Genomic DNA, 57,671 nt, shown 5'->3' with positions numbered 1-57,671 from the left:
ATAGCGAATATTTAAACGACCTTCTAACGGGGAAATTTGAGGTAACGGTTTGTCATCTGTAGTGTTTTTGCCCCACGCATACATCGCACTCAAATCTGCCTGAATACGGTCAGTGAATTGGTATCCAATACCCGCTTCTGCACCAGCAATGGTTGCACCGACATTTTTGGCTCCCGCAGTAATATCATGGCTCATATCATGTCCATCCATTCCCATACTTGGGTGATGGTGATAACTCATTAATATGTAGTCATCTACTAAGCCTGCATAGGCAGAAGCCCATGTGTTTAAAGCACCATGTTGTTGCTGGAAACCCAGATCCAACTGTAGTGTTTTCTCAGGATTCACACCGTTAAAAGTATTGGTTGAACCCGCATTACCATGTTTAGGCGAGAAAAGTTCCCAATAATCAGGCATACGCTCTACATAACCTAAACCAATATAACTTTTTAGGTCATGCTCAGGATGTTGATTTTCCCAGCGAACAAATGCGCTTGGCAAAGTCTTTTCAAGTTTAGTATTAAAGCCTTTTGCTTGAGAATCAGCACGTTCATCTTCAACTGTGACTCGGTCTAAACGTACACCTGTAACCAGCTTATTTTGATCGTTCCATTGATAACCAAGTTCACCAAAAGCGCCGTATGATTGAAAACGCATATCTTGACGATATGGAACATTCATAGAAGGCATTGTTGGCGATGACATGCTGCCACCATGTTTATTAAATTGAGAGTCAACGCCTGTGATCAAACTCCATTTGTTCCATTCAGAAGTCATTGCCAAACGTGAGTTTAATGTACGGCGTGTCACTTGCATGGCCATTGCATTTGGCATCAGCATGGTCATACCACCATGATTCATTTCAACTAATGGTGGTGTACGCAAGCTAAAGTTATCCATAATATGGTCGTTATAGCTATAGTTCACCTGCCCTTCAATTTTCTTGATCACATCAGTGATATTTTTCTTTTCAAAACGAAGCCCTAAACTTTCACGCGCAAACTGAGAACCATCCATTGAACGTCCAGCATAAAGCGATTCACCATCAGATTTCCCACCCGTGATTTCGACCCACGTGTTTTCATCTGGAGTAAAGCCAAGCGCTACATCAGCATTCCACTTTTTCCATGCTGATGGAACTGTATTGCCATCACCATCTTGATAACTATTCGATTCTGAACGGTTGGCATTTAAACGGATATATTTTTTCTCATCGCCAACAGCCGCTTCAATATTATGGTCAATACGCCCATATGAACCTAGCAAGACACTCGCTTGACCGCGATAGGGTTTTTCAGAAGAAAGCTTTTCAGGCTGACGTTCAAATAGAACTGTTGCAGCTGAACCAGTATTGGCATATTGAACCGTTTGTGGTCCCTTAATCACAGAAATCCGGTCATAACTTTCTGGTGAAATATAAGAAGTTGGAGCATCCATTCGGTTTGGGCAGGCACCCAAGTTCTCTGTGCCATCCGTTAGAATTTTAATACGTGAACCAAACATACCTCGGAATGTCACATCACCATTTGTTCCACCGCTGTGAATTGAATTAAAACCCATAATACTTTGCAGATAGTCTGCGCCATCTGTGGCAGGGACTGGCTGAATAGGTTGCTTTGGATCTGCGTGTACGATCAGACCATTTGCATCATTGCCTTGCTGTGCTGTAACAACAATAGGTGCTAATGAATGAAGTGTGTTGGTATCGGCATCATTTTTTTCTGATTCGGCAAACACTAAACCCGAATGAGAGACAGCAAGCATCGCAACCCATAAAGGTTGTAGTAAAAATTTAGAATGTGGCATTTTTTATACGCTCTAAAACATAAATAAAGTGATATCGAAGTCAGTTAAGACCCCAACAAAAATTGCTTTTATTTATGCAAATAGAGGCGGCGCACGTCCTTGCGGGAGTAGGAAAAGTCGCTGTAGCGCAAAGTAAACATGCCGGAAAGCTTGTTGATACGCGACTAAGCGAACTTGTATACGAACAAGCACCTCTTTTACGCCGAATTCAGGTGGTAAAACCAAATTGGCATAAACGGTACAATATTGACACTGATGGTTTGCATCATGGTGATCATGATGGTCAGGTACTTGCGCCTGTTCGATATGATGCTGGTGATGTGAATGGTGCATGGCATGTGACATGGCTTCCGTCTGTGCTTTTGGTTTAAGCAAAGCACGGGTAATAGTTTCACAGACCGGAGCAATTTGATATTGCTTCGGTAATAGCGGCTGTAGAAATACCGCAATCTGTAAAAATACTGCTGCACAGGCAAGCAGCAAACCACTACGAAAAACCAAAAATCACATCCACACTATATTGGTGTTTGAAAAATATTAACGTTTTACCGCAACTTTTTCACGTTCGCGTTGGCGAACAATTTTTTCGACTTTTTCACGCGCACGCTGACGCTTAAGTGGTGACAAATAATCCACAAACAATTTGCCATTTAAGTGATCCATTTCATGTTGGATACAAACAGCGAGAAGTCCGTCAGCTTCTATCTCAAATGCTTGACCTTCAAGGTTAATTGCCTCAATTTTCACGCGTGACGGGCGATCAACTTTGTCGTATATTTGTGGCACTGATAGACAGCCTTCTTCGTACGGCTGCGTCTCTTCAGTCAGCGGAGTTACTTTGGGGTTAATGAAAACCATAGGTTCATCTTTAGATTCAGACAAATCCATGACGATAAGCTGAATATGACGATCGACCTGAGAAGCTGCTAAACCGATACCTGGTGCCGCATACATGGTTTCAAACATATCTGCTGCAAGTTGACGAATTTCATCAGTAACTTCTTCAACGGGCTTAGCAATGGTACGAAGACGGGGATCAGGAAAACTTAAAATAGGTAATAAGGCCATACTGTCGTCCTCACTTATGCCATTGATTGAAAAACCAAATGAAGGAAATACTTCATCGAAAAATTGTGTGTAAGCCGCCCATTATAACGCAACTGCACACATAATTTTTAGGAATTATCATAATGAAAAAGGTTTTTAACGGCATGGTTAATTTTCATGCCTTGGGGATAAAGAAGCATTTACTTGCTTTGGCGCTCTGTACAGGTGTCGCAATCGGTACGATAGCAGAGGTTCATGCAACCAGTCCGAACCATAATCCACCCTCACTTAAAAGTAATGCACCCAATGTATATGTTGTAAAACGTGGGGATACTTTATGGGATATTTCAGGACATTTTCTAAATAAACCATGGCGTTGGCCTGAAATCTGGGCGAGCAACCAACATGTTAAAAATCCACACTGGATCTATCCGGGTGACCGATTACTATTATGTAGCCTAGATGGGCGTCCTTTAGTCGGTAAAGATGAGGGCGATGGTTGTGTAGGTATTATTCGCCGCTACACTGGGCAAACCACTCACTTACAACCTCAAGTTCGCGTCGAAGCATTAAATAATAGTGTTCCGGTTATTCCACTTGAACATATTAAACAGTGGTTAGAGAACAGTACTATTTTACCAGCCGACTCAATTACCAACACACCTTATATTGTTGGTACAGCCGATCAACGTGTACTTGCAGGAAAAGGCCAGACTATTTATGCACGAGGACAAGGCTTAATTAATGGGCAGCGTTATGCAGTCTACCGAGAAGGTGAACCTTACTATTTCACAGACAATAAAGGTAAAAAGCATAGTTTAGGGATTGAGCTACTACAGGTTGCTTCAGGTGTTGCGGTCTCTTCTGAAAAAGATATTACTACATTAGAACTAACAGATAGTTATAACGCTGAAGTACGTCGTGGCGATCGTGTTATGCCTGAAGAACAAGCTACTTTGCCAACATTATTTTACCCAGTAGATGCGAAGCAAGTGACGGATGGTGGCAAGATTATTCGTGTCATGGGTTCAATTGGTAGAGCTGCAAAAAATAGTGTAGTGACTTTGGATCGCGGTACAACTCAGGGCATTCAAGTAGGTCAAGTTTTTGATATTACTCAACAAGGTGAATCAATTCGCGACCCTAAAACCAAAGAAGTGATTCAACTTCCTGGCCAACAAATTGGCAGTCTAATGGTTTTTAGAACTTTTGATCAGCTAAGTTATGCTTATGTTTTAGAGAGCGATTTACCAATTAAGGTTGGTTCAAGCATTCAGCCACCTCAATTTAATGATTAATGCTGGATGTACCTTTTACAATGCTCACTCAACTTTCTTCACACCACTACCACACACTTAAAGTGTGGTATTTGGTGCAGCACTCTTTAGTCAGCTTTAAAAAAATTATTGATTATTTTGGAAATTGTGAAAAAGCCACTCAACCTGATGGTTTAGCAAAGTGGTCCTCTCTAGGGCTACATGCTAATCACTTAAAACGCGTAAGCGAGTTTCAAACGCCCCAAGGTCAGACGCAGTTTGAACAACTTGTACAACAAGTTGTTCAACATACGGATTTTATTTTAACGCCGGATGACTCTGGCTATCCCACTCAATTACTTCCTTATACAGATCACCCACCTATTATTTTTGGGAAAGGTCAAGCGCAAGCTTTATTACAACCTCAAATTGCGATTGTCGGTAGCCGAAAACCAAGCCCACATGGACGACAGGTCGCTTATGATTTTGCCTATTACTTAAGTGAAAAGGGCTTTTTCATTAGTAGCGGTCTGGCTTATGGCATTGATGAAGCCGCTCATCAAGGTGCATCTGCTCATCAACGTACCATTGCAGTGACGGGTACGGGCTTAGACACTACTTATCCAGCTCAAAATAAAAAACTTGCAGAACATATTTTGGCTCAAAACGGCGCCATTATTACTGAGTTTTTACCGGGTACACCGCCATTACAACAGCATTTTCCACGTAGAAACCGAATTGTCAGCGGTTTGAGTTTAGGCGTTTTGGTGGTAGAAGCAACATTAAAAAGTGGCTCACTCATCACGGCCAATAAAGCTGCTGAACAAGGTAAAACCGTATTCGCGATTCCGGGCCATATTTATAGCGAGTTTCATCAAGGATGCCATCAACTTATCCGTGAAGGTGCAATTTTAATCGACCATCCTGAACAGATTATTGAGGATCTTGCTTTACCCACTCAATGGCAAAGTCAGCAACAAAATCAAACTGAAGAAACTAATACGAATACTCCAGAAATTCCTGAGCATTTGATTGACCTTTATCAGTCTTTAGACTGGGTGGGACAAAATATTGACCAGCTTGTAGTTCACCATAATATTCCAGTTTCTGAACTGACCTCTTCACTAATGGAACTAGAACTACTCGGTTTATGTATGCAACAATCAGGGCTGTATTTACGTTGTCGTTCTTAGTATTAGAGCGCACAATAGCGATTCTGTTTGATTGAAAGGAAAGTATTACCATGATTACGACCTCAGTGACCGAAGCAGCCGAATGTTTACAACAAGGTCAAGTTTTGGCATATCCAACTGAGGCAGTCTGGGGACTAGGCTGTGATCCATTTAATGAACAAGCTTTTCAAAAAATTCTTGAATTGAAACAGCGTCCTATTGAAAAGGGCGTCATTTTATTGGCTGGCCATATTAGTCAAGTAGAACATCTACTAACTTCCTTACCGCAAACTACTCAGCAAGAAATTATTGATTGCTGGACGAACCATCAACCCTCAGAAAGAGCCACAACTTGGCTATTACCTGCTGATCAACACATTCCCTCATGGATTAAAGGCGAGCATCCTCTTGTTGCAGTACGTGTAACGACACATCCTTTATGTGTCGCTTTATGCAATGCTTTTCATGGTTTTATTGTATCGACGAGTGCCAACCCTAGTGGACAAGAACCTGCACATTCTTTACAAGATGCCTGCCAATACTTTGGTTCACAATTAAACTATCTCAATGGTGATTTAGGCCAAAGCCAACAGCCAAGCCGCATCATTAACGCCTTAACTGGTGAAGTGATACGCCCTTAATTCCAGACAAAAAAAAGCTCAGTTATATAGGGATAACTGAGCATAAAAAAGGATGGGTATATACCACATCCAGAGGGTTTGGATATCTCTGGAACGAAAGAAAAATTGCTTAAAAGAGCACCTTTCGTAGTGGTCGCTATTATGTGGCAAGAGACTTAATGTGAGAAATATATTATTTCTCTAAAAAAAGCATGAAAAGTGTAGGGAATTTGGCGTTTTTAGCAGTTGAATTAAAATTATATTAATATTTTTATTGGCCTTTTTTAATATTTATGTTACAAAATCTTTTCATAAATATATTTATAAATCATATAGAAAAGCTTAGATTGATAAAAAACTGGCATATTTTCATCACTTTTTTTAAAAATATGCCATAGTTTTTTTATGATTCTTAATTTTGCTCTGGCAAAAGATCTGATTTTTTAGAATTAACCTTCTTTTGTGCCATGATAATGCCCACCAGAATCATAATTCCGCCGAAGGTGTGATATATGGTCCATTGTTCAGATAACCAGATACTTGCAATAATGGCGGTGAAAACTGGCACAAGATTCATAAAGATACTGGTTCTATTTGGCCCAAGTTGTTGTACGGCTAACATCCAAACTAACGGCGCAATTAAAGAAGCAAATACACCGGCATAAATTGCACTTGGTGCATTTTGTGCATTTAAGGCATCCAGACCAAACCAGAAAATTAAAGGAAGATGGAACAGCACGGAAAACCCAATCTGAACGTATAAGCTTGTCATGATTGGAAGTGGAAGCTGCCATTTCTTTAAGAAAACTCCATAAAATGCATAGAAAAACACAGCAATAATCATCAATGCATCACCAAGGTGCCCGCCACCACTTAAAAGCTTATTAACATTTCCTTGGGACATAACGTATAGCAGACCAGCAAAAGACAAAATACTGCCAAAAACTGCAAATCGATTAGGTACATCTTTTAAAATGGCAAGCGAAACAAAAATCGTGAATATAGGAATAAAAGCATTCACAATTCCCATATTGGTTGCACTGGTATAATGGGCAGCCGTATAAGCCAAGCCTTGATAAAGCACCATCCCAAATGCACTTAACACAGCAAGCTTAGGTAAATAGGGTATTACTAGTCGTCTTTGTCTCCAAACAGACAAAAACATAAATGGAGTCAAAATAATGAAAGCGATTAACCACCGATAAAAGCTAATACTTACCGGAGAAATATAGTCCGAGACATAGCGGGTGACTACAATATTTAAAGACCAAATCAGTACTGCCAGAATGGGAAAAATAAATGCCCATTTGTGATATTTCATGACCTGACTCATAGTAATACACCAACTACAAAAGAGACTTTATTTTGAAGAATGTCTTAATAAATTGAAATATCGTATTTCCGACATTGATATTGAACTTAAGACATCATTTATTTTTTAAAATAATGTCCAAGCTTTCATGGCATGTTCTACCACTTTATGTAATTGTTCGGTATTTGCACCATCTCTAGCCTGAATGGTAAGCCCCTGAATAACAGTCGCATAAAAATCAGTGATTTCTTGTAGAGGGGCATTAGTAGGCAAATCGCCCTGCTCTACACCTTGTTCGAGACGTTTTAATAATTTTTCTTTAGTCTTTATTCGCTTATCTAAAAGATTTTGCTGTACCTCTTGTGTGGCATCAGAACAGTTCATAGCAGCAACTACCAACATACAGCCAGCTGGCTTATTGGGTTGAACCAATCGTTTTACATTGTCATAAAGATATAACTCAAAAGCAATTTTTGCAGTTTTTGCTTCTAAAAATATCGTTTCAATAGGACATGCTTCATGAGCGAGATAATAGTCAATACTTTTGTAAAACAAACCTGCCTTATCGCCAAAAGCACTATATAGGCTAGGCGCTGTAATTTCTAAAGCATGTGTTAAGTCACTAATAGAGGTGGCTTCATAGCCATGTTCCCAAAAAAGTAACATAGCTTTCTCTAACACTTGCTGCTCATCAAAGCATTTAGGGCGTCCACGCTTCTTTTTTAACGTGTCCTCATTAACAAGATCTGTTTCATGCCTATTTGTCATAAAGATCACATCTATTTTTATAACAATCGTTATTAAATTAATTGACGTTCAATTTTTTATCAACTATTTTATTTTCATAATGATCGTTAGTTAATTATAAATTTGCCTTTCTTCACTTCGAATTTAGCAAAGTAAGGATTTTTTTATGGACCAATCTACTACCTCTAAAGCACGACCCATGACTTCCACACAAGGGAGCTGGTTTGCTATTTTGGCTGTTGCCATCGCAGCCTTTGCCTTGGTAACGAGTGAATTTTTACCTGTTGGTGTCTTAAATAGCGTTGCAGCCGATTTACACATTTCTGTAGGTACAGCAGGTCTTATTATTACAGTACCCGGCATTATGGCAGCGATTGCAGCCCCTCTATTACCCGTTTCAGTAAAGCAACTCGACCGTCGTTATGTGCTTCTTTTACTGACTGCTATTATGGTGATTGCCAATACCATTACGGCTTTTGCAGAAAACTTTCATGTTTTATTATTGAGCCGTTTGATTTTAGGGATTTCAATTGGTGGCTTCTGGGCAACAGCAATTGCCTTAAGCGGTAAGCTCGCACCTGCAAATTTACCTATCGCCAAAGCAACTGCTGTAGTAATGGCTGGTGTAACTTTCGCCACTGTACTAGGTGTACCGATTGGAACATGGTTAAGTGAGTTTTATGGGTGGCGCAGTGCCTTTGGAATTACAGCTGCTATCGGTCTTGTTGTATTAGTGCTTCAGCTTATTTTCTTACCAAAACTTTTACCAGAGTCAGCAATACATATTCGTGATTTACCTGCATTATTACGCACACCTAAAGCACGTAGCGGCATGCTTATTGTTTTATTAATTGGGCTTGCTCACTTCTGTGCATACAGTTATTTAGCCCCTTTCTTTAAAAATGTAGCCGGGTTTAATGGCACAACTATTAGCTCATTATTATTGCTTTACGGAATAGCCGGTATTTTTGGAAATGCATTTGCAGGGTACAGTGGTAATTTAAATGTTCGATATACCTTAGCTTTCGTTGGAACATGTTTTGCCATTGTATTCTTTGGCTTCCCAATCTTTGCTATCCATGAGTTTGGTGCCATTGTCCTTACAGCATTATGGGGCTTCGCATTTGGTGCCTTCCCTACCTCTGCCAATATTTGGATGTTTGTACACGCACCTCATGCTGTAGAAAAAGGTATGCCACTTTTTGTTGGTATGTTCCAAGTCATGATTGCTACAGGTTCATTATTAGGTGGTTATGTAGTTGATCATTTCAATGAAAATACTTTAATTTATGGGGTATTAAGCTTCGTTGCCTTAGCTTTAATTAGTACATTTACCTTAGCCAAAGGTTTAAACAATCCCAAAGCAACATGTGAAAATTAGAATATTACTTAGAGTAGACCCATGAAAAATGAGGACCAACAATTTTCTTTATTAGAGAGTATAGAAGTTCATGAATTTTTATACGAAAAAGAAGATATTGTTCGTCCTCATGCTTCCCTATGGGGAGATTTTAATTTTAGTTTAAATGGTATTTTAGAAATACAGGTAGAAGAGCAAATATACTTGTCTCCTCCAAGCTATGGGCTTTGGATTCCCCCTCAAACGGTTCATCAATCTACCCATATCGATCATGAAATTCATTATATCTGCATTCGTTTACATCCTCGGCTGTGCTCTATTTTAGGAGATATCTGCCGATGCTTTAGTATTCAGCCCTTCTTTCGAACCTTAGTTTTACAAATATTGGAACAGCAAAAACAAACGGAAAAGCCTGAATATTTAGAACATCTTTTACAGGTTTTATTCGATCAAATACAACAAGCACCCGCCTATTCTCATTATTTACCACAAACACGGCATCCTGTTTTACTGCCAATTTTAGAAAAGCTTTCAGACCCATTACTTTTTAATCTCTCTTTACAGCAGTTACTTCAGAACTTTTCTGTCAGTGATCGTCATTTATTACGCTTAAGCCAACAAGAACTACAACTTTCACTATCCGAATGGCGTAATCGAGCCAAAATTGTTTACGCCATTCATCAGATCCGTCAAGGAACACCGATTAAACGCCTAGCATACGATTTAGGATATCAACACAGCTCAAGTTTTATCGAATTTTTTAAAAGATATACAGGCCAAACACCTGTTCAAATCAGAAATAATTAGATAGTAAAACTGCTTTTGTATATCTTTTTATTTTTTGAACACGAATATTATTGCACTACTCAAGAATAGCAGTTAAAACAAATGCGTTACTTGATATCAATTACAATCTTCAGGAAAGACTCATGACTCAATCTGTATATCATATTCCAGTGAAAGCTATTTCAGGCGAAACGGTTGACCTTGACCAATATAAAGGGAAAGTTTTATTAATCGTAAACACAGCGTCTAAATGTGGTTTAACTCCACAATACGAAGGTTTAGAAAAGCTGTATCAAGCAAAGAAAGATCAAGGTCTTGAAATCTTAGGCTTCCCTGCAAACAACTTTAAAGAACAAGAGCCTGGTTCGGATGAAGAAATTCAACAGTTCTGCTCATTAAACTACGATGTTCATTTCCCACTTTTCTCTAAAATCTCTGTAGCTGGCGAAGATAAACATCCACTTTATCAAGTGCTAACAACAGCTCAACCAGAACGTATTGGAGAAGGTCCTTTCCGTGAGCGCTTAGAAGGTTTAGGTATTCCTACTAACCCTGCCCCTGAAGTGTTATGGAACTTCGAGAAATTCCTAGTAAATAAAAACGGTGAAGTTGTTGCGCGTTTTGCACCTAACTTAACAGCAGACGATGAACAAATTGTAAAAGCAGTTGAAGCAGAATTAGCTAAATAATTTTTGCATCAAACTAATAAAAGGAGTGCTATAGCACTCCTTTTATTGTCTACTCAAAATGTTGTTCATTTGCAACAATACCTTATTTCTACATATTTTATGCATATAGTACCTACTTGCTTCAGTTGGTATTGTTTGTAGTTATGAAAAAAGTTTTACAAGGTGCATTTTTCCCATTTGTGATTTTTGCTTCAGGTATGTTGTTACTTGGATGTGATCAGGCACAAGACCATGCAAAGGGACAAGAATCCGTTCAGACTAACGATCAAATATCAGAACAAGCTGATGACTCTCAACAAGAAATCACAGCTACACAAAATAAAACTGAATTAAAAAATGGTAATGTTTTTTATATCGTTCGTGATGCCGCTAACTTACAGTTAAAGGCTGGCGACTATATCGAAAAGCTCAAGGACACTCAACTTGACGTTGAACAAGCCATTCAAGATAAAGATCAGCATGAGCTAAAAACAACTGTGACGACTTTGAAAGCACAGTTAGAAGGTTTAAACCAAGCTTTGCTTGGTTTAGATATCAGAAGTCAGGAAGTTGAAAATATCCGTCAAAGCCTACTACAGGCAAACCAGCAAGCTTTAAGCATGCCTTTATTAAATGGGAAATTAGAGCAAATTAATTTCGACCAAATTGAAAAGCAACTTAATACCATCCAAATGGATATGGTCAAGCTCGCTGCTATGATTATGGCAGGAGATGAAAAATCAGATTCAAAAACTGATTCTTAATTTTCTTTTTAGCAATAAAAAAAGCCACCGAAAGGTGGCTTTTTCAATCTCGAACCGCGTCTTATTGAGCGCGGTTTTTGATTTTACGGATAGTTTCAAGCTGTGCAGCGGTTTCTGCCAAGGCAGCCAACGCAGCAGCTGAGTCCAAATCACTCTTTTGGTTTGCAAGCAATTGTTCAGCATTTTTACGCGCTTCTAAAATTGCAGCTTCATCCAAATTGTCAGCGCGGATTGCAGTATCTGCAAGAACCGTCACAACATGAGGTTGAACTTCTAAAACACCGCCAGATACATAGACGATTTCTTCTGTACCATTTTCCAACAGAACACGAATCGGGCCCGGTTGAAGCAAGGTTACAAGTGGAGCATGCCCTGGCAAAATACCAAGTTCACCACCTGCACCTTTCGCGATTAACATCGTCACTGCGCCAGAGTAAATTGACTCTTTAACACTTACGACATCACATTGCATAGTCGCCATGAGATGATCTCCTTAAATTAGAGTTTCTCAGCTTTAGCAATCACTTCGTCAATACCACCAACCATATAGAACGCTTGTTCTGGGATGTGATCGTATTCACCAGCTAATAGACCTTTAAAGCCACGAATCGTTTCTTTAAGTGGTACTAATTTACCAGGAGCACCAGTAAATACTTCAGCTACGTGGAATGGTTGAGAGAAGAAACGTTGGATTTTACGCGCACGGTAAACAACCAATTTATCTTCTTCTGCCAATTCATCCATACCCAAGATTGCGATGATGTCTTTAAGCTCTTTATAGCGTTGCAATACGTTTTGTACTGCGCGCGCAATTTCATAGTGCTCTTGACCAACAACTAATGGGTCTAACTGACGTGAAGTTGAGTCAAGTGGATCGATCGCTGGATAGATACCAGAAGATGCGATGTCACGGCTCAATACTACTGTTGCGTCTAAGTGAGCAAATGTAGTTGCAGGCGATGGGTCTGTTAAGTCATCGGCAGGTACATATACTGCTTGGATCGAAGTGATTGAACCAGACTTAGTAGATGTAATACGCTCTTGAAGAACACCCATTTCTTCTGCAAGTGTAGGTTGGTAACCTACCGCAGATGGCATACGACCTAACAATGCTGATACTTCAGTACCTGCAAGTGTATAACGGTAGATGTTGTCGACGAATAATAATACGTCACGACCTTTACCGTTTTCGTCTTTTTCATCACGGAAGTATTCAGCCATAGTCAAACCAGTTAACGCTACGCGTAAACGGTTACCTGGTGGCTCGTTCATCTGACCGTAGACCATTGCTACTTTGTCAAGAACGTTAGAATCTTTCATTTCGTGATAGAAGTCGTTACCTTCACGAGTACGCTCACCAACACCAGCAAACACAGATAAACCTGAGTGTGCTTTCGCGATGTTGTTGATCAATTCCATCATGTTAACGGTTTTACCAACACCAGCACCACCGAATAAACCAACTTTACCACCTTTCGCAAACGGGCAAAGTAAGTCAATTACTTTAATACCAGTTTCTAAAAGGTCAGTAGAAGCTGCTTGTTCAGCATAAGAAGGCGCTTGACGGTGAATCGGCAAACGTTCTTCAGTCGCAACAGGACCTGCTTCATCGATAGGACGACCTAAAACGTCCATGATACGGCCAAGAGTGGCTGTACCAACTGGAACAGAGATCGGTGCGTTTGTGCTAGTTACAGTAAGACCACGTTTAAGACCTTCTGTAGAACCCATTGCGATGGTACGAACAACACCATCACCAAGTTGTTGCTGAACTTCTAAAGTAGTTTCAGTACCGTCAACTTGGAGAGCGTCATAGATCTTTGGAACGCTTGTGCGCTCAAACTCGACGTCGATAACCGCGCCGATGATCTGAATGATACGACCGCTACTCATTGCTGTCTCCTCAATTCAAACTTAATAATGTTAAACGGCAGCGGCACCACCAACGATCTCAGAGATTTCCTGAGTAATCGCGGCTTGACGCAGCTTGTTATAGATGAGTTGTAAGTCTTTGATAAGCTGACCTGCGTTATCTGTCGCTGCTTTCATTGCGACCATACGTGCAGATTGCTCACATGCGACGTTTTCAATCACACCTTGATAAACCATAGACTCGATATAGCGAACTAATAAACCATTTAGCAATTCTTCTGCTTCTGGTTCATAGATGTAATCCCAACCATAAGTACGGTTGAGGTCATCGCCTTCTTCTGCTGGTGCTAAAGGAACAAGTTGCTCAACTTTAGGCTTTTGTGTCATTGCATTGACGAAACCATTTGATACGAGATAGATACGATCTAATTCGCCTTTATCAAATGCATCAAGCATAACTTGCACTGAGCCAGTTAACTGTTCCAAACTAGGAGCATCACCAATTTGAGTGGTTGCACCCAGCACTTTACCGCCGTAATTCTTAAAAAACGAAACCGCTTTTTGACCAATCAAAGCAAATTGAACTTCAATTGACTGCTCTTGTTGTGCTTTGACATGCTGCACAACTTTCTTGAACAAGTTAATGTTCAAACCACCTGCCAAACCGCGATCTGAAGATACAATGATGTAACCAACACGCTTAACTGGGCGGTCCACCATATAACGGTGTTTGTATTCAGGGTTTGCTTGTACCAAGTGAGCAATTACACGGCGCATATTATCGGCATACGGACGGCCCTGAGCCATGCGCTCTTGCGCACGACGCATTTTTGAAGCAGCTACCATTTGCATCGCGCGAGTAATCTTTTGCGTGCTCTTGATACTAGCTACTTTGGCGCGAATTTCTTTTAAATTTGCCATACGCTTAACCTAGTATTCGAAAGCCCTTTCGAGCTTCCGAAGGTTGATCCGTGAACCAAACTTAACTAAAACTGAACTTAGTAAGTTTGAGTCGCTTTAAAGCTTTCAATACCAGCTTTGATTGCTGCTTCGATGTCTTTGTTGTAGTCACCAGTTTCATCGATTTGTTTCATCAACGGAGCATATTCTGAACGGAAGTAAGCAATTAACGCAGCATCAAAGTCTACGATTTTCTTAACTTCTACGTCAGCCATATAGCCTTCGTTAGATGCATAAACAGAAACAGCTTGGTCAGCAATTGAGTAAGGAGCATATTGTTTTTGCTTCATTAACTCAGTTACACGTTGACCATGTTCAAGTTGTTTACGAGTTGCTTCATCAAGGTCAGAAGCAAACTGAGCAAACGCAGCCAATTCACGGTATTGCGCTAAAGCGGTACGGATACCACCAGACAATTTTTTGATGATCTTAGTTTGAGCAGAACCACCAACACGAGATACAGAGATACCCGCGTTCACAGCAGGACGGATACCTGCGTTGAATAATGATGTTTCTAAGAAGATCTGACCGTCAGTAATCGAAATTACGTTTGTTGGTACGAATGCAGATACGTCACCTGCTTGAGTTTCAATAATTGGCAATGCAGTTAAAGAACCAGTTTTACCAGTTACTGCGCCATTAGTGAATTTCTCAACGTATTCAGCAGATACACGAGAAGCACGTTCAAGAAGACGTGAGTGAAGATAGAATACGTCACCTGGATACGCTTCACGACCTGGTGGACGACGTAAAAGCAATGAGATTTGACGGTAAGCAACAGCTTGCTTAGACAAATCATCATAAATGATAAGAGCGTCTTCACCGCGGTCACGGAAGTATTCACCCATTGTACAGCCAGAGTACGGAGCTAAATACTGCATTGCAGCAGGATCAGCAGCCGCAGCAGCGACAACAGTTGTATACGCCATAGCGCCAGTTTCTTCTAGCTTACGTACAACGTTTGCAATTGTTGATTGTTTTTGACCAATCGCAACGTATACACATTTAATGCCAGAGTTTTTCTGAGCGATAATCGCATCGATCGCCATTGCTGTTTTACCAGTTTGACGGTCACCAATAATCAACTCACGCTGACCACGACCCACAGGAATCATGGTATCAACTGATTTATAACCAGTTTGAACAGGTTGGTCTACAGATTGACGCCAAATTACACCTGGTGCTACTTTTTCAACAGCATCAGTTAATTTTGCATCAATTGGGCCTTTACCATCAATTGGGTTACCCAAAGCATCTACGACACGGCCAAGAAGTTCAGGACCAACTGGAACTTCTAAAACACGACCTGTACAACGAGCTTTTTGACCTTCTTGAAGGCTTAGGTAGTTACCTAAAACAACGGCACCCACTGAATCCTGTTCTAGGTTCAGTGCCATACCAAATAAGCCGCCGTCGAATTCGATCATTTCACCGTACATTGCATCAGCAAGACCGTGAATACGCACGATACCGTCGGATACCATAACAATGGTACCTTCGTTTTTAGCGGTCGCGCTGGTGTCCAGATCTCCGATACGCTGTTTAATGAGCGCACTGATCTCGGATGGATTCAGTTGTTGCATTGCGCTATTCCTCAATCTTTTATTAGTTCAGTCTTCATCATTTGCATTATGCAAGAAGACGAGTACGCATTTTTTCAAGCTTGTTAAGCGCAGAATCATCTATCACTTGATCGCCTGCACGAATTACAACACCTGCAATAAGCTCAGGTTTAACTTCAACTGAAACAGTTACTGTGCTGTTAAAACGCTTTTCTAAAGCAGATTTCAACAGTTGCTCTTGTTCAGCAGTTAACGGGAAAGCCGATTCAATCACGACATCCACATTGTTGTTATTCTGTGATTTAAGCTGTTCATATTCTGCTGCAATTTCAGGTAACAACACTAATCGATCATTATCTGCAAGAAGTGTCAAAAAGTTAGACACTGCTTGAGACTGATCTTCACCTAAAACTTTAGCAAAAAGCTTCACTTGCTCCGCAGGAGTAAGTTCAGGGCGATTTAAATAAGCGGAAAATGCTTCGTCTTGCACCGCAGCACTGAGCACTTGTAACGCATTCGACCAATTGTCTGTTGCACCTTGCTCAGAAGCATAAGCAAATGCTGCTTTGGCATACGGACGTGCCAACGTCAAGAGTTCAGCCATAATTCGCCTCGCTTAAAGTTTAGCAGCCAGCTGAGACAGCATGGCGTTATGAGCTTCTGCATCAACTTGTTGGTTCAGGATCTTTTCTGCACCAGTTACTGCCAAGGCAGCTACTTGTTGACGTAATTCTTCGCGAGCAGAATTGATTTCTTGATCAACAGCTTCTTTAGCCTGTTGACGAATACGCTCACCTTCAGCCGCAGCTTGAGTACGAGCTTCTTCGATCAATTGCGCTGCACGACGGTTCGCTTGTTCGATCAATTGAGCCGCTTGTGCTTTAGCCGCATCAAGCTCTTGCTTTACTTGCGCTTGTGCATCGGCAAGGTCAGCTTTCGCTTTTTCTGCTGCATTTAAGCCATCAGCGATTTTGCGCTGACGCTCACTAATCGCATTGATTAGTGGTGGCCAAACAAACTTCATGCAGAATGCGACAAAAAACGCAAACGCAATCGCTTGACCAATCAATGTGAGGTTGATATTCATTGCAATTCCTCAAATAGTGGATTTAGGAATTAAGCTGATTAACCTACAAATGGATTAGCGAAGATGAAGAACAAGCCAATACCAACACCGATCATAGGCACAGCATCAAGAAGACCCGCGATTAAGAACATACGAGTTTGAAGTTGTGGAGCTAATTCTGGTTGACGAGCAACAGCTTCTAAAAAGCGACCACCCAAAAGACCAAAACCAATCGCAGTACCCAAAGCACCGAAAGCGATCAAGATAGCAGATGCAATTGCAACTAGACCTAAAGTGAGTTCCATGAAAAATTCCTCAGAGGTTAGGTTATTACCAAATTAAATTAAAAAAATTCAGCCCAACCATCGTTTGACAGTTAGGCAATACCATTAATGTTTTTCGCTTGCCATGCTCAAGTAAACGATGGTAAGCATCATAAAGATGAATGCCTGCAACGTGATTACAAGAATGTGGAAGATCGCCCAAGGCACAGATAACGCCCATTGAATCCAGAACGGCAATAATGCGATCAGGATAAAGATCAACTCACCGGCATACATGTTACCGAATAGTCGGAGAGCCAATGAAATAGGACGAGCAAGGAATGTTACCAATTCCAAAATCAAGTTCACTGGAATAAGCAACGCTTTTGCAACTGGATTACTTGGGTTAAATGGGTTAAGTGCCAACTCGCCTACGAAACCGCCAACACCCTTTTCGCGGATGCTGTAGAACAAGATAAGTACAAACACAGATAAAGACATACCAAGGGTAATGTTTGGATCTGTAGATGGAACGATCTTGAAGTAAACGTGGTGAGGGTCCATACCAAATACGTTAGCACCCACAAATGCAGCAACTTGAGGAATCCAGTCAACTGGGATCAAGTCCATTAAGTTCATGAGGAAAATCCACACGAAAATAGTGAGTGCAAGAGGAGCGATTAAACGTGATTTGCCATGAAAAGTATCACGGACACTTGAGTCAACAAACTCAATGATCATTTCAATTGCAGATTGGAATTTTGTTGGAACGCCAGCATTTGCAGCTCTCGCAACTATCCAAAATAACAAACAGAAAATCACACCAAGGCCAATTGACCAACCCATTGAATCCAAGTGAATTGCAGTGAACCCCATCGAATGAGCTTCTTCAGCAGTCTCAGCCAATTTCCATGTACCATCTGGCATTTTGCCATAGGTCATATTGGTCAAGTGATGCTTGATATACTCTGTCGAAGTGAGGGCATGTTCTTCAGCAGCCATAAATCACACCTGGTCAATGTCAATTACTAAAAAGAAGGGAAACGAACATCGGCGTACTGTCGATATCTCGCCACCCTCCAAAAAATCTTCAATTCTTCTTGTTTCTATACCCGTTTTTGTAGACGTGACACCCAAAAAGGAGCAACCCACGACATCGCTTGAACGAGAATAAAACCAAACAGCAATGCTAACGGTGATAAAGGTTTAACATTGCTCAAAATCAAAATAAATCCAACGATCATGATTGCAAATTTGCCTAACATGCCCCTATACATGTTAGACAGCACTTGTTTAGATGCTCTCGCACCTGCCGTTCTGAAGGATTGCCACGCAAAATAGCTCGTAGCAAGCCAGCAGACCAATGCACCAAGTGCCGCACTTAATGCTGCTGTCATGTCTTTTATGCTCCACGCCACAAGTGCGGAAACAGGGATCATGCATGCTTGTAAGAAGACCAAAGCTTTTGCTAATCGTCGGTCAATCAAGCGACTAGTTTGGCTCATTTTTATCCACTCACAGCATAAATGCTTGACAAGTTTAGCTGATGATCGCTTTTAATCGCAGGCATTATAGAGTTACACCCCTGAACATGCAATCTTTTCCCGACTTTAGTCGGGGTTTTTCGTGACAGGTGGTGCTGACGCTACAGTCAGCCTTTGTTTACTTTTTATCTCACTTTTGCGTATTTAATACACATTTATCAGTTTTTATCGCCAGTTTCTTCCATGCTGTTACAAAATTATCTTCATTATTCATACTTTCATCAACGGGTTGGAAGGTAATACTACCCAGTTTTTGATATTGCCCTTTTGTTGTAAAACTTTCTGCAAGTAAACACATCTGAGCTTTTGGTCGACTATCATTAAGGTACTTTATTTGTGCAGCTGTAGGAGCTACATGCGGATCATCCGTTAAAGCACCCGCAAACTTTAAGTTTAGCGAACGCTCCAAATATTGATAAGCATCATGATAAGACCAATACGGTTTACCGTTGCTTGAGCTATCGTAAGCTTGAGCCGCCTGCAACATATTTCGTGCAAATGTATTTGCATTATTCCAATACTTCGCTTTGTTTTCAGGATGCTGTTGTGAACGTAAAGCTGCAATAAAAAAGCCAATACGTACTGCATTGTTTGGTTCTAGCCAGACATGCGTATCCACAGTATTTGGTAACGCAGCCCCACGTGTATTGCGCTGCGGCAAAATAGAAAGAATACCGCTATCTAACAAAGCAATTGCTTTCTTATTGTTACTTAGCAATTTGTTGAGCGGAGCTTCATGAGCTTTTCCTAACCAGATCACTAAAGAAGCATCGTTAATTGCTTTACGATGTGCTGGTGTTAACTGTACATCATGCCCACTTTGCCCTTGAAGCAATAACTGGGGTTCTTCAACTCCTTTGGTAATTTCTTTTGCAATCAAATAGATTGGGTGCGTAGAGACAACCAAACCCTGACTCCAACCTAACGTACTCATAAGAGAGAACATACTGAAAACAAAAACGCGGAACATGACAGACCATCAATTAGTAATAGCTCGAAGCATGTTATAATATAACAAAGTTACAAAAATACCTAAGATTAATCGAATGAAGCACCGCTTCATGCTAATATTCCATTAAAAATTTGAGGTTATGTCTATGAGTTCTTGCATGCATGAACATCATGATTCTTTGCATGGTGTACATGATCACCATAATGTCGCAAGTCGTTTAGCTGAAGCAGAAACTTTATGTACTGCGGTCGGTGCACGCCTTACGCCTTTGCGTAAAGAAGTTCTTGAACTCATTTTAAATGCTTCAGGTCCTATGGGTGCCTATGACTTATTAGCACGTATTAAAAGTCAAACAGATCGCCCTGCCGCCCCTCCTACTGTTTATAGAACTTTAGACTTTTTATTAGAAAAGGGTCTTATTCATCGCTTAACATCTATTAATGCTTATATACCATGCTGTCACCCACGTGAAGGTCATCAGGCTGCATTCCTGATTTGTACCGAATGTCACACGGTTAAAGAAGCATCTTCACAAGGTCTAACCCAACAACTTGACCAACTTGCAGCTTTAGATGATTTCGCAGCACAACACAGCATTATAGAAATTTCGGGGAAATGCCAGCAGTGCCGCACAGCTCGCTAAATCCTGTTTTGATTCAACTTGAACAGGTCTCTGTTCATCGTGATCAGCGGGATATATTAAAAAAAGTTGATTTTGCTCTGCATGAAAATGAAATTGTGACCTTAATTGGTCCTAATGGCGCAGGTAAATCAACTTTAATTAAAGTTCTACTTGGTATTTTAAAGCCAAGTAGTGGACGCGTCATAAGCAATAAAAAACTAAAAATGGCTTATGTGCCTCAGAAATTTAATCCATCTCATAGTCTTCCTTTACGGGTACAAGATTTATTAGATCTGGAAAAGTGTAGCCCTGCCCTTCGTCAGGAAATTATTCAAGACACCGGTATTGCCAAACTACAACAATCAAAAGTTCAGCAACTTTCTGGTGGAGAGCGCCAACGTGTACTGCTCGCACGTGCTTTACTTAGAAAGCCAGATATCCTCGTTCTTGATGAGCCCATGCAAGGCTTAGATATTCAATCAGAAGCTGAGCTTTATGAATATGTACGTAGTCTGCCAGAGCGTTATGGTTGTGCCATTTTAATTGTTTCCCATGATTTACAGTGGGTCATGCAGGGAACTCAACGCGTTGTCTGTTTAAACAAGCATATATGCTGTAGCGGCTTACCAGAAAGTATTCAGCAACATCCTGAATACCAAGCAATATTCGGTACTCAGCGAGTTTTCTATCAACATCATCATGATCACTGTGCGCATGGTGACGCTGCACACCCCTGCCCTCACAATAGCAGACCTCACATTCACCCGGAACCGGAAGCTTAAGCCATGATGGAATGGTTACAATTATTGTTACCCGCATGGATTATGGGAACCTTATTAGTCTTTTTGACTGCACCACTTGGTTGTCTCATGCTATGGAGACGAATGTCTTTTTTTGCAGACACCATGGCACATGGAACCTTACTTGGGGTAGCAATTGCTGGTGCTTTAAGCCTTCCTCTCTGGCTTGGCGTAGCAGGTACTGCAATTTTATTAGTCGCTATTTTGTGGGCCTTACATGACAATCGTTTACCAAACGATGCTTTGCTTGCCCTATGCTCAGCAACATTACTATGTAGTGGCCTCCTGTTTATTCAACATGTTCCAAGTTTAAGACCGGAGCTTTTAAGTTATTTGTTTGGTGACTTACTAAGTATTGATTGGCCAGACCTACCTGTTTTCACATTAATTATTGCAGTATCACTGGCAATTCTTTATCGCTTTTGGCAGCCTCAAATTCAAATTGCCATTGATCCGGATATTGCAATTAGTGAAGGTGTGAATGCGAAATGGCAACGTCTCATTTTTATGTTACTGCTAGCCTTATTTACAGTATTGGCTTTACGTGCAGTAGGTTCACTTTTAATGGGGGCACTACTGGTTATTCCAGCATTGAGCGCTCGATTACTCGCTTACTCTCCAAAGCAGATGGTTATTTGGGCCTTTGTTTTAGCTCAACTCGGTGTCAGTGTTGGCCTATGGTCAAGCGCAGCACTTAATATCTCGACTGGCCTCAGTATTGTTTTATGTATGGCGTTGAGTTTTGCACTTATCTTTATGGTTCAAAAAATCAAAAATCAAACTCAAGCGGCCTAAATCAGGCTGCTTGATGGACCGTACTTAGCAATAACGCTGCACAACTAAACATGACAGCAAAACCACGGTTCAAATATTTTTGTTGCTTAGGAGAACGTAGCAATCTTAAAACTTTTGAAGCTAGCCCTGTATAACCAGCCATTACAATCAAATCAATCGTAACCATAGTGGCTGCCATAATCAGGTATTGTATCCATTGGGGTTTGCTTAAATCTAAGAACTGAGGCAAAACTGCCAATAAAAATACGATGGCTTTAGGGTTACTGATATTGACTACAAATCCATTGAACAGCAGAGCAGAAACAGATTTATCCTTTTTTTCGTGTTGAATTTCTATATCTTTTACTGGTGCTGTCCACTGCAAATAGGCTAAATACAATAAATAAGCTACCCCAAACCACTTAACCGCCTGAAAAGCTAATGGCGTCGTTGCGAATAGAACACCTACACCCGCCGCTACAATCATGATTTGAATTAACAAGGCGATTTGCAAACCGATCGCATTCCAGTAGCCATGTCTAAAGCCATAATTTAAGCCGCTCGACATAGAAGCAATAGCCCCTGCTCCCGGAGAAATACTAATGACCCAACAGGCCAACATATAAGCAAACCAAACTTGCAAAGACATAGCGAAATAGATAATAAAAGTGGAATTATACCGTTTTATAAAACTATCGTGGCGATAATTCAAACAATAAAATCAATAAATAGACTACTAACGGCTCTTCGCATCAGGCACAATAATTGAAGCTCATACTAAATTATAATTGAGGAGAGATCTTCTAATGACTGCTCAATCTGTCATTTTGCCATTACCATCAGATCATGCCCGTTTTATTGTTCTTCGTTTAAAAGATTTAACAATTGCTGAATTAAAAGAACAACTCGAAGCTTTATTCGAAACACGTGACCGTCTCATTACTCAACATTCAGACGCACAAATTAAAACAGCAGTCGCTTTTGGTCCAGAACTTTGGAAGCAGCTTTACAGCCAATCTCCTGCTGGTTTTAAACAACTTGAACCAGAAAATGGCGCATTCAATATGCCAGTCGTACCAGCTGATGTGCTTATTCACATTGCCAGTATGCGTTCTGATATCTGTTTTGCTTTAAGCCAAGCATTTTTTGAAGGGATTAAAGATAAAGTTGAAGTTCTGGATGAGCGTGTATGCTTCCGTTATTTCGATGGTCGCGATATTACTGGCTTTATAGATGGTACTGAAAACCCTCAATTTCCAGATGACCGCGCAGAAACTGCTCTCCTCCCAGAAAGTGCTGGAGTATTTGCAGATGGTAGTTTCATATTTGCGCAGCGCTATGCACACGACTTGGAAAAATGGAAAAAACTTAAAGTCGATGCACAAGAAAATGTCATGGGCCGTACCAAGCTTGAATCTATTGAATTAGATGATGATGTTAAACCGGAAAATGCCCATGTCGCTCGTACTGTCGTTGAAGATGAGGAAGGCGAAGAAATGGAAATCCTACGTCACAGCTTACCTTATGGTGACGGTCGAGGTGATCAAGGTTTATTCTTCATTGCTTACACTAAAGACCTGAGCATTATTGATGCGATGTTAAAGCGCATGTTTGGTACAAGTGGGGATGGCATTCATGACCGCTTACTGCACTTCGTGACACCACTTGACGGGGCATATTACTTTGCACCAAGTGAAGAATTATTAGAAGAAATTTTAGAGGCTTAAAAGAAAAAAAGAGGAGCTTAAGCTCCTCTTTTCACATTCTCATTCTTAGAAAGGAATACGTTTATATTTACGGTATTCTGGTTTCCAGAACGATTGATCAATCTTCTGCTTAAGCAAATCATCACTAATGGTTACAGCCACACCATCTGCCATTGCAGCTTTTGCCACTTCAAATGCAATCACTTTAGACACTTGTTGAATTTCACCTAAAGGTGGCAATAAATCAGCTTGTGGATCTTTCAGCAACGGTGAACTGTCTGCTAAAGCACTACTTGAAGCCATAAGCATGTTTTCTGTAACGCGTTTAGCACCTGATGCTACCACACCTAAACCAATACCAGGAAAGATGTATGAGTTGTTGCACTGCGAAATATTATAAAGCTTGCCGTGATGATTTACAGGTGCAAATGGGCTACCCGTTGCAATTAATGCTTTACCTTCAGTCCATTCCACAATATCCGCCGGTACTGCTTCTACACGCGAAGTCGGGTTAGATAACGGCATCACAATTGGTCGTTCACAATTGGCAGCCATTGTTTTAATAATTTCTTCGGTGAATAGGCCCGGCTGACCAGAAACACCGATTAATACTGTAGGCTTGGCATTTTTAACAACATCAAGCAGTGAAATCACTTCTTCAATATTGCCCCATTGGTCTACTACTTCAGCTTTTTGAGCTAACTTACGTTGGAAGTCTAATAGATTTGGCTGGTTTTCAGTGATCAAACCAAAACGATCCACCATGTAAACACGAGCACGTGCTTCAGCATCGGTTAGTCCTTCTGAAACCATTTGTGCAACGATTTGCTCTGCAATACCACAACCAGCTGAACCTGCACCTAAGAAAGCAATTGTTTGGTCTTTTAATTGTTTGCCTGCTGCACGGCTTGCAGCAATTAAACTACCAACAGAAACCGCTGCTGTTCCTTGAATATCATCATTGAAACAACAAATTTTATCGCGATATTTTTCTAAAAGTGGCATCGCATTTTTTTGTGCGAAATCTTCAAACTGGATGAGCGCTTTTGGCCAACGACGCTTTACAGCTTCAATCACCATATCTACAAAGTCATAATACTCATCACCACTAATACGTGGTTGACGCCATCCCATGTAGATCGGGTCATTTAATAATTGAGGGTTATTCGTCCCTACATCGATTGTGATTGGCAATGTGTAAGCAGGGCTAATACCACCACATGCGGTATACAGCGAAAGTTTCCCAATTGGAATACCCATGCCACCAATACCTTGGTCACCAAGACCTAAAATACGTTCACCATCTGTAATCACGATGACTTTGACATTATTTTTATTAACGTTTTGCAAAATATCATCAATCACATCACGATCTGGATATGAAATGAAAACACCACGATGACGGCGATAGATATCAGAGAAACGTTGACATGCCTCACCCACAGTTGGCGTGTAAATAATTGGCATCATCTCTTCAAGATGATTTTCAATTAAGTGGTAGAACAGAGTTTCGTTGGTATCTTGGATATTACGTAAATAGATGTGCTTATTAATATCATCATTGAAAGCACAATATTGCTGATAAGAGCGTTGGCTTTGCTCTTCGATAGTTTCAATAATATGTGGAAGCAACCCGTGTAAGTTAAAGTTACTTCTTTCTTCTTGAGTGAAAGCGGACCCTTTGTTTAAAAGGGGTAACTCTAAAAGTGTATAGCCTGCATAAGGGATATAAAGGGGATGTTTACTTGGGTGACCTGATATCATTGCCTATCTCATTTTCCAGCTTAGAACTCAGAAAAGTACAGTTTCAGCACTCTCTAAAGCTCGTTGTATGCGTAAGCTTAAGACTATTTAATACAAAATAGGTATTTTAAACTGTGATATTGAAATTGAATACTATTTAGAAAAAACATATAACAAAATTAATATTAAAAATTAATTATTTACATTTTTCATCTTTTTAAAACTATTCTTTCTTAACTCCATATATGACTTAAAATCTTATATTTTTGCCCTATACTACATTTCCATAAAAAATACCAAGTGTTTTACTATCTTATAATTTCAAAAATATTACCTAAAAAGCCTGTATTTACGTATTTTTAGAATTTTACTAATTTTATTTTTTAATATTTATGAAAAAAATAGTTCTCGGAAACTTCATGAAAGAAATTAGGTGAAAGCGTTAAATGCACTCCCCTAACTCATAGGAAATTTGCTATATTTGACGTTTTTCTGCGACATCTATTTTCGATTGATATGAATACGGCAATACAAGCAGCTCTCGACCATGCAGTGCAAACCCTTCAGCAAGAAGGTGTGCTTCCTTCGGATTGGAATAATTCAAGCAATTTAACGCGCACCAAAGACCGAAGCCATGGCGACTTTGCTTCTAATATTGCCATGATCGGCTCTAAAGCCGCTGGTATGAAACCACGCGATTTAGCTGAGAAAATTCTCGCAGCGCTACCAGAAGTTGCAGACATCAGCAAAGCTGAAATCGCAGGTCCTGGTTTTATCAATTTCTTTTTAAATGCAGATCAACGTTTTGCAATTCTTGACCAGATTCAGGCTCAAAAAGAAAGCTTTGGTCGTAGCCAATCAAATGCAGCTAAAAAAATTCAAGTTGAATTCGTTTCTGCAAACCCGACCTCTAGCCTACACGTAGGTCATGGCCGCGGGGCTGCTTATGGTATGACTGTTGCAAACTTGCTTGAAGCGACAGGTGCTAAAGTTGATCGCGAATATTATGTAAATGATGCTGGCCGTCAAATGGATATTTTGGCGACTTCTACTTATTTACGTTATTTGGAATTACTTGGACAAAACCTTGTATTCCCTAAAAATGCATATCAAGGCGATTACGTTAAAGAAATCGCACAAGGCATCATTGATAAAGATGGCGATGCTTACGTTCGTGAAGTTGCGAATGTTTATAAAGATGTACCAGAAGACGTGCAATATGCTGAAGAGCTAGATAGCGAAGGCAACAAAGTCGTATTATCTGGCGACAAAGAAAAACACATTGACGGTCTTATTGCCAATTCACAACAATTATTAGGTGAAGGCTACCGAGTATTCCATCAAGCCGCACTCCATGCCATTTTAGATGATATTAAAGATGACCTTGCTGACTTCGGCGTAACCTTTAACCAATGGTTTAGTGAAGCATCTCTTAGCGCAAAAATTGACGAAGCGTTAGAAACACTTGATCAACGCGGCTTCTTATATGAAAAAGATGGCAACATCTGGTTTAAATCGACTGAATTTGGTGATGAAAAAGACCGTGTTGTGAAGCGCCGTAATGGTCAAACGACTTACTTTGCATCTGACATTGCATATCACTTAAACAAACTACAACGTGGTTATACTGACCTTGTTGATATTTGGGGTTCTGACCACCACGGTTATATCTCTCGCGTAAAAGCTGCGATTGATGCAATGGGTTATGACTCGAAAAAATTAACTGTTCTTTTAGTTCAGTTCGTAAGCTTATGGCGCGGTGGTGAGATGGTTCAAATGTCATCTCGTTCAGGTCAATTCGTGACTTTACGTGACTTGCGTAAAGAAGTCGGCAATGACGCAGCTCGTTTCTACTACGTGATGCGTAAAAGTGAACAACACATTGACTTTGACCTTGACCTTGCTGTTTCACAAAGTAAAGACAATGCGGTGTATTATATTCAATACGCTCATGCACGTATTTGCCGTATGCTAGAAAAAGCAGCGAGCACTGGCTTACAATTTGAAGTAAGTGCTGCTCGTTCACATGCTGCACGTCTATCACTTGATGCAGAAACTGAAATTCTTGCTAAACTGGCTGCATATCCAGACGTTGTGTTACGTGCTGCTAATGCATATGAACCACACCAAGTAGGTAACTACTTAAAAGAATTAGCTGCGCTATTCCACGGTTGGTACAATGAACACAAAGTTTTAAGTGATGATGCTGAACTTACACAAGCACGCTTATTACTTTCAATCAATGTACAGCAAGTATTGCGCAATGGCTTAGAATTACTCGGTGTTTCTGCACCTGAAGCCATGTAAGTTAGTGTTGGGGTGTTTGGTCAAAGCCATATACCCCTTCATGTTGTAAGAAATAACGCTTTGCAAGGAAATCTATCTATGCGAAGCGATGTTTTAAAGTAAACGAGAACTAAACTCGAAATAAAACAATCAAAATACAGAGGAATAATCCACGTGTTTGGCAAAACGCAACGCGGTGTATCTGAAAGACCTAACAAGCCTAAAAAGCCTTTAATTCCTAAATGGTTAGGGACACTTGTCGCTATTTTAGCGGTCTTATGTATCGCAGTAATGCTCATGCTTTGGAAACCGTGGCAACCTGTTTCTTCAAAAAACCAGATTACTTCTGAGCACTATAAAGAAGAAGAAACCAATAAAGATTACCGCTTTTATGATCTATTGCCTCAACAGCAGGTCACTCCTATTCCGGAACAGGCAATTCCAGAAAGTAAAAATCAGGGTACTGCCATGATTGTAGAAGCTCCTAGTACAGCTCAACCTGCCGCTTCTGAACCTGCAAGTGTAAGCACTGACGACACTACTGACTCAACAGCTGCTATACCTCAACAACCAAATTATATTTTACAAGTTCGAAGCTATACTGACCCCGATCAAGCAGATGCTCGACGTGCAGAAATCATTTTAAATGGCTTATCGGCTGATGTAATTAAAAGCTCTGAGAATGGAAAAACTTGGTATCGTGTTATTTCTGGTCCATATGACACTCAAGAAGCTGCTCTCGCTGCTCAACAAACATTGCAGCATAGCGGTATTGACTCTATTGTGATTAAACGCAAATAAAGATTAAGTAATAAAAAAGGAACAAATATTTGTTCCTTTTCTTTTATATATCAGCACAATTTCTTTCGTTTGACCCTAAACCTTTCTGTCTCGCTTTTTGAAAAGCTGGTCTTTGTTGAATCCGATGTAAGAATGCTTGAATATGCGGATATTTACCTTGAAGACGTGACTGTAAAGCCTCTAGTGGAAAACTCATTTGAATATCTGCAAATGAAAAATCCCCCGCAAAATATTCATGCTCAGCCAAATAATTTTCTAAAAAACTAATATGGTCTTTCATACGTGGACGAACAAAATTTGCTTTAACCCCTTCTGTAATTTTCTTTGCCACAGGCTGAATTAGCCAAGGTACATGTTTATTGACGTTGTTCATGACCAACGTCATCACTAATAACGGCATAAGTGAGCCTTCGGCATAGTGCATCCAGTAAATATACTGCTGTAAATCCTGAGCTTGCTTAGGTTTAAACTGCTGCTTTTGATCATATCGCTGCTGCAAATACTCTAAAATAACAGCCGATTCCGCGATAACTTGCTCATCATCTGTCAAAATAGGTGCCTTGCCAAGCGGATGAATACATTTCAATGTTTCTGGTGCTGAATAGTTCGGAAGACGCTGATAAAAATGAATATCATAATCCAAGCCTAACTCTTCTAAAGCCCATAAAATCCGAAACGATCGCGAACATTCCAGGTGGTGTACACTAATCATGGTATTGCCTACTTTTATTTTTCTTTTTTACATAAAAAACAGCATGTGAACATGCTGTTTTATTCCATTTGTGGGATGGATATAAATCATCCACCGCAACAAAATAGCATTTTTATGCTGTAACAAGCACAGTGTGAATGTCTAAACTACGTAACAAAGTTTTAGTAACTGGGGTTTTACTGCATATGGTTAAGATTTTTTGCTGAAGTTCTTCGTTTGGAAGTTCTTTAAAAACAATACGACGCTCGATATGTTCTTCATGCTCTCGATTGGTATGAAAATCAATTTCAACCGAGTATTCACCAAAATCATAACCCTTATGTTTTGCATACATTCTTAAAGTAATAAGTGTACATGCTGCCAGACTTCCGGTAAGCAAATCATAAGGTGCAGGCCCTTGGTCATGCCCTTCAAGCTTTTCAGGCTCATCACAAAAGTATTGATGACGGCCGCTGGTAATTTCCCCTTTCCATTGTTCTGCAAGAGGCTTTGCTTTACTACTCGCAATTACTGCTGTCATTTTGATGCTCTCATTTGATCTGGAAGAACTGGTGCTTCTAAGCGGGCACCCACATAATCTGGAATTTCACCAAAACGCACGTCATGATTAACCCATTGCTCACGTGCTTCTTTTAAATCGTCCATCGTACGTGCAACGAAATTCCACCATAATAAGATCGGAGTTTCAAAAGGTTCACCACCGATTAATAGCACACGGTTCCCTTTCTTTACTTCAATCTCAATTTCGTTCAAACCTGTATCCAATACAACCATATTGTCAGCAGTAAGTTCATGGCCATTCACATGAGCTACGCCATCTAATGCCATAAAACCATATTCAAATTCAGGATTTAGTGGAATACGTGTTTTAGTATCTTGGGTAGCAATGAGATCAACCCCTACTAACGGTGTATGAACCACAACTGGAGAAGTCGTCTCTAAATATTCACCCACCAGTACAGTAAATTCCAGACCGTCTTTTTCAACAACAGGAAGATCGGGATAATGTTCAAATTTCGGATCCATGTTGCGCTTATGGTCCGGTAATGCGATCCAGAGCTGTGCCGCATGCATTTGAGTTTCAGTATCAGGTGCAACCTCGGTATGAGAAATACCATGTCCCGCTGTCATTAAATTAACTTGTTTAGGACGAATTAATTGCTTTGACCCTAAACTATCTGTATGCATCATGGTCCCTTCAATCATCCAAGTGAAGGTTTGCAAACCAATATGTGGATGAGGTCCTACATCCAAACCATTGCCAGCAGGAAATGTTACTGGTCCTGCATGATCTAAAAAGCACCATGCCCCAATCATTCGTTTTTGTCGACTAGGTAAAGCCCGCTTAATCACCGTCCCCTGTCCAATTTCGGCAGAGCGAATTGGAAATTCCTGAATAAATTGATTGGCAAATTTTTCGCAATCCTTTGAATCCGAAATATCGTAATCGTTATTATTGCTCATGATATTACTCTCTTTTACCTATGCTTGTGCAATGAGTCGTTATACTGATCTTAACAATACACTCATTATTCAATATAGTCTTTTAGTAATACACAGGGTGCTATGAATGAGACAATCAATTTTTAACAATCGAAAATTTAAAGGTATATGGCCAACTTAAGGTGATTGGGTCTTAACTTGTTGTTTTAAATTTTTCATAAATTGTCCAAACTGTGGCAAGAATTCTTGAAACAATGGATGGTCTCGATGCTCTAACATGACTTCACTAAATAACTTTAGACCGACCGCAAAAGACTTTGTGGTTTGATCATCAAAAAATTCTGCGTTCTTTAACTTTTCAACAATCTCAAAAATATCGTCATGATTACCAGCATAGAACTCGAGCCTTTCCGTATAGGTAGAAACTTCCCCTTTGGCATCTTTTAAATGTTGTACCGTAACGTGATATTGATGCTGTTTCATACATAAACTCTCTATTAAAGTTGATAGTTTTTAGATAATTTCAACCTGTTTAAGGCCCACTTATAGGCGCCCAATCGCAACAGCAGCCTGATCAATTTTTTCAGCAATTTGATAGATCTGCTCTTGCTTCAAGTCAGTGGTATTCAATTTCAAACGTAAAGCTGTCTTTAAGTTTTCCATGGCACGGTGAATTTCGATTAATTGATCATTACTGTGAATTTCACGTCTCAAACGCAATTTCTCTAACAACCCACTTAGCTTGTCTTGGTGTTCATTTAAATAAGCTTCCCCAAATTCCGTAATTTGATATTGTTTACGCTCTACATCTAGCAAGTTAATGAGGTTCATTTCTTCCAGGCTGGTTAAAGTCGGATAGATTGTTCCTGCACTTGGCGTATAGCCATCGCCTACCAAATCACTTATTTCTTTAATAATTTCATAACCATGCTTAGGACTTTGCTGAATAAGATGAAGGACTAAAAGTTTCATACGTCCAGCTTCAAAAAGTCTCCCACGACGCCCCGAACGGTGATGGCCGTGATGATGGTCATTATGTTCAGCATGATGATGTTCTGATTGTTGTCTCATCTTTGAAGGTTCTCTGATATACTAATTTATAACCATTAAGATATATCTTAATGTATCTTATATCAAGAAAAAGTAATAAAAGCCAATCTATTACTTTGATAATTATTAAAATTAATATTATTTTCTTTAAATGCTAAGTAATAAAAAAAGAGTGCTTAAGCACTCTTATATAGCCGTATGTTTAGTAAAGTCGGTAAAAAAGCCAGAATCTAAAAAATTATTATGTGATCAAATTTCTTTTCTGCTCAAACTGCTCTTCAATTTTTGAACTCAGAAAATTAACAATAGGCTGCAAAACATAATGTTCCTCTTGCCAATTTTGTTTATCGATTTCCCCTCTATATTCCTGTATAAGCCGCTGCAATACGAATTTCTGCTCAGGAGGAAGCTGAGGCATAACCCATCGAGCTGCATTGCCTTTTGAAGCAATATCCTTCATGACTAAACTAAAATAGATCCGGCATAAAGCTAAAATCTGGTTTCTTTCATCTGCATCCTCATCCCAATGAGCTACAATTTCGGGATAAGTATCAGACATTGCTTGCCATAGTTCTTGATCAGAAATTTCAGGTGCCCATTGGTCTAAAGCTGGACCAAATAAAACTGTATGATGAGATCTCGCTTTTCTAAGCAATATACTAATATCTGGGTCTTTCTGCGAACTTAATGTTCCACCTTCTTTAAGTTCTTCACGTAGCCATTCACCAAACTGCATTTCATAACTTAAAGGATAATTTCCAGACTGAATCTCATCTTTTAATAAAATAGTAACTTCTAATGGTCTTTGTAATTCCCCAACAGGCTGTGAAATTTTTAGTAATTCTTGTGCAAGCTGCTCGCGTAAAGCAGATGTTAATGGTTGAGTAACCACGACCAGAACATCAAGGTCACTTTCTGGCCCTAAGCCACCATCAACAGCTGAACCATAAAGATAGATTGCAAATAATGATTCCGCTAAAAGTTGCTGTAATTTTTCTTGTAGATATTCTAACTGAATGAAATCAGACATCTCTCACCTCCTTCGGAAGAAACAGATATAAAAAAGGCAGGATTTAATCCTGCCTTTTCATTTGATTATTCCCACTCAATCGTTGCTGGCGGTTTAGATGACACGTCGTATACCACACGTGATACATCTTTAATTTCGTTCATAATGCGTGTTGAGATTTTATCAACCAATTCGTATGGTAAATGTGCAAAACGAGCTGTCATAAAGTCAACTGTTTCAACTGCACGAAGCGCAATCACCCATGCATAACGGCGGCCATCACCGACTACACCCACTGATTTAACAGGTTGGAAGACAGCAAATGCTTGAGCTGTTTTATCATACCAACCGCTGTCACGAAGCTCTTGCATAAAGATATCATCAGCAAGACGAAGAATATCTGCATATTCTTTTTTCACTTCACCCAAAATACGAACGCCTAAACCTGGGCCCGGGAATGGATGACGGTAGATCATGCTGTGCGGTAAACCAAGTGTAGTACCTAATTTACGTACTTCATCTTTAAACAAGTCACGTAAAGGTTCAACCAATTCAAATGCTAAATCATCTGGTAAACCACCCACATTGTGGTGAGATTTAATAACGTGTGCTTTACCTTGTTTGCTTGCAGCAGATTCAATTACGTCTGGGTAAATTGTACCTTGCGCCAAGAATTTCACGCCATCAAGTTTACGTGCTTCTTCAGCAAATACTTCAATAAACTCACGACCAATAATTTTACGCTTTGCTTCAGGATCGGTAACGCCAGCTAGAGCATTTAAGAAGCGCGCTTCTGCATCTGCACGAATAACACGAATACCCATGTTTTCAGCAAACATTTGCATCACTTGGTCACCTTCGTTTAAACGAAGCAAACCATTATCAACAAATACACATGTTAATTGATCACCAATCGCTTTGTGTAAAAGCGCAGCAACAACAGATGAGTCAACACCACCAGAAAGACCTAAAAGTACTTTCTCATTACCAATTTGCTCACGTAACTGCTCTACACGCAAATCGATGATGTGTTCAGGTGTCCAAAGGCCACCGCATCCACAAATTTTGTGAACGAAATTAGAAAGTAGCTCTTCACCTTTTGCCGTGTGTGTTACTTCTGGGTGGAACTGAACACCGTAAAAACGGCGTGTTTCATCACTTACAGCAGCAACTGGACAGCTTGGTGTGCTTGCAGTAATCGTAAAACCTTCTGGAATCTGGCTCACTTTGTCGCCGTGGCTCATCCAAACGTGTAGTTGGTTTTCGCGGTCTTGTAAGTTGCCAATAAGTTGGTCACGTTTAACGATATCAACTTCGGCATAACCAAACTCATGTACAGTACCCGGCTCAACTTTACCGCCTAACTGTTCAGACATGGTTTGTAAACCATAGCAAATACCCAATACTGGAACGCCTAATTCAAACACCACTTGCGGTGCGCGAGGGCTGCCCTCTTCATGCACACTCTCAGGTCCACCTGATAAAATGATACCGTTTGGCTTAAAAGCACGGATGTCTTCTTCAGACATATCAAAGGCATACATTTCAGAGTAAACACCAGCTTCACGTACACGACGTGCAATGAGCTGACTATATTGAGAGCCGAAATCCAGGATCAGGATACGATCTTCAGTAATTTGAGTATTGGTAGTCATGACAAACCACTAAATGGCAAAAGAATTAAGCGCGCCATTTTAACATTTTTCACGCTTCGACGCACCGCAAATCATCATATATCTTATTTTTTTCATATTAGAATCATTTTAATAGTTAGAATAATCGATATAAAATATTATTTATTTATATTTATCAACACCCTAAAAGTTACTTTAGAACTTCATGCACATTGATAAATTCATCACATTCTATGCAACATCATAATGAATTTGATGTTAAGATGACCCGATAAAACAGGCATTACCATGGAAAGGTAAATACCATTAAGCGATATTTGTCTGACCTTAAACAGTTATCCGTTTTTTATGGCTTGTTGCCCCATATCAAAATCAATAGAAATCTAAGGAACAACAATGCTTCAAACTATGATTGCAGATTTCCAGCAACATTTTTGGTTGTATGTCTCTATTCCTTTCATGAGTGGTTTAATTGGCTATGTCACTAAAGTGATTGCCATTCAAATGATGTTTTCACCACTTGAATTTAAAGGTATTAAACCGTTTTTTGGCTGGCAAGGTATTGTGCCTCGTAAAGCCGAAAAAATGGCAACGACTGCTGTAGAGCTTATGACGGCTAAGCTCATTAAGCCCGAAGAAATTTTTGCTCGCCTTGACCCAAAACGTATTGCTAAAGAAATTGAAAAACCATTAATGGCAGCAGCAGAAGATATTACCCGTGAGGTTGCTCAAGAATATCAACCAGGCTTATGGGAAGGCATGCCTGAGTTTGCCCGCCAAAGACTGATCCGCAGAGTGCAATCAAAAGCCCCGGAAATTGTCGAGCACATCATGAGTGAAGTGCAACGTGACGTAAATCGTTATTTTGATATTAAACATTTGGTCATTAGTAATTTACTTAAAGACAAACGCCTACTGAACAATATTTTTAAACGTGTAGGCAAACAAGAGTTTAAGTTTTTCAGTAACGTTGGTTTTGTATTTGGTTTTGGTATTGGTGTAATCCAGATGCTCTGCTGGATTGTCACACAAGGAAAATATCCTTGGATGCTACCTCTGTTTGGCGGATTTGTAGGTTTTTTTAGTGACTGGATTGCCCTACAAATGATGTTTAGACCCCTCTATCCGAAAAAAATATTGGGCTATACATGGCAGGGCCTATTTATTAAGCGTCAAAATGAAGTGGCAGCTGACTATGCAGCTTTAATTTCCAAACAACTTTTGACTTCACGTCATATGATGGAAGAGTTGTTTTCAGGTACACACTCTGCACGTGTTATTGAGCTGGTTAACCGTCATGTCAAACAGGAAATTGACATGCAAGCAGGTGTAATCCGTCCACTCGTTGTTTATGCAATTGGTGGAGAAAAATACCAGAATATGAAAACTCAGGTTGCGGAACGTATCATGCAGCAACTTCCAGAGACCATGAAATATGTTGAGTCTTATGCAGAAGACGCCATGAATATTCGCAATACCCTGATTGAGCGTATGCAGAAATTAACGCCTTCGGAATTTGAAGGTATGCTACGTCCAGCCTTTAAAGAAGATGAGTGGGCACTCATTGCAGTAGGCGCAGTACTTGGTTTTGTTGTTGGTGAGCTACAAATCCAGTTTATGCTTTAATTTTTAAATATAAAAAAACCGGATGAATGAACCATCCGGTTTTTATTTTGCTTTAGATATTATTTTTCAATTGCATGGTCGAGGCTAATACGTCCAGCACCGTGAAGCATCAAGAAAAATAAACCACCTGCCATTGCAAGATTTTTCATAAAGTGGATGCCATTGTTATATTGTGCTGCTGCATCAGCCCCACCTTGGTGAAATAAGAACGCAGTTAAGATACTAAAGATCCCAAGACCAAAAGCTGCGAAACGTGCTTGGAAACCAAATAACAACGCTAAACCACCACCGAACTCAACCAGAATGACTAATGGTAGAAGTCCACCTGGAACACCCATTGCTTCCATATATCCTGCAGTTGCCGCATAACCGGTAATTTTCCCCCAACCAGCAGCAAGAAAGATATAAGCGATAAGAAGACGAGCAACAAGGCTAATAAAACTGTCTGCGCCTGGTTGTGTCACGATATTTTTGACCACCACATTTGGATTAAACATATTGCCACCTTTATTTAATGCTTATTTGTTGATGAACTCATTCTAGGTTTGGGACATTGATAATTAAATACTCAAAATCCATATATATCGTTGCACAAATAGGATGATCAATTTGTATATTTTTGATGTTTTATACTGACTTTCTATAGGCTCGCTGCTAGGATTTGAGCACGGTTTACCACTTAATCATCTCATGGAACTTCTTGATTTTATTCTACACGTTGATCAACATCTCGCCGAATTTATCACAAATTACGGGACGTGGATTTATGGCATTTTATTTTTAATTATTTTTGTCGAAACCGGTTTAGTGGTTATGCCGTTCTTACCGGGTGACAGCTTACTGTTCGCAGCAGGTGCTTTAGCGGCTTCTACAGGCACAATGGACCCTTGGTTACTGGGCATTCTACTCTTCATTGCCGCGGTTTTAGGCGATACAGTGAACTATCATATTGGACGTTTTATCGGTCCACGTGTATTTGAGATGAATTCACGCTTTATTAATAAGCAACATTTAATTAAGACTCAAGAATTCTTCGCCCGTCATGGTGGCAAGACTATTATTTTTGCACGTTTCATTCCATTTGCTCGTACCTTTGCACCTTTCGTTGCTGGTGCTGGCAGCATGAATTATAAGTTTTTCTTAACTTATAACGTAATTGGCGCATTCTGTTGGGTAGCTTCGTTTGTCACTTTAGGCTATCTCTTCGGTGGACATCCACTTGTAAAAGATAACTTTACCCACCTTATTTTTGGCATCATTATTATTAGTATTTTACCGGGTGTGATCGGCTTCATACGTCAAAAGCTAAAAAACCGAAAAGCTAACGTTTAAAGAGCTATTAGAAAAAACGGAATACCACCGGAAGCATACATAAAATAAGTAACATGGCCGATCCTTTATATAGATGATCGGCCTTTATTTTTTTCATTGATCCCGTCAATAAAGCACGTCCGAAAAACATCCAGAAACTTGCTGCTGGAATAAGAATCAAAGTAAAAGCAGCCAGAACCATGAGAAAATTTTCAGGCGAATTCCATGTTTCAGCGGGGAAAATACCTGCGGCAAAAAGTAAAGACTTAGGATTTTTTAAAGTTGAGAAGAATAATTGGCGTGGGCGAATATTACGATGATTTTGGCTAAATTGTTGTAAATGCGTGGTTTTCCATAAGCGGAATGCCATCCAGAATACATATAATACGCTAGTGATGTGCAAAATAAGCAGTAGTGCAGGCCAAACCGGATCTGCCAAATGAATGAACACCGCCCAAAAACTAATGCCATAAGCGTAGCCCAACCATTCCATTGGAATAAGCCAGAATGTTTTAGATAAACCTTGTGAGTGAGCGGCGGTTGCAAGTAATGCGTTTGTCGGGCCCGGAATAAGTAAAACAGCCAACATTGCTAATACAAAAAACCAGCTCTCAATCATATAATTTCCACATTAGTAAAGATGCGGCAACATTAAACGAAATAGGCAAAATATAGCAAGTTTAGAGCGTATTCTGATTAGAAAGAATACAAGTTATTCTAAGGCTTATCTTTAAAAAATTATTGATTTATAATAATTTTATTATGAAACATTTTGCTAAACTTTATTCATCACAATATGCAATTAGTTAGCATATTGTGATGCAAAACTGATGATTAATTCGTCTTTTTCCGAACAATAATTGGACAATTCTTAAACTGAGCAGCCTGAACAATGGCTTCTTGTTGACCTAATACACGTGAAAGTTCGGTGTTTTTGGTTGAAGAAGATTGTCCCATATTGACAGAGATGGATGGGCCGAATCCCCAACCGTCTCGTCCCCAGCCACCGCCAAGCCCAAGTCCAACACCCATACCTGTACTTTTTGGTGTCTGTACACCATTGTCGATATATTGTTGAATACGGTTATATTCACTTTGTAGCTGCTGGCAACTCAAAGATTGATACTGCGTCGGAGACACATAAGTCGGTTTTACCGTTGTAGCACAAGCGCTCAATAGTAAAGTGGCCGCTGCCAAAGGCACAATATATAAGCCTTTCATCATTTTTCTCTTATCGTTTTGGTTCAATTTCGCTGAACAATGCCTCATAAGACTGAGTCAATTTGTGTTCTGGCGCTAAGTGAGCCAAAGGTAAATTTTTCTGATGTGATTCTTTCATCAAAATCGAAGGCGGTAACATGCTATTGAGCACGGGTAACCCTTCATCTTTTAACTGCTGAACCACTTCCCGAGGTAGCTTTGCTTGGGACTGGAACTGATTCACCACAATTCCTTCAATTTCCAAGCGATCATTATGATCATCTTGCGTTTCGAGAACATTTTCAATCAATGTTTGTAAAGCACGCTTTGAAAAGACATCACAGTCGAAAGGAATCAGAACCTTATCTGCTGCAATTAATGCAGACAATGTGAAAAAGTTAAAGGCTGGAGGTGTGTCAATATAAATGCGGTCATAGCGCCCGACCAAGCTTTGAATAGAGTCACGCAATTTATAAATTTTATGTTTGCTTTCAAGTGCATGTTCAAGAGCACCGAGCGTAGGGCTAGCCGGAAGCACATCTAATTTTGCAAAGGATGTAGAGTGTACAAAACTGTCGAGATCTTTGTTGCGTGGAGCTTTTAGAATTGAGCCCAGTGCGTTCCCAATTAAACCTTTTTGTTGATTATTTCCCAACACATCTTCAAAGAAGTTTTCAATATTTGGTTCTAAAACTGCTTTATCAGCAGCGTATGTTGCTTCTTCACCTAAAAGGTATTGGCTTGAGTTGGCTTGAGGATCAAGATCGATAACCAAGGTCCTTAAGCCATGTTTGGCACTAATGGCAGCCAAATTTACAGTAATACTTGATTTCCCTACACCGCCTTTTTGGTTAAACACCACACGAGTTAGCATGTTTCCCTCTACATATTTTTTTACTGTATGCAGTTTAACCTAGAGCTTACACAAAAAGGCAAAGAATGTAGAACAATTAAGCAAAAACAGGTTTCACTATCACCAAAATAATAATGGCAACAAATGCGATTGCACTAATGACCAAACCCGCACGGCGCTGAGCTAGTAAAATAGCGTCATCCTTTTTAAAGGCTTTCATTAAAGATGATAAAAGCACTAAAAATAAGATAATTTTAGCGTAGAACCATGGCTGTACCTGAAAGTTCTTCATCACCAGTAAAATTGCTCCGGTAATGAAAACCACGGTAAATGACAAATGCTGTAAAGCAACTAAAGCTTTACGCCCTGCTGGGTTAGGTTGTTCACCTTGTACACCAATAAATAGTGTAGAAGCGCGTAATACAAAAACCATAAGTGCGGCTGCTACCGCAGTCATATGGATAATTTTAGTGAGTAAATGTGCATCCATAAACTAAGCCCTTAGCTTTTAGGTGCATGTGCACATTCTGGGCTCGCTGGCGCTTGACCTTGCCACTCACTTGGTAAATAAGCGTGTATTGCTAAAGCATGAATTTGTCCTGGATTCATTAGATCAGAAGCCAAGGCATAAACTTTTTGATGACGTTGAACCAAACGCAAGCCGTTAAATTCTTCACTCACCACAATCACTTTAAAGTGGGATTCTTTACCAGGAAAATAACCACCGTGGCCAGCAGACTCATTAATGACTTCTAAATGGCTAGGTGCAAGGGTCTGTAACCGTTCAATCAACTGTTGTTCAAGGCTCATAGCTTTTCCTTTTACGATTATTCGTATATTTAGACCTAGTATACCCTGTCTACACACAAACAAAAGTTGCTCTTGTACGCTTTGACTTCAAACAAAATGTCTATTTATTCGGCAACTTATCAATAAAAATAACTCTAAATGCTCATTTCTGTTTTTATTTTATGCAATCAGCATAATTATTTGCATAAAGTTGTTGACCCTTGTTTTGCTTAATGTATTATAAGCGGCACGCGGGAATAGCTCAGTTGGTAGAGCATAACCTTGCCAAGGTTGGGGTCGCGAGTTCGAGTCTCGTTTCCCGCTCCAGATTGGTTTTTTTTGAGAAAGTTTTAGTAAAAACTGCTCATATATGCGGGAATAGCTCAGTTGGTAGAGCATAACCTTGCCAAGGTTGGGGTCGCGAGTTCGAGTCTCGTTTCCCGCTCCAAATTCAAAAGGCACTTATCGAAAGGTAAGTGCCTTTTTCTTTTGATCTGTTTCTATATTTAGAATTTCAAAATCACTCATTGCCTTGATTTAAGTTAGTTATGTTCGCAAGGTTCTAGAGTTATTCGATGTGTAGATATATAAGGTAATAATTGAAAACAATCTATATTAAAGCTTTCTAGGCAATGACTCTGCTGTAAACATAGGGAGAAGATAAAACTATAATTATAGATATAACTTTTAAAATGATACTGCTCGGTTCTTTGAACATCATTATTGGTTAAATCGCAAAATTGTATATGTTCAGGAGATACATGAAAGTTGAGCTTCTTTAAATGACGGCTCATTCCTTCACCAGTACATTTAATATAGGATTCTTTTAAGGTCCATATTTGAAAAAAACGTTGATATACACTAGTTGGATTAGTCGATTCATTTTGCTGAATCCATTCAATTTCACTTGGCGCTAACACGCTATCGACACGCCTCCATTCGAACTCATGGTCCATTCTTTCAACATCGACCCCTATTTCTCCTTTTTCTGTCACAGCAAAGACGATAAAGTCCGCTGAGTGACTAAGATTAAAATAAATAGTCTTATTGCCTCGTACAAAAGGTTTGCCGTTAGGTTGTAATTGAATGATGACCTCATGGGGCAAGATACCCAACTTATCTGATAAAACAGACTTCATTAACACACGAGAAATTAAGAAAAGTCGTGCAGCATGAGAATGATATTGATCATATCTCAGCTTTTCTGTCGCATTGAGAAAGCTGAGATAATGACTCAATATGAGATGGTTGTTTGGTACCCGTGAAATTGGGCAAACATAAACCTGTACGTTCGCTACATCAGACATCACTAAGCTGTGCTGTAGTGCTGATGTACTTTGTCAGAACCGGTGTAAGGTAATCATAAACCGCTTCTACATGGGTAACGTGTGGATTATGACCTGCGCCAGCGATGATATGTACAGGAATCTCAGGACTGATTGGAGTAACAATTGGATCTTTCTCTCCCAGAATAATCTCGATTTTAGATCGAAGCTCAGAAAGCAAAGCTGTCTGTGCTGCGCGCTGCTGCGGCAAATTAATGTGGTGCATGTACTCACTAATATGCTTAGACACTGACATGCGGCGTAGTGAATCCATCGCATATCTCACTGACAGATTTTGTTGCCCCTCTGGATGTAAATCTTTAGCAATCACATCTTTCGGCACAAAACGGAAAATGAGTTTAGATATCGCTTGTATCTGAAACATTTTTGCAGCCTGTGCCTGAACAAAATAAGGCGATATAAGGATAAGGCGTGCAACTTTATCTGGATATTTCTTTGCAAGATTTAATGCAAAAAGACATCCTAATGAGTGGGCAATCACCACACTATTTGGTGCCAAAAGCTCTGCCGCAGTATCAATAAATTGATGGTTATTATCTTCCATCATTTCATAACTACCTGAACGCCCAAGTCCCGGTAAGTCCATCATAGCGACCTGATCATAAGTAATTTTATTGATGATTGGAGACCAACATGCACTATCAAATGGAATACCGTGTAAAAATAATGCAGAAGCTTTTTCTGAACCAACTGGCTGCTTAGTATAGATTTCTGTCCAATATCGATTCTGATAGCTAAAAGAATTAGGTGTTGGTACTTGCATACGACCAAAACGTGTAAACACCAAGCGATCAATCCAGCGAGAAAAATAAGGCATGATACTGATCAGGTCTGCGATGCCCATCTTCGCCGCCATCGCCTCTGCCCCAGCAACATGGTAGTGCTCGGTAGAAATGAAAGAAAGTTGCTCTTTAGAACCGTCAAGTAATACCTCTGGTAATTTCTCGAGCAAAACTTTAGGTATTTGTAAATGTGGTGAGCTAACTCCCAAATGCTCAGCAGCTAGGTGAACTAGGCGATGAAATTTGGGTGTCGCAGGATCAAGCAGCATATACTCCTGAGCAATGGTCTCAGGATAAGATATCGTTCGGATCAGAAAGCTCACAATATACTGCATATTGCATAGAGGTAGGAATGTGTCACGACCACCAGGTAATGCCAGTAAACGTCCCTGATAGAGCTTATCAATCATGTCAGCAATACCGATATATTGCATATCGCCATAATTATAAAAACCATCAATGACTGTCGCCGGATTTATTGCAGTCCATGGCACATTTAAACGCTTACAGGCCTCAATGAAAGCTTGATGCCCTAGAATTTTTGAAGCCTCATAACCACCATGTTTGCAATACAACTCATCAGCCGATTCTTGCGGCGGCGCAGCCACACGATACCCGCCAATCCAGATAAATCGCTCAAGCTGCTTCAATGTTGCAGCCCATTCAATCAACGCCAGCCCTGACTTAATATTGGTACGCTCAGCTTCAGCTTTGCTAATGCCCCAATTAAATGATGCTGCGAGATGATAAATTACATGGATTTTTGTCTGGGCGTCCGATAATAGAGAGTCCAGCTTAAAATCGCGACTTAAATCATATTCAACAAAAGATATAGATGGATCAGCCAGCCCTTGGGTTGTAATGAAACCTAACAGCTTATCTTTCTTGGTTGCGGCATTACGCAGCGCAGCAATCACCTGATGACCTTCACGCAAAAGTTCAACGATCAATCTGCTGCCAATAAAACCTGCTGCACCTGTTACTAATATGGTCTTCCGTGAAAAATTATCTTTTTTTGCGTTATTTAAATTATCCATAAATCACCTTATTAGGTGCTGGGCACTCCAGCATTGTTTTGAAGCGAGTTATCTTAAAAGTTATATCGAACCTGGGCATACACCAGACTGTTATCTCTAAATTGTCCTAGTACCGTATCATTTCTGCCCCAGAAGCGATCTCCGCCTGCATTCAACTGCCAGTGATCATTGAGGTTGTAGTTAATACGTACTCTCAACAATTCATTAGGCTCTGGTGCAAAATAGAATCCTGTAAATTCTAACTTTAAATTGTCATTCAATAGGTTAAGCGCATAACGCAGCATAGCTCCATACTGATCTTGCTCATATTGATCACTAATCGTTTGCTGATAACGGTAGACTTCTCTCACTAATGGATTTGTTAGGTTATCGGCAGATTTGAAGTCCTCTGTATGCTTGTATACGCCTACTAAACTCAGCGTAGAATTTTTTAATGACCATTCCGGCCCCATAACCACAGTTAAATTATTTTTCTTATGGATAAGATCTTCGCTACCATTCGAGTCAGTCTTTGTATATGCAGCTTCACCGCGCCATACGAGATCGTTATGGTTATAACTGAAATCAAACCCATAGACAGATATAGGATTATTTTTCAGTTGTAATGTTGCCCCTGTTGGAGATAACGACTGTAGTGATAAATCAGGCATGTGATCCAATCCTGAAAAATAGGATGCCCCTACATCTAGACCATCTACGGAATAATCCCAACGCATTGCAAATGCAGGACGGCTCTTACGGTCTATGTCATACTGAACACCAGCAATCTGACGCAATGGAATCACATCTGAACGACTACGCGGATACCACAATGCCGTCCATTTATTGGTTCCAGATTCAGGAATATACGTCAATTTGAGTGCATCATTTCCCAGACGTTGATCTGTCTCATCTGGTACTAGACGCGTATAGTCACGAGGCGATAGGTTATCCGTTGGGTTAATCCCATCAGCTCTCCCCCAAACTACAATCTGACGACCAACATCGACATAGATGGTCTGGTCCCAATTATATGACGCATACAACTCACGTAAGTTACGATTTACCTTACTCACCTGATCTGGGTTTACAGTGTGGTCCGTTTCGTCTGAAACCACTATGTCGTAATGTAGCTTAAATGCAGGGTTAAACTTGAGCGTACCATTGGACCAGAAACTTGCTTGCCCAATGTTTTTTAACGAACTTAAATCACGATCTGATGACCACACATCGAGTCTCGCTGAGTTTTGGCTCACAAAACTCATTTCGCTGTCATCTGCATAAGTATGCTGCAGTAGCATAAAGCTACTGCAGCATACAAATACCCAATAGGCACCTTGCGTCATTTCTCAAGACTCTGCGGTGAGAAAAGCTTATCGGACAAGGTTTTTTCTGCCGCAAAATCATTGACGATCACTTGCGTCATATGTTGAGTTTGCAGATTCTTCGCCATAGATTTCATGGCTTGCCATCTTGGTTTCACTTTGCCGTAAGGACGGATATCGGTGAATTCAATATGTTTTAATGGTTTGCCTGCTGTATCCCAAATGTCGATGGTTGCTGTAACAAAGTTGTCTTTGAGTATGCACATACGACGTTTGCTATAACCAAAGTCACTCTTCACCGTATTATTGATTGGCGTTGCTTCAATCATGTAGCAATCTTTGCCATTAAATTTGCCATCTGCCAGTTTCGTATACTTCCAATCACTGAGCTTATAGCCAAGAACATCACCATAACTAAAGTCCGTACCAATAAAAGCATCACCTTTATTCGCTGAGGCAAGACGGCGTACTTTTTTCAATGCAGGTAAATAGACGAACATGCTATCGCTGCCTTTTGCATTTTCAATTAACAGCGTCGTGGTTCCTTGGACATCTGCTGGCGAGATAAACTCAGTCAAACGCATGTTGTTCTGCGTATTTCCAGCAAGCTTGGTCATATTTTTAGTTAAACGTACACGTTGCTCGCCATTTTTAGAGGTCAAAATAAATTTGGCACTAGCCGTTGAAGACAAGAACTTAGAGGCATCATCACTACGATTAACAATATCTTGAACTTCATCTGCATGAGATGTTTTAGGCATCGACATTGTGAGCACTGTACCCAACAAAAGGCTTGTCACCACAGTTTGTGCAACAGGTATGCTCTTCTTCTTTGAAGAAAAGATAAAACGAGGTTTTAATATTAGAATCATTGTAGGTACCATAATTAAGGTTGCAAATACACTGAAAAGCATCGCAATCACAATAAACATCGCGAGCCATTGATGGACGTGAAAGCCTTGTGATAAGGACAATACGCCATACCCACCAGCAACCGCAGTCGCGACAAAAAGAGATGCCTTACCAGCAGTACTTAAAGTTTTACGAATAGCGTCTTTGATATCACCGCCTTCTTCGCGCAAGATTTCACGCAAGCGGTAGAGGAAGTAGATGGCATAATCCGCACCAATACCTACAGCCATGGCCGAGATGAGTGAGTTTGGAATATTGAGTGGAATGTCGAGCCAGCCCATCACGCCAAAGATGGCAAGAATTGAGAACAGAAGTGGAGTCAGAACAATCAGTCCAGCTGAAATCGAACGGAAAACCAATGCTGAAATAAAGAATACGGCAAATGAAATTTGTAGAATGTTCATGAGCTTGCCGTGAACCATCGTTTCAGTCAAAGCAATGGTCTGCGTTACATCACCACCAAAACTTACTACAGCCTTATCACCCAATTGACCCGCCATATACGTTTTTAGCGACTCAAGGATTTCTTTAATGCGATGATTACTACCAGTTTTCAGAAGAATCGTGATCTTGGCATAGCGCTGGGTGGTATCAATGTATGAATCAAAATCAGTCGGCTCACCAGACATTGAATACAGCAGCAGATACTGAGCAACGACATCTTTGGTTGCAGGAACCTGAAATGCTTGTGGCTGATCAGCATTCATTGCCTGATTCATTCGTTTGATATAGTCCACGATAGAGATGGTTTTACCGACCTCTGGAATTGAGTTCGCGAACTTTTCTGTATTATCAATCGCTTTTAGGATTTCAGGGTTTTCAATACCATCACGAACTTTGGTATCAACCATAATGTAAAGGCTGTTTGTGCCACCGAGAGACTGATTCAAGAATCTGTCGTCTTGTTGCATTGGTAAGTCACGAGAGAAGAAATTACGGCTGTCGTTGTCTACCACAATACGGCTCGTGCCGATCGCAAGAAGGACACCCATCGCAGCAATTGCAGTCATTAACATCATTCGCGGACGAGCTGACAAAATGACATCACCAATACGGTTTGGAATCCAATCCCAAATTGGCAGGCCTTTACGTTTAACCTTCACAACCGAAGGTGGTGGCAACATTGAGCGGAGTGCCGGAATAAATGTCATCTCAATCACCAACGTGCTGATGATCCCGATTCCTGTAAAAATACCAAATGAACGAATCGTTGGAATGTTGAAGGTCAACAGAGAGAAGAATCCAGCTGCTGCAATACCACCAGCCAACACCATAACTGGACCAACACGAACCAAAGACTGCACTACAGCTTCGCTATTGGCAGCCTTAGGCTCCATCCCTTGAGCAATCAGACGATCAAAATCTTCATAGTAGCGCTTGAGCAACTGCACGGCATGCCCTGCCGCGATGGCCAGAATCAGAATTGGCGTAGGCGAGTTAAAGATATCCATTGGCTGTTTGAACAAGCCCATCATGCCCATACCCCATGCCACAGCCAACAAAGCTGTAACGAGTGGCAGAATCAAACCTTGCTTGCTGCGGAATGCTTCAAAGTGCAATAAACCAATCACTAATACGGCAATCGGGAACAAGATATTGATACGCTTAGAGTAGTCTTCAGCTTTATCCAGATACACAGGATTGCCACCGACACTGATGGTCATATCTTTAGATTGTTCGCTTTCTACGATTTTATTAATCGGGCCCATCATTTTCTGGAAGCCCTCTGGACTTTCCTCAAGCTCAAGCAGAATCGCAGCAGTTCGTTGATCTTTAGATACCACTGAATTCATATAGGTTGGATTCAGTGTCAGCAGTTTTTTCAGGTGATCGATATCTTCTTGAGTGACTGAACTACTCGGCAATAGTTTCTTGGCATCGAACCCTTCTGCATTCGCCTCGATACCTTTCGCCTGACGTGCAGCCAAACTCATCATGGTGGAACGGACCACGCCCGGTGCATTGTCAACTTCTTCGGTAATGCGTTTGACTTTCTCCAATACTTGCGGCTGATAAATATCACCCTGCTTCGGAGTAATACCAATCACGACCATATATTTGGAGCCGAATTTCTTTTCAATCAGCTTGGTCGAGGTGATGTAAGGATGCCCTTTAGGTGCAAGTGCATCTGGGTCAATAATAATTTTTACACCAGATGCAAGATATGCCAGAGCAAGTGTTAAGAGCATCACCACAGTCAAGACAATACGGCGGTGGCTAAGAATCCAACGCGCGTATCTCTCCATCATTTGTTGAGTCTTATGAGGTGGTCTATTGGTTTCGAGAATTGGTTTATTTTCATTGCCAACTGACTCATAGGCTTCACCCTTCTGAGCCAATGCTTGAAGATTGTCGACATCTTTTTTGAACTGGGCGAGCACCATCTTTTTTAGCAGTGCTGGCGGCAATACACCAAAAAAACTACCTGGCTCTGCTTCAAACACCCATTCAATCCATGTACCTTCCGGATGTGGTTTGAAACGGTAAGTACCTGTGTAGTGAAAGGGTCCTTCCACTACTTTAAACGCATACAATTCGTTCGGTACCAGATGTGTAATTTCACCTTTAAAGGACATTTCACGACCAATAAAGCTAAAACCGATTTCGTACTTACTGCCCACACGCGGAGTACTGTCTAGCAATTCAGAATGCTTACACGACAATTGCCAACCTGCATCATTGGCCGGGTTTGCAAGGTAGTTGAAAACCTTGTCAATCTCGGCCGGTATGAGGAAAGCATGTTCTATGGTCACCATAGTGGTTCTACCTTCTTGTATTTCTTATGCAGGAATTGGGTACATCTGATCAATGGTCTGGGCTACAGCCACGACATTCTCAGCGTACATAATTGATGAATGGTCACCAGGCAAATCCACCTGTGTAAACGTGTCTTTGACCAGTTGATCCCAACCTAAGCTTTCCCCAAAATCTTCCAGCTCATCTTTTGCCTTAACCAAAAGGATTGGAAAATCTTCAGGGTCTGGAAAATAGGTCTGGAGTGCGATGCCATTCGCCAAATAGGTATCAAAGTAAAGTCGGAAATCTGATGGGTCTGCATCGAGAGGCAGAACATTAATGGCTTTAGCTTCTTTAAGTACATGATCAAACATTTGATCTGGACTCAACTCACGCAAATATTGCGCTGGGATTGTCAACTTTTTGCCATAAGGTGCAGCCAAGTCACGGGCGAACCAAGACAAAAGCATGGCATCGTCGGCATCTTCAGGCACATTCTCTGGAATTGGAGCACGGGTATCGATCATGACAATCCCTGTGACCTGCTGTCCCATTTGACGCAACTGATGACTGATCTCGTATGCGATCGCCCCACCGAAACACCAGCCACCGAGGAAATAAGGTCCTTGAGGCTGCATCTTTTGCATTTCAGCAATATAGAGCGTCGCCATTTCTTCAATTGCCACTTCCGCAGCATCGGCTTCAATCAGTCCAGGAGACTGAATAGCACGTAAGGTACGGTTCGGATTGAGATGACGCGAAAGCTCCATATAACAGAAGGTACTGCCACCAATTGGATGGAACAGCCACAGTGGTTGTTCATAGGTTCCACGGCGCAGCTCAATTATGATGGATGGTTTAATTTCTTTATTTTCACGAATGATCTCACCCAGACGTTCCACAGTGGAGTACTGTGCCAACAAAGCAACTGACAGTTCAGTACCGAAAGCCTTTTTGAGATGATTGACAAGCTTCACAGCTAATAGTGAATGCCCACCTAATTCAAAGAAATCATCATGTATACCAACTCGCTTGACCGACAAGATTTGTTCAAAGGTAGTACACAGTTCGATTTCAATCGGATCACGCGGTGCAACATACTCATTGCTCTGCTCAAACACTGGCTCAGGAAATGCCTTACGGTCCAACTTATTGTTGGCCGTCATTGGAAACTCATCCAATCGGATAAACGCACTTGGCACCATATAAGCTGGAAGATGGATTTGCATGGTCTTTCTCAAATCAGCAATATCAATCTCATGGCCGGTTAAATAAGCCACCAGTTTCTGGTCGTTGTCAGCTGTAGTTTTAACCAGCACTACTGCATCTGTGATACCGTCGACCTGTTTGAGGACATTCTCGATTTCACCTAGTTCAATACGGAACCCACGAATCTTGACCTGAAAATCCAGACGTCCGTGATGAGTCAAGCGTCCATCTGTACGTAGGCAGACTTTATCCCCTGTTCGGTAGAGACGGCCGGCATTTGGTAGAGATGGCAATGTTCTAAATTGGGCATCTGTCAGTTCAGGGCGATGCCAGTAATCAACTGCCAGACCATCACCGCCAATCCAAAGCTCACCCATAACGCCTGAAGGAACTAAACGCTGCTGTTCATCAAGAACATAAAGCTGGGTGTTCGCCAGTGGTTCACCTAAATCAATATACTTTGCATCAGTGATACGAGCCGCACTAGACCACACTGTAGTTTCGGTCGGACCATAGACATTCCATAGACAACCGACTTTACCGAGTAGTTTTTCTGCCAGAATAGTATCTAGCGCTTCGCCTCCACAGAGTGCCGTTAACCCCGCATTGCCGCTCCATTCGCTGTCTAAGAGCATTTTCCAAGTAGCCGGTGTTGCCTGCAGGATATTGATAGACTTGGCATTTAGATAATCCACCAATTGATTGCCATCTTGTGATACCTCACGTGGGCAAACATGGACCACACCGCCGTACATTAGCGGAATGAGTAATTCAAGAATTGAAATATCAAATGCATACGTGGTGATTGCTAACAACTGAGTTTCAGTCGTTACTTGCAATCTATCATTCATAGATAGCAAGAAATTGATAATTGAAGGATGCCCAATACGGACACCTTTAGGCTTACCTGTCGAGCCTGATGTGTACATCACATAAGCTATATCACCAAAGGCAAGCGTCTCGCGCACTTGTTCAAGTGCCACAACACCAGCTTGATTGATATCTAAGCGAGGCACAGAAATGTTAAGAGCATCCATTAACTCGGTTTGAGTCAAGATGACTTTAGGGTCGGCATCTTCAATGATGTTCTGTAGACGTTCAGTTGGGAAATTAGGATCCAGTGGTACATAAGCTGCACCTGCCGCCCAGATCCCAAGGATTGCTGCTGGCAATAACGCTGTGCGGTCTAACATTAGACCTACACGATCGCCCTGAGTAATACCGTGTATACGTAAATATTCAGCAATACCAGCAATATGTTGACCTAACTCACGATAGCTAACCACATGATCGTTTGAGGTCAAAGCATGATTGTCACCACGCTCTTCAATCTGCTTTAGAATCATTGCGAATAGATCATATTGAGCATAATCAGTCATCTTTCCACGGAGGGCCTCGAACTGAATGCCATCTTTATAATCAGGTGCGATATCTAACTCAACGATCTTACGTTCAGGATGGGCCACCATCTCTGCGAGTACAGCTTGCAGCAGTTGCACCATATTCTCGGCAGACTGTGCAGAAAATAGATCAGTGTTGTATTTCAATACGCCAACGAGTTCACCTTGATATTCACCGCCCATTTCCAGCGTAATATCCAACTGTCCTTCTTGCTGGCGAACCGGAAAACTTCCTAATGTCAAATCTTGTCCAACCAAAGTAGCTGGAGTCTGAATTGGTAGGAGCAGTTCTTTAAACTCATCCATACCACCTAGACGTTCCCAGAACATTCCTATCTGAGCCAATGGATTAATACTGCCATCACGTTTTGGTGAGACAGCTTCAACTACTCTAGAAAAGGCAACTTTTTGATGCTTAAGGCACTGTCTTAATTGTTCCTGAACCTGCTGCGTAAATTGACGTAAAGTCTGATCAGCATCGATGTCTATGTGAATAGCAATCGTGTTGACAAACTGACCCAATGCATTACGTAAAGAACGTTCAAGTCGACCTGCTACGGGCGTAGCAATCACTAGATTATTTTCATTAGATAGTTTGTGCAGCAAAATATAAAAGCCAGATAGCACAAGCCCGAACAATGTGATCTCATAATCTTTTGCTAAGTTTACAAGACCAGATGACACTGACTCAAGCACACGGAAAACCAGTGAACTACCTTTATGTTGCTGTACGGCTGGACGGGGGTAATCAAGCGGAATGCTATGCACATGTGGTGCATGCTTCAGTGCATTTTTCCAGAAAATTAAGCTCTCATCAGTATCATCAATCACGCTGCTCTGCTGCTTATCGGCATACTGTGCAAACTCGATTCCGTTCACTGCATCCGACTCTGCAACAAGTCCAAAACGTTTGCTAACGTCTCGCAGCAATAGACCAATTGACCAAAAATCCATGAGCGCATGATGAATCACAAATGCGATTACATAATGATTTTGACCTCGTTCATAACAATGAATACGCCATAACGGTGGCTGAGTCAGGTCAAATGGCTGCTTGGTGTCCTGTTCAACCAATTGCGTCAAATCAGAAGCTTCAATATGACGAGCATCAGAAAAGATGATATTCGGGTACACGCGATCCCAGATGAGTTGCTCAATTCCCTGATCATTGGCTGGCATGCTTACGCGCAGTAGCGGATAATCATGCATTACCGCTTCTAGTATTTCTATTGGCTTGTTACCTAATGGTTGGTTAACCTTCACATCAAAGGCCACCACCATATTGTAAGCACTGCAAGTTGGCTCAAGACGCTGGATATACCAAATGCCAAGCTGCTCTGCAGAAATCGCATGACGCGACAGAACTTCTGGTTCTAGTCGTGCAAGGTTGTTCATGAAGCAACTCCCTGCTGCAACTCAGAAACAAGATATTCAGCCAACGCATTGATTGTTGGGTAATCCCATAATAGTGTTGGCTCAAGTTCTAATTTCGTCAGATCTTCTAAATCCCCAGACACAGACAAAGCAACAATCGAATCAAGACCATAACTGGTAAATTTTTGATCTGGATCAATCGTCTCAGGCTCTACGCGCATCTCTTTAGCGACTAGCGTACGAATGATTGCGCTCCAGTAAGCTTTATCTTTATTCATGGGGTAATCTCCTTTTTAACCGGTTTGGCATCACGCGGTGCCAGTGCAAAATCGATGACAGATAACATGTGATTGGTTGAAATTCGGTCCAGCAGATCTGCCAATGTGCTTTCACGTAGTGACGTCATAGGAGGAGCTGTCTGCCCTTCAGCAGCATTTAAGAAAATGATCAGCCATGCACCATTCTGTAAAGCAGGCCTTAAACCATGGCGGTTAAAAACCCAGAAACCCAACACAGCAATACGAGCGAATAACTCGGCATAGTTACGGGCAAGACTGAAGCGCATCGTTTCAAACTCCTTGCTTTGCTCAGAATTTGAAAAGTAGTCCTGAATTTTTTGATCCAATGAACGCTGTTCAACAAGAAGCTGGTTTGCTCGCTCATGTAGCGTAGCTAGCGTCTCAGCAGACAACCCAACTGTGACATTAGAGTCGTTGAGCATTTCGATGATTGTTTCGAGTGACTCCATCACCAAGTCACCATCTCGGTTGAAAATCTCAAGCTCACGGAAATCAATAGCACCTGTCTCTACCTGTAAGTCATATAACTGGCGATAGCGTGCTTTCGCTTCAGCTTGATTGAGATGGTCGGCTTTTTTACTGCGCCCTTTATTGGCAGATTTGAGCTGAAAACTCAGACTGTCTAGACAGACGGTGCTACTACCGTCAAACACACTGACAATCAGATGGTCCCTGAATGCTTTCTGGAACATTCCATCTGCATATGCATTTCTTAAGAAAAAACGTGACCCAAGCACTGAGGATGTGATTTTGGCAAGCGACTCTACATATTCAGGCACCAGTACCTTGACGATTGGTGACCATGTACTGAATTGATTGATACAAACGTGTAACCCTCGCGCACCAACAAGTGATAACACCTCAGCCGCTAAAAGGTAGGCATAAGCTGTAGCGAGTTGCTCACGTACCAACGGTATGCTTATTACTTTTTTCTTATATAACTCGCGTTCAATCGCAAACTCGGTTGCGATGCGTAGCATCGTATCGCCGGCACCTAGAGAGAAACTACTGCAATATGCACGTGTTACCTGTAGCGTCTTAAGTCCAAGTTCTAACCCCTGGCCTTCTTCACCGATTAGGGCATCTTTATGAATTTCAGCGTTATTAAAACCAATACCGCTGATATCTAAACCACGCATGCCCACTGTTGGCAGGCGGTTCAGGCTATACGTACCTTTAGAAGCCATATGACGCTTATCGAGCCAGAATGCACTCAGGCTACGGGGTCCACGATCATTTGACGTTTTAGCGATTAGACTTAAAGAGTCACCTAGAGTGGCGCGATTGATCGACCATTTCTCGCCATTTAAGACGTACTTACTGTCGGAAGGTTGCGCAGTCACTTCACTAGATAACAGGTCAGCACCATGCGCTTTCTCGCTATAAGCTAATGCTGGAGCAGCACCACTTAAAATTCGGTTAGCGATGTTTTGGCATTGATTCGCATTACCACCGATCCATACGATCACAGACCAAGCATTCGTGCTATAGGTCGAATTGATGGTCAGATCGCGTCGTGCCAACACGCGATGCAGATATAACAACTCTTCACCAATTTCCATACGGCCTCCAAGCTCTGAAGGCACATAGAAACGGTTCATACCCACCGCATTCAGAAAATCAACAGCTCGCTGTGGATATTGCTCTTTCTCATCACGCTCGATAGCTGCGGACCAAGAAAAATCATTATTGGTATCATGTACGGAGCCTAAAATTTGCTCCAGACGAGCGGCAGATTGAAACTGCCGCAAATTGGACGTAAGTGACATGGATTTTCACTCAAGGATTTAAAAGATAAGGGTTAAAACAAAGCACTTTTCAGACGATTAAAAATCAGCGTGCGTACTTCACGTTCCTTGATCATTGAGTTGAGTAGATTGGAGCTATAACGAATCAGCTGCCCCCGCTGCTCACGATCACGGATGACGTCTAAGCCGTTCTTGACATAGTTTCGAGCAATCACCGTTCTACGGTTTGGATGGGTTAAACAGACCAGTTGACCGCGTTCGATCTGCTCTTTAATTTTTCTTCTTCTAATTTTGCCGCTAGTGGTCTTATTTATTCGGCCTTGGTGCAGTAAATAGACACCGTCTACAGGCAAGCCAATATCAGCCGCCACTTGTTCTTTAACTTGAGTTCTGATGGTTTCAAAATTAAGTGTCTTATCTAAGGACTTTTTCTTAATCTCAAGTACAACCGTAACCCCTTCAGAATCAGCAAAGTTCACTGCCGCAACACAACCTTTACGAACAGCAGGATGTGCCATTTCAACAGAGCATTCGATATCTTGCGGATAATAGTTTTTGCCACGAATGATAATCACATCCTTAAGGCGGCCGGTTATATAAAGGTCTCCGTTTTTGATAAAGCCCATATCACCCGTTCTTAAGTAGTGTACTTGGCTAGGTTGTCCCGCCTCATCAAGGATCGTTGCTTCAAAGGTTTCCTGATTAACTTCCGGCTTTTGCCAGTAACCTGCAGTGACACTCTCACCTGCTAGCCAGATTTCACCGACTTCATGAGCCGCTACCTCTTTACGGGTATGAGGATTAACGATACGACAATCAATATATTTCGAGATCTTGCCACAGCTCACTACTTGCACGGCTGTCTGATCTTGGCTGGTCTGTACCAAATGGGCATTTAACTTGTCACGATCAAGTGAAATTGCATTGAGAGGGCCAGTTACGCCACTGACTAAGAGCGTCACTTCTGCCAAGCCATAACATGGCAAGAAAGTATCAAGTCGGAGCCTTGATTGTGTATTGAACTTTTCCATGAAGCGTTGCATAACATGGGCCTTGATCGGCTCGGCACCATTAAACAGCACACGCACACGGCTTAGATCAAGCGCTGCAGCCTGCTCATCAGTGATGCGATGTAGACACAATTCATAGGCAAAGTTTGGTCCACCACTAATCGTGACGCCTTTTTCACTAATAAATTGTAGCCATTTAAGAGGTTTTCGAATGAAGTCCAGCGGCGACATGACATAACAAGTCAGTCCCACATATACGGTTTGCAAAACCGAGCCAATCAACCCCATATCGTGGTAAACAGGCAGCCACGTCAGGCCAACATCTTCTGGTTGTGTACCAAAAGCTTCAGCAATCATGACCTCATTGGCCATAATATTTTTATGAGTAACAATTACGCCTTTAGGCCAGCCTGTTGAGCCTGAGGTATATTGAAGGAAGCAGATATCTTTTTCAGTAATAAGCGGAAAATCCTTTTCCACCAAGTCACGCTGCAATTCGGCATCAACAGCATGTAATATCAAATTTTCATTTTGAGCTTTTAGTGTGATAAGACCTGCTAGCTCAAGAATCTTTTTTGTTGTGAGTACAATCTTAGGCTCACAGTCATTCATAATATTCAAAATATTAGAAAAACCATTACGGTTAAACGGTAAGCTGACTGGTACTGCAATAATTTTAGCTTTCAAACAGGCAAAGAACGATACGATAAAGTCCAACCCAGGTTCGAACAGCAATACGGCACGGTCACCACTGTCTACAAGATTCATTAATATTTGGGCTTGATGTTGAACTCGCTCATTCAAATCTGAATATGTCAGAGATTGAATACCACCAGACTGGCGTCCCAAATACTCAAAAGCGATCTTATTTCCATTTAATTTTGCGTGGGATTCCAAAGTTGCAATGATATTATCCGTACACATTACAGCCATAACTTACTCCGATTAATTATAATTAACCTTTAAAATCTGCTAATTCAGAAACGACATTTCTTGCTAGGTTTCTTAATAAAGAATAAATATACTTTTTATTTAAAATATAAATTCACATTATATTTTATGCATGAGTGTTAATTATTACACCTGTAAGTGTTTACAGGTTAGTGGTCTCTTATCGAAAATTAAGAAGCTAAATCCCTTATATGAATCATTTTTTGTTCAGTTATATATTTTTAATTTCTTATCATTATTTAAAATTAACGTCTCACCTATTCTTAATTTAGATACGCACAAGCCAAGATTTTGAAGGTTTTTACTCTTAAACAGTTTCTTTATTATTATTTTTAACTCTAGATTAAATAGTTTTAAAAACTTTATAAAAAATAATATAAATTAAAAATTAGATTATTATATTTATATAGATACTTATGAATATAATAGGCTTTGTTGCATAAAGCCTTTGAAGGTAAAGTTTTCCTAAGTTGCTAAAATTTAGGTTACAACTTGGGTATGAGGTCTGCCTAATTCTGTAAATTTATTTAATACGGCTACACGTGCATGGATCTCATTCACTTGGCTGTCAAAATTCCTTGAGTAGAGTTTATCGCCTAATAATTTGATGCAATGCATCTTGGTTTCGACCAAACTTCGCCGATGATAACCAGACCACTTTTTCCAAAGGGCTCTTCCTAGACGCTTAACTGTTTTTAGTAATTCATTTCTCTCTTGCGAATGAACTTTTGTATCTTTCCACGGTTTCGCATTTTTTCTTGGCGGAATCACCGCATATGCTTGACGATCTGAGATCACTCGTCTGCAGCATTTAGTGTCATAGGCTCCATCGGTATAGACAGAATCTACTCGCTCATCAAGTGGTATTTGACCAAGTAAATCACCGAGCACCTGTGAATCACTGATATTGTTCGTTGTGAGCTGAACTGCACGTATTTGCAGCGTTTCAGCATCTATACCAATGTGAAGCTTACGCCATTGTCGACGATATTCAGGCTGATGTTTCTTCCGTTTCCATTCACCTTCGCCCAAAAACTTTAAACCAGTTGAATCTACGAGTAGATGTAGACCATTGCTACTTTTTTGGTAGCTAATCGCAATATCAATATGTTTTTGTCTTCTGCAAAGCGTCGTATAGTCTGGCGCTGTCCAATCTAATCCGCAAAGTTTAATCAGGCTTTGTACAAAGCCAGTGACCATGCGTAGAGAAAGACGAAATATGGATTTAATCATTAAGCAGCATTGGATGGCTGTATCGGAATAAGTTTGATTTCGACCATGTTGGCTTTTTGGTTGAGCATACCATTGTGTTTTGGGATCAAACCAAATGGCAATATTCCCACGATTAATGAGAGCTCGGTTGTATGTGGGCCAATTGGTTGTACGGTAGATTTTAGGTGTAGGCTTATTCATCTCAAAATTATATTGTGGAATAAGCCTTTAGAGA

General features: G+C 40.7%; 54 protein-coding genes and 2 tRNA genes (1 of these 56 running past the window's edge). 17 read left to right on the top strand and 39 right to left on the bottom strand.

Annotation, left to right across the window (positions count from 1 at the left end; genetic code table 11):
* The 3 genes from MKL62_RS08915 to def form a co-directional block, all read right to left on the bottom strand.
* On the bottom strand, positions 1 to 1,806 hold the 5' portion of the coding sequence (locus tag MKL62_RS08915; protein ID WP_030423765.1) for a TonB-dependent copper receptor. The gene continues 309 nt to the left of window position 1, outside the view; only the first 1,806 of its 2,115 coding nucleotides appear in the window; its start codon is at positions 1,804 to 1,806; its stop codon lies beyond the left edge, outside the window.
* Positions 1,807 to 1,878: 72 nt separating this feature from the next.
* Positions 1,879 to 2,307, bottom strand: coding sequence for a DUF2946 family protein (locus tag MKL62_RS08910; protein WP_000231981.1), 429 nt, complete (start codon positions 2,305 to 2,307; stop codon positions 1,879 to 1,881).
* Between the two features lie 36 nt (positions 2,308 to 2,343).
* Positions 2,344 to 2,874, bottom strand: coding sequence for a peptide deformylase (gene def / locus MKL62_RS08905; RefSeq protein ID WP_001196539.1), 531 nt, complete (start codon positions 2,872 to 2,874; stop codon positions 2,344 to 2,346).
* 122 nt (positions 2,875 to 2,996) lie between these two features.
* Here def and MKL62_RS08900 point away from each other — a divergent pair, with 122 nt between their 5' ends.
* Genes MKL62_RS08900 through MKL62_RS08890 form a run of 3 tightly spaced genes read left to right on the top strand, consistent with a single transcriptional unit; the run spans position 2,997 to position 5,922 of the window.
* Entirely contained in the window at positions 2,997 to 4,151 is a 1,155-nt protein-coding gene (locus tag MKL62_RS08900; RefSeq protein WP_005129904.1) for a LysM peptidoglycan-binding domain-containing protein, read from the top strand.
* Positions 4,152 to 4,171: 20 nt separating this feature from the next.
* A complete protein-coding gene (gene dprA, locus MKL62_RS08895) occupies positions 4,172 to 5,302 on the top strand; it encodes a DNA-processing protein DprA (protein WP_031945845.1) in 1,131 nt (376 codons plus the stop codon).
* A gap of 50 nt (positions 5,303 to 5,352) precedes the next feature.
* Entirely contained in the window at positions 5,353 to 5,922 is a 570-nt protein-coding gene (locus tag MKL62_RS08890) for an L-threonylcarbamoyladenylate synthase type 1 TsaC (RefSeq protein WP_000633612.1), read from the top strand.
* Positions 5,923 to 6,313: 391 nt separating this feature from the next.
* On the opposite strand, the gene MKL62_RS08885 is transcribed toward MKL62_RS08890, so the two are convergent.
* Both MKL62_RS08885 and MKL62_RS08880 read right to left on the bottom strand, forming a co-directional pair.
* Positions 6,314 to 7,234 (bottom strand): DMT family transporter, encoded by a 921-nt coding sequence (locus MKL62_RS08885; protein ID WP_002042168.1) that lies wholly within the window; start codon positions 7,232 to 7,234, stop codon positions 6,314 to 6,316.
* A 105-nt stretch (positions 7,235 to 7,339) separates the two neighbouring features.
* A complete protein-coding gene (locus tag MKL62_RS08880) occupies positions 7,340 to 7,990 on the bottom strand; it encodes a TetR/AcrR family transcriptional regulator (RefSeq protein ID WP_109850634.1) in 651 nt (216 codons plus the stop codon).
* 136 nt (positions 7,991 to 8,126) lie between these two features.
* Here MKL62_RS08880 and MKL62_RS08875 point away from each other — a divergent pair, with 136 nt between their 5' ends.
* The 4 genes from MKL62_RS08875 to MKL62_RS08860 all read left to right on the top strand — a co-directional run bounded on the left by MKL62_RS08875 (position 8,127) and on the right by MKL62_RS08860 (position 11,538).
* Positions 8,127 to 9,341, top strand: coding sequence for an MFS transporter (locus MKL62_RS08875; RefSeq protein ID WP_030423766.1), 1,215 nt, complete (start codon positions 8,127 to 8,129; stop codon positions 9,339 to 9,341).
* Positions 9,342 to 9,362: 21 nt separating this feature from the next.
* Positions 9,363 to 10,127 carry an AraC family transcriptional regulator gene (locus MKL62_RS08870; protein WP_030423767.1) on the top strand — a complete coding sequence of 255 codons (765 nt, stop codon included), beginning with the start codon at positions 9,363 to 9,365 and terminating at the stop codon, positions 10,125 to 10,127.
* 122 nt (positions 10,128 to 10,249) lie between these two features.
* Positions 10,250 to 10,795: a glutathione peroxidase gene (locus tag MKL62_RS08865; RefSeq protein ID WP_000194679.1), complete on the top strand. Its 546-nt coding sequence runs from the start codon at positions 10,250 to 10,252 to the stop codon at positions 10,793 to 10,795.
* A 143-nt stretch (positions 10,796 to 10,938) separates the two neighbouring features.
* Positions 10,939 to 11,538 carry a PM1805 family lipoprotein gene (locus MKL62_RS08860; protein ID WP_030423768.1) on the top strand — a complete coding sequence of 200 codons (600 nt, stop codon included), beginning with the start codon at positions 10,939 to 10,941 and terminating at the stop codon, positions 11,536 to 11,538.
* A 61-nt stretch (positions 11,539 to 11,599) separates the two neighbouring features.
* On the opposite strand, the gene MKL62_RS08855 is transcribed toward MKL62_RS08860, so the two are convergent.
* The 10 genes from MKL62_RS08855 to MKL62_RS08810 all read right to left on the bottom strand — a co-directional run bounded on the left by MKL62_RS08855 (position 11,600) and on the right by MKL62_RS08810 (position 19,775).
* The gene (locus MKL62_RS08855) at positions 11,600 to 12,019 is read right to left on the bottom strand and encodes a F0F1 ATP synthase subunit epsilon (RefSeq protein ID WP_000224542.1); all 420 of its coding nucleotides are present in this window, start codon (positions 12,017 to 12,019) and stop codon (positions 11,600 to 11,602) included.
* Between the two features lie 17 nt (positions 12,020 to 12,036).
* Positions 12,037 to 13,431: a F0F1 ATP synthase subunit beta gene (gene atpD, locus MKL62_RS08850; RefSeq protein ID WP_000094481.1), complete on the bottom strand. Its 1,395-nt coding sequence runs from the start codon at positions 13,429 to 13,431 to the stop codon at positions 12,037 to 12,039.
* A gap of 30 nt (positions 13,432 to 13,461) precedes the next feature.
* Positions 13,462 to 14,331: a F0F1 ATP synthase subunit gamma gene (gene atpG, locus MKL62_RS08845; protein ID WP_001284971.1), complete on the bottom strand. Its 870-nt coding sequence runs from the start codon at positions 14,329 to 14,331 to the stop codon at positions 13,462 to 13,464.
* Between the two features lie 77 nt (positions 14,332 to 14,408).
* Positions 14,409 to 15,953 (bottom strand): F0F1 ATP synthase subunit alpha, encoded by a 1,545-nt coding sequence (atpA, locus tag MKL62_RS08840; RefSeq protein WP_001186635.1) that lies wholly within the window; start codon positions 15,951 to 15,953, stop codon positions 14,409 to 14,411.
* A gap of 46 nt (positions 15,954 to 15,999) precedes the next feature.
* Positions 16,000 to 16,536 carry a F0F1 ATP synthase subunit delta gene (locus tag MKL62_RS08835; RefSeq protein ID WP_000818995.1) on the bottom strand — a complete coding sequence of 179 codons (537 nt, stop codon included), beginning with the start codon at positions 16,534 to 16,536 and terminating at the stop codon, positions 16,000 to 16,002.
* A gap of 12 nt (positions 16,537 to 16,548) precedes the next feature.
* A complete protein-coding gene (locus tag MKL62_RS08830) occupies positions 16,549 to 17,019 on the bottom strand; it encodes a F0F1 ATP synthase subunit B (protein WP_001024691.1) in 471 nt (156 codons plus the stop codon).
* Positions 17,020 to 17,057: 38 nt separating this feature from the next.
* Entirely contained in the window at positions 17,058 to 17,303 is a 246-nt protein-coding gene (atpE, locus tag MKL62_RS08825) for a F0F1 ATP synthase subunit C (protein ID WP_000424060.1), read from the bottom strand.
* Positions 17,304 to 17,387: 84 nt separating this feature from the next.
* Positions 17,388 to 18,263 carry a F0F1 ATP synthase subunit A gene (gene atpB, locus MKL62_RS08820; RefSeq protein WP_000718586.1) on the bottom strand — a complete coding sequence of 292 codons (876 nt, stop codon included), beginning with the start codon at positions 18,261 to 18,263 and terminating at the stop codon, positions 17,388 to 17,390.
* A gap of 104 nt (positions 18,264 to 18,367) precedes the next feature.
* Positions 18,368 to 18,766, bottom strand: coding sequence for an ATP synthase subunit I (locus MKL62_RS08815; RefSeq protein ID WP_000084237.1), 399 nt, complete (start codon positions 18,764 to 18,766; stop codon positions 18,368 to 18,370).
* A gap of 169 nt (positions 18,767 to 18,935) precedes the next feature.
* Positions 18,936 to 19,775 (bottom strand): metal ABC transporter solute-binding protein, Zn/Mn family, encoded by an 840-nt coding sequence (locus MKL62_RS08810; RefSeq protein ID WP_000490209.1) that lies wholly within the window; start codon positions 19,773 to 19,775, stop codon positions 18,936 to 18,938.
* Positions 19,776 to 19,902: 127 nt separating this feature from the next.
* Here MKL62_RS08810 and MKL62_RS08805 point away from each other — a divergent pair, with 127 nt between their 5' ends.
* From MKL62_RS08805 to znuB, 3 genes are read left to right on the top strand one after another with little or no spacing between them, the layout of a single operon-like run.
* Positions 19,903 to 20,400: a transcriptional repressor gene (locus MKL62_RS08805; protein ID WP_000093118.1), complete on the top strand. Its 498-nt coding sequence runs from the start codon at positions 19,903 to 19,905 to the stop codon at positions 20,398 to 20,400.
* Positions 20,373 to 21,161 carry a zinc ABC transporter ATP-binding protein ZnuC gene (gene znuC, locus MKL62_RS08800; RefSeq protein WP_001112013.1) on the top strand — a complete coding sequence of 263 codons (789 nt, stop codon included), beginning with the start codon at positions 20,373 to 20,375 and terminating at the stop codon, positions 21,159 to 21,161. Before MKL62_RS08805 ends, znuC begins: the two co-directional genes overlap by 28 nt.
* Positions 21,162 to 21,164: 3 nt before the next feature.
* Positions 21,165 to 21,974 carry a zinc ABC transporter permease subunit ZnuB gene (znuB, locus tag MKL62_RS08795; RefSeq protein WP_030423769.1) on the top strand — a complete coding sequence of 270 codons (810 nt, stop codon included), beginning with the start codon at positions 21,165 to 21,167 and terminating at the stop codon, positions 21,972 to 21,974.
* A 1-nt stretch (position 21,975) separates the two neighbouring features.
* On the opposite strand, the gene MKL62_RS08790 is transcribed toward znuB, so the two are convergent.
* Positions 21,976 to 22,602: a LysE family transporter gene (locus tag MKL62_RS08790; RefSeq protein ID WP_000058352.1), complete on the bottom strand. Its 627-nt coding sequence runs from the start codon at positions 22,600 to 22,602 to the stop codon at positions 21,976 to 21,978.
* Between the two features lie 157 nt (positions 22,603 to 22,759).
* Here MKL62_RS08790 and MKL62_RS08785 point away from each other — a divergent pair, with 157 nt between their 5' ends.
* Positions 22,760 to 23,680 carry a Dyp-type peroxidase gene (locus MKL62_RS08785; RefSeq protein WP_000126807.1) on the top strand — a complete coding sequence of 307 codons (921 nt, stop codon included), beginning with the start codon at positions 22,760 to 22,762 and terminating at the stop codon, positions 23,678 to 23,680.
* A gap of 45 nt (positions 23,681 to 23,725) precedes the next feature.
* Here the strand turns inward: MKL62_RS08785 and MKL62_RS08780 are convergent, their stop codons facing one another.
* Positions 23,726 to 25,423: an NAD-dependent malic enzyme gene (locus MKL62_RS08780; protein WP_030423770.1), complete on the bottom strand. Its 1,698-nt coding sequence runs from the start codon at positions 25,421 to 25,423 to the stop codon at positions 23,726 to 23,728.
* 495 nt (positions 25,424 to 25,918) lie between these two features.
* Here MKL62_RS08780 and argS point away from each other — a divergent pair, with 495 nt between their 5' ends.
* Together argS and MKL62_RS08770 are read left to right on the top strand one after the other, a co-directional pair.
* Complete coding sequence (gene argS / locus MKL62_RS08775) at positions 25,919 to 27,709, top strand: arginine--tRNA ligase (RefSeq protein ID WP_001090284.1); 1,791 nt, start codon at positions 25,919 to 25,921, stop codon at positions 27,707 to 27,709.
* A gap of 153 nt (positions 27,710 to 27,862) precedes the next feature.
* Positions 27,863 to 28,489: an SPOR domain-containing protein gene (locus MKL62_RS08770; protein WP_000467261.1), complete on the top strand. Its 627-nt coding sequence runs from the start codon at positions 27,863 to 27,865 to the stop codon at positions 28,487 to 28,489.
* A gap of 43 nt (positions 28,490 to 28,532) precedes the next feature.
* Here the strand turns inward: MKL62_RS08770 and MKL62_RS08765 are convergent, their stop codons facing one another.
* The 7 genes from MKL62_RS08765 to guaA form a co-directional block, all read right to left on the bottom strand.
* Positions 28,533 to 29,201: a glutathione S-transferase gene (locus MKL62_RS08765; protein ID WP_000626445.1), complete on the bottom strand. Its 669-nt coding sequence runs from the start codon at positions 29,199 to 29,201 to the stop codon at positions 28,533 to 28,535.
* Positions 29,202 to 29,313: 112 nt separating this feature from the next.
* Positions 29,314 to 29,721, bottom strand: a complete 408-nt coding sequence (locus MKL62_RS08760) for an OsmC family protein (protein WP_000127662.1) — start codon at positions 29,719 to 29,721, stop codon at positions 29,314 to 29,316.
* A complete protein-coding gene (locus MKL62_RS08755; protein ID WP_000069626.1) occupies positions 29,718 to 30,665 on the bottom strand; it encodes a pirin family protein in 948 nt (315 codons plus the stop codon). The genes MKL62_RS08760 and MKL62_RS08755 overlap by 4 nt, the downstream gene beginning before the upstream one ends.
* A 156-nt stretch (positions 30,666 to 30,821) precedes the next feature.
* Positions 30,822 to 31,127 carry a DUF3861 domain-containing protein gene (locus MKL62_RS08750; RefSeq protein WP_000809280.1) on the bottom strand — a complete coding sequence of 102 codons (306 nt, stop codon included), beginning with the start codon at positions 31,125 to 31,127 and terminating at the stop codon, positions 30,822 to 30,824.
* A gap of 60 nt (positions 31,128 to 31,187) precedes the next feature.
* Entirely contained in the window at positions 31,188 to 31,715 is a 528-nt protein-coding gene (locus tag MKL62_RS08745) for a PadR family transcriptional regulator (protein ID WP_001249777.1), read from the bottom strand.
* A 220-nt stretch (positions 31,716 to 31,935) separates the two neighbouring features.
* Positions 31,936 to 32,724, bottom strand: a complete 789-nt coding sequence (locus MKL62_RS08740; RefSeq protein WP_030423771.1) for an aminoglycoside nucleotidyltransferase ANT(3'')-IIa — start codon at positions 32,722 to 32,724, stop codon at positions 31,936 to 31,938.
* Positions 32,725 to 32,789: 65 nt separating this feature from the next.
* Positions 32,790 to 34,358, bottom strand: coding sequence for a glutamine-hydrolyzing GMP synthase (guaA, locus tag MKL62_RS08735; RefSeq protein ID WP_000210750.1), 1,569 nt, complete (start codon positions 34,356 to 34,358; stop codon positions 32,790 to 32,792).
* A 387-nt stretch (positions 34,359 to 34,745) separates the two neighbouring features.
* Between guaA and MKL62_RS08730 the strand changes: the two genes are divergently transcribed.
* Complete coding sequence (locus MKL62_RS08730; RefSeq protein ID WP_169518027.1) at positions 34,746 to 35,963, top strand: DUF445 domain-containing protein; 1,218 nt, start codon at positions 34,746 to 34,748, stop codon at positions 35,961 to 35,963.
* 59 nt (positions 35,964 to 36,022) lie between these two features.
* Here the strand turns inward: MKL62_RS08730 and MKL62_RS08725 are convergent, their stop codons facing one another.
* Positions 36,023 to 36,460, bottom strand: a complete 438-nt coding sequence (locus tag MKL62_RS08725; protein ID WP_000483007.1) for a DoxX family protein — start codon at positions 36,458 to 36,460, stop codon at positions 36,023 to 36,025.
* 193 nt (positions 36,461 to 36,653) lie between these two features.
* On the opposite strand from MKL62_RS08725, the gene MKL62_RS08720 reads away from it, so the two are divergent.
* On the top strand, positions 36,654 to 37,295 hold the full coding sequence (locus MKL62_RS08720; protein ID WP_000421344.1) for a DedA family protein: 642 nt from the start codon (positions 36,654 to 36,656) through the stop codon (positions 37,293 to 37,295).
* Between the two features lie 7 nt (positions 37,296 to 37,302).
* On the opposite strand, the gene MKL62_RS08715 is transcribed toward MKL62_RS08720, so the two are convergent.
* From MKL62_RS08715 to MKL62_RS08695, 5 genes are all read right to left on the bottom strand, one after another.
* Positions 37,303 to 37,893 (bottom strand): LysE family translocator, encoded by a 591-nt coding sequence (locus MKL62_RS08715; protein WP_000573143.1) that lies wholly within the window; start codon positions 37,891 to 37,893, stop codon positions 37,303 to 37,305.
* A 215-nt stretch (positions 37,894 to 38,108) separates the two neighbouring features.
* Positions 38,109 to 38,495, bottom strand: a complete 387-nt coding sequence (locus MKL62_RS08710) for a hypothetical protein (RefSeq protein ID WP_030423772.1) — start codon at positions 38,493 to 38,495, stop codon at positions 38,109 to 38,111.
* A gap of 10 nt (positions 38,496 to 38,505) precedes the next feature.
* Positions 38,506 to 39,348, bottom strand: a complete 843-nt coding sequence (locus MKL62_RS08705) for a ParA family protein (protein WP_000957990.1) — start codon at positions 39,346 to 39,348, stop codon at positions 38,506 to 38,508.
* Between the two features lie 76 nt (positions 39,349 to 39,424).
* Complete coding sequence (locus MKL62_RS08700; protein ID WP_000338674.1) at positions 39,425 to 39,817, bottom strand: SirB2 family protein; 393 nt, start codon at positions 39,815 to 39,817, stop codon at positions 39,425 to 39,427.
* A gap of 11 nt (positions 39,818 to 39,828) precedes the next feature.
* On the bottom strand, positions 39,829 to 40,137 hold the full coding sequence (locus MKL62_RS08695) for a BolA family protein (protein WP_000051228.1): 309 nt from the start codon (positions 40,135 to 40,137) through the stop codon (positions 39,829 to 39,831).
* Positions 40,138 to 40,367: 230 nt separating this feature from the next.
* Between MKL62_RS08695 and MKL62_RS08690 the strand changes: the two genes are divergently transcribed.
* Positions 40,368 to 40,443: transfer RNA gene (locus MKL62_RS08690), tRNA-Gly, on the top strand.
* Between the two features lie 45 nt (positions 40,444 to 40,488).
* A tRNA-Gly gene (locus MKL62_RS08685) sits at positions 40,489 to 40,564 on the top strand.
* Positions 40,565 to 40,658: 94 nt separating this feature from the next.
* Here MKL62_RS08685 and MKL62_RS08680 read toward each other — a convergent pair.
* The 9 genes from MKL62_RS08680 to MKL62_RS08640 all read right to left on the bottom strand — a co-directional run bounded on the left by MKL62_RS08680 (position 40,659) and on the right by MKL62_RS08640 (position 57,637).
* The gene (locus MKL62_RS08680) at positions 40,659 to 41,423 is read right to left on the bottom strand and encodes a 4'-phosphopantetheinyl transferase family protein (RefSeq protein WP_030423773.1); all 765 of its coding nucleotides are present in this window, start codon (positions 41,421 to 41,423) and stop codon (positions 40,659 to 40,661) included.
* On the bottom strand, positions 41,416 to 43,281 hold the full coding sequence (locus tag MKL62_RS08675; protein WP_030423774.1) for an alpha/beta fold hydrolase: 1,866 nt from the start codon (positions 43,279 to 43,281) through the stop codon (positions 41,416 to 41,418). Before MKL62_RS08675 ends, MKL62_RS08680 begins: the two co-directional genes overlap by 8 nt.
* Before the next feature lie 53 nt (positions 43,282 to 43,334).
* Positions 43,335 to 44,606: a DUF1302 family protein gene (locus tag MKL62_RS08670; protein ID WP_030423775.1), complete on the bottom strand. Its 1,272-nt coding sequence runs from the start codon at positions 44,604 to 44,606 to the stop codon at positions 43,335 to 43,337.
* Entirely contained in the window at positions 44,603 to 48,253 is a 3,651-nt protein-coding gene (locus MKL62_RS08665; RefSeq protein ID WP_030423776.1) for an outer membrane lipoprotein-sorting protein, read from the bottom strand. Before MKL62_RS08665 ends, MKL62_RS08670 begins: the two co-directional genes overlap by 4 nt.
* A 24-nt stretch (positions 48,254 to 48,277) precedes the next feature.
* Positions 48,278 to 52,237: a non-ribosomal peptide synthetase gene (locus MKL62_RS08660; protein WP_030423777.1), complete on the bottom strand. Its 3,960-nt coding sequence runs from the start codon at positions 52,235 to 52,237 to the stop codon at positions 48,278 to 48,280.
* Positions 52,234 to 52,494 carry an acyl carrier protein gene (locus tag MKL62_RS08655; protein WP_001030690.1) on the bottom strand — a complete coding sequence of 87 codons (261 nt, stop codon included), beginning with the start codon at positions 52,492 to 52,494 and terminating at the stop codon, positions 52,234 to 52,236. Before MKL62_RS08655 ends, MKL62_RS08660 begins: the two co-directional genes overlap by 4 nt.
* Positions 52,491 to 54,266 carry an acyl-CoA dehydrogenase family protein gene (locus tag MKL62_RS08650; RefSeq protein ID WP_109850637.1) on the bottom strand — a complete coding sequence of 592 codons (1,776 nt, stop codon included), beginning with the start codon at positions 54,264 to 54,266 and terminating at the stop codon, positions 52,491 to 52,493. The genes MKL62_RS08655 and MKL62_RS08650 overlap by 4 nt, the downstream gene beginning before the upstream one ends.
* 50 nt (positions 54,267 to 54,316) lie before the next feature.
* Entirely contained in the window at positions 54,317 to 56,206 is a 1,890-nt protein-coding gene (locus tag MKL62_RS08645; RefSeq protein ID WP_030423779.1) for a fatty acyl-AMP ligase, read from the bottom strand.
* A gap of 498 nt (positions 56,207 to 56,704) precedes the next feature.
* Positions 56,705 to 57,637, bottom strand: coding sequence for an IS5 family transposase (locus MKL62_RS08640; protein WP_001040033.1), 933 nt, complete (start codon positions 57,635 to 57,637; stop codon positions 56,705 to 56,707).
* Positions 57,638 to 57,671: the final 34 nt, after the last annotated feature.

The sequence above is a fragment of the Acinetobacter sp. AOR01_HL genome (genome assembly GCF_027855455.1).
GTDB classification, from domain to species: Bacteria; Pseudomonadota; Gammaproteobacteria; order Pseudomonadales; family Moraxellaceae; genus Acinetobacter; species Acinetobacter baumannii.
This window is presented reverse-complemented; position numbering and strand designations above follow the sequence as displayed.

Excerpts from the sequence above, each read along its gene's own strand:
- guaA (WP_000210750.1), bottom strand. The coding sequence starts at position 34,358 with ATGACTACCAATACTCAAATTACTGAAGATCGTATCCTGATCCTGGAT.
- MKL62_RS08700 (WP_000338674.1), bottom strand. The coding sequence starts at position 39,817 with ATGGATGCACATTTACTCACTAAAATTATCCATATGACTGCGGTAGCA.
- MKL62_RS08885 (WP_002042168.1), bottom strand. The coding sequence starts at position 7,234 with ATGAGTCAGGTCATGAAATATCACAAATGGGCATTTATTTTTCCCATT.
- argS (WP_001090284.1), top strand. The coding sequence starts at position 25,919 with ATGAATACGGCAATACAAGCAGCTCTCGACCATGCAGTGCAAACCCTT.
- MKL62_RS08660 (WP_030423777.1), bottom strand. The coding sequence starts at position 52,237 with ATGAACAACCTTGCACGACTAGAACCAGAAGTTCTGTCGCGTCATGCG.
- MKL62_RS08705 (WP_000957990.1), bottom strand. The coding sequence starts at position 39,348 with ATGCTAACTCGTGTGGTGTTTAACCAAAAAGGCGGTGTAGGGAAATCA.
- atpB (WP_000718586.1), bottom strand. The coding sequence starts at position 18,263 with ATGGCTGCTGAAGAACATGCCCTCACTTCGACAGAGTATATCAAGCAT.
- dprA (WP_031945845.1), top strand. The coding sequence starts at position 4,172 with ATGCTCACTCAACTTTCTTCACACCACTACCACACACTTAAAGTGTGG.
- MKL62_RS08890 (WP_000633612.1), top strand. The coding sequence starts at position 5,353 with ATGATTACGACCTCAGTGACCGAAGCAGCCGAATGTTTACAACAAGGT.
- atpA (WP_001186635.1), bottom strand. The coding sequence starts at position 15,953 with ATGCAACAACTGAATCCATCCGAGATCAGTGCGCTCATTAAACAGCGT.
- MKL62_RS08835 (WP_000818995.1), bottom strand. The coding sequence starts at position 16,536 with ATGGCTGAACTCTTGACGTTGGCACGTCCGTATGCCAAAGCAGCATTT.
- MKL62_RS08720 (WP_000421344.1), top strand. The coding sequence starts at position 36,654 with ATGGAACTTCTTGATTTTATTCTACACGTTGATCAACATCTCGCCGAA.
- MKL62_RS08710 (WP_030423772.1), bottom strand. The coding sequence starts at position 38,495 with ATGAAAGGCTTATATATTGTGCCTTTGGCAGCGGCCACTTTACTATTG.
- MKL62_RS08780 (WP_030423770.1), bottom strand. The coding sequence starts at position 25,423 with ATGATATCAGGTCACCCAAGTAAACATCCCCTTTATATCCCTTATGCA.
- MKL62_RS08670 (WP_030423775.1), bottom strand. The coding sequence starts at position 44,606 with ATGACGCAAGGTGCCTATTGGGTATTTGTATGCTGCAGTAGCTTTATG.
- atpE (WP_000424060.1), bottom strand. The coding sequence starts at position 17,303 with ATGGAACTCACTTTAGGTCTAGTTGCAATTGCATCTGCTATCTTGATC.
- MKL62_RS08810 (WP_000490209.1), bottom strand. The coding sequence starts at position 19,775 with ATGTTCCGCGTTTTTGTTTTCAGTATGTTCTCTCTTATGAGTACGTTA.
- MKL62_RS08725 (WP_000483007.1), bottom strand. The coding sequence starts at position 36,460 with ATGTTTAATCCAAATGTGGTGGTCAAAAATATCGTGACACAACCAGGC.
- MKL62_RS08790 (WP_000058352.1), bottom strand. The coding sequence starts at position 22,602 with ATGTCTTTGCAAGTTTGGTTTGCTTATATGTTGGCCTGTTGGGTCATT.
- MKL62_RS08765 (WP_000626445.1), bottom strand. The coding sequence starts at position 29,201 with ATGATTAGTGTACACCACCTGGAATGTTCGCGATCGTTTCGGATTTTA.
- MKL62_RS08785 (WP_000126807.1), top strand. The coding sequence starts at position 22,760 with ATGACTGCTCAATCTGTCATTTTGCCATTACCATCAGATCATGCCCGT.
- MKL62_RS08865 (WP_000194679.1), top strand. The coding sequence starts at position 10,250 with ATGACTCAATCTGTATATCATATTCCAGTGAAAGCTATTTCAGGCGAA.
- MKL62_RS08860 (WP_030423768.1), top strand. The coding sequence starts at position 10,939 with ATGAAAAAAGTTTTACAAGGTGCATTTTTCCCATTTGTGATTTTTGCT.
- MKL62_RS08805 (WP_000093118.1), top strand. The coding sequence starts at position 19,903 with ATGAGTTCTTGCATGCATGAACATCATGATTCTTTGCATGGTGTACAT.
- MKL62_RS08750 (WP_000809280.1), bottom strand. The coding sequence starts at position 31,127 with ATGAAACAGCATCAATATCACGTTACGGTACAACATTTAAAAGATGCC.
- MKL62_RS08900 (WP_005129904.1), top strand. The coding sequence starts at position 2,997 with ATGAAAAAGGTTTTTAACGGCATGGTTAATTTTCATGCCTTGGGGATA.
- MKL62_RS08665 (WP_030423776.1), bottom strand. The coding sequence starts at position 48,253 with ATGGTGACCATAGAACATGCTTTCCTCATACCGGCCGAGATTGACAAG.
- def (WP_001196539.1), bottom strand. The coding sequence starts at position 2,874 with ATGGCCTTATTACCTATTTTAAGTTTTCCTGATCCCCGTCTTCGTACC.
- MKL62_RS08755 (WP_000069626.1), bottom strand. The coding sequence starts at position 30,665 with ATGAGCAATAATAACGATTACGATATTTCGGATTCAAAGGATTGCGAA.
- MKL62_RS08870 (WP_030423767.1), top strand. The coding sequence starts at position 9,363 with ATGAAAAATGAGGACCAACAATTTTCTTTATTAGAGAGTATAGAAGTT.
- MKL62_RS08715 (WP_000573143.1), bottom strand. The coding sequence starts at position 37,893 with ATGATTGAGAGCTGGTTTTTTGTATTAGCAATGTTGGCTGTTTTACTT.
- MKL62_RS08875 (WP_030423766.1), top strand. The coding sequence starts at position 8,127 with ATGGACCAATCTACTACCTCTAAAGCACGACCCATGACTTCCACACAA.
- MKL62_RS08830 (WP_001024691.1), bottom strand. The coding sequence starts at position 17,019 with ATGAATATCAACCTCACATTGATTGGTCAAGCGATTGCGTTTGCGTTT.
- MKL62_RS08730 (WP_169518027.1), top strand. The coding sequence starts at position 34,746 with ATGATTGCAGATTTCCAGCAACATTTTTGGTTGTATGTCTCTATTCCT.
- MKL62_RS08645 (WP_030423779.1), bottom strand. The coding sequence starts at position 56,206 with ATGGCTGTAATGTGTACGGATAATATCATTGCAACTTTGGAATCCCAC.
- MKL62_RS08855 (WP_000224542.1), bottom strand. The coding sequence starts at position 12,019 with ATGGCGACTATGCAATGTGATGTCGTAAGTGTTAAAGAGTCAATTTAC.
- MKL62_RS08745 (WP_001249777.1), bottom strand. The coding sequence starts at position 31,715 with ATGAGACAACAATCAGAACATCATCATGCTGAACATAATGACCATCAT.
- atpD (WP_000094481.1), bottom strand. The coding sequence starts at position 13,431 with ATGAGTAGCGGTCGTATCATTCAGATCATCGGCGCGGTTATCGACGTC.
- MKL62_RS08815 (WP_000084237.1), bottom strand. The coding sequence starts at position 18,766 with ATGAGCCAAACTAGTCGCTTGATTGACCGACGATTAGCAAAAGCTTTG.
- MKL62_RS08675 (WP_030423774.1), bottom strand. The coding sequence starts at position 43,281 with ATGGATAATTTAAATAACGCAAAAAAAGATAATTTTTCACGGAAGACC.
- atpG (WP_001284971.1), bottom strand. The coding sequence starts at position 14,331 with ATGGCAAATTTAAAAGAAATTCGCGCCAAAGTAGCTAGTATCAAGAGC.
- MKL62_RS08695 (WP_000051228.1), bottom strand. The coding sequence starts at position 40,137 with ATGAGCCTTGAACAACAGTTGATTGAACGGTTACAGACCCTTGCACCT.
- znuB (WP_030423769.1), top strand. The coding sequence starts at position 21,165 with ATGATGGAATGGTTACAATTATTGTTACCCGCATGGATTATGGGAACC.
- MKL62_RS08655 (WP_001030690.1), bottom strand. The coding sequence starts at position 52,494 with ATGAATAAAGATAAAGCTTACTGGAGCGCAATCATTCGTACGCTAGTC.
- MKL62_RS08740 (WP_030423771.1), bottom strand. The coding sequence starts at position 32,724 with ATGTCTGATTTCATTCAGTTAGAATATCTACAAGAAAAATTACAGCAA.
- MKL62_RS08760 (WP_000127662.1), bottom strand. The coding sequence starts at position 29,721 with ATGACAGCAGTAATTGCGAGTAGTAAAGCAAAGCCTCTTGCAGAACAA.
- znuC (WP_001112013.1), top strand. The coding sequence starts at position 20,373 with ATGCCAGCAGTGCCGCACAGCTCGCTAAATCCTGTTTTGATTCAACTT.
- MKL62_RS08640 (WP_001040033.1), bottom strand. The coding sequence starts at position 57,637 with ATGAATAAGCCTACACCTAAAATCTACCGTACAACCAATTGGCCCACA.
- MKL62_RS08680 (WP_030423773.1), bottom strand. The coding sequence starts at position 41,423 with ATGTCTGATGTAGCGAACGTACAGGTTTATGTTTGCCCAATTTCACGG.